The following is a 57,671-nucleotide window of genomic DNA, read 5'->3' as shown; positions in this document are numbered from 1 at the left end:
ACCGGATTCGGCGCATATTGGTAGTGGTTTATGCCGCCTACTAAGCCTATCGGGTCTTGGTTTATAAAGCGTTGTTGTTTGGGGCTGTAATAGCGGTAGCGGTTGTAGTGTAGGCCGCTTTCATCATCAAAATATTGTCCTTGAAAACGTATTGGCTGAGTGAAGCTGTTTTCTTTATTAAAGTCAGTATCGGCTTTTGGTTCTTCATAGCCGTACACATCGGCGTGGTTTTGCCATACAACTTCTGCATTGTTGTTTGTAACAAAACGTGGGGTATTTAGTTGGTCTAGGTGATAGTAGTACAGCTCACCTTGTTTAATCAGTGCGACCGGGTGAAATTGATTGGGTAAGTTGATGTACCAGGTATACTCGCCGTGCTGGTATTCACCTATTAGCTGGTCGTTATCCCAAATATAATCAATCTTGCCATGCTCAGTCTGCTTAGCAATGCGACGACCCAGTGGGTCGTAGTCGTAATGTGTTAGCGTGCCGTTGTTGTTAAAGCTGCTTAATTGGTTGAACGCATTGTATTCACGGTGCGTTTTTATACCTTTGCCCGTTTCGCGTACTTGGTTACCACAGTCATCGTATTCAAAATCGCTATCGCCAAAATGGGTTAACCTGTCAGCATCGACTTGGCTATGTGTAACAGCATCATTAGCTTCTTGTTTATTGACTGCTTCATCATGCTGCACTTGAGTTTGGCTAATCGGGTTACCAAAGCTGTCCCACTGAAATTGCTTGGCTTTTTCTGGCGCTTGTGTACCCGAATTTGCACCAGCTAGATTTTGCTGAACTAATTGGCCAAGGCTATTGTATTCAAACTGTGTATTTTGGCAGCTAATGCCTTGTTCTTCACGCGCAATGAGTTGATTAACCGCATCATATTGATAATCACAGCTATCAAATAATGTGCGCTCTGGATGTGATAGTTGCTGCTGCGTTAAACGCCCAAAAACATCAAACGCCTGATTAAGGGTAACCTGATTACCGAAACCCTGAGTTTTGATATTATTTTGGCTGTCGTAGCCAAGCTCAACGAGTTTTGCTAACTCACCATCCGCTCGCTTTACCTTTATAGCACTTAACTGGCCAAAAATATTGTAGTTATAATAAAGGGTTGTTGAGTCTGGCAAGGTAAGAGACTGTCGTCTGCCATAGTCATCGTAGCTGTATGCAAGTTTATGAGTTTGAGACTGGTTGTGGATTTGCTCAACACTGAGTAGCCGTCCGCCTTTATCAAACGACTGTTTAATCGTTGATTGCTCATTATGAGCACGCGCTATTTTACCCTCTGGCGTATAACTGTAATGGTTAGCGTTATTAACTATGTGTTTATTTGTGGCTAGACTTGCGTGCTGCGAAATAACGCGGCCTAGCTTATCACGCTTAATATTTACATGGCGTTTGTCGCTTTGCGTGACAGCCACTAAACGATTACATGCGTCGTACTTAAATTGCTGCTCAGTACCATCAAAACCCGTGATTTGTGTTGGGTTTTCATTTGCATCGTAATTGATACGATAAATATGGCCGTCACTACGCTCGATTGCGGTTAAATTTCGCTCTTTATCATACGTTAAATGCAGTGCACTGCCATCTGGCTGGATCACGCAGTGGGGCTGGCTTAGTCCCTCAAAATGCTGCTCTGTGGTATCACCATTACCGTTTTGCGAACTAACTAATCGACCAGCATCATCATAAGTAAAAAGCTGCTGTTGTTTGTTATCAGGGTTACTTTGCTCAAACGCGGTTGTTTCAACTAGTTGCCCTTGCTCATTATATTTATATTGAGTAAGCAGACCGGCTTGGTTAATGGTTGCGTTTACACGACCGAGGTTATCGTAGCTGTAACGAATGAGCTCATCATTATGCTGCTTTGCAAGTAGCTCACCTTGTTCATTCCATGTGTATTTTAATACATGACCATTTGGCGTGACATGCTGGGTCAAATTACCTTGTTTGTCGTAACTGTAAAGTGCTATTCGCCCATCTGCTTGGGTTTCACTTTGTAATAACCCTGAGGCACTGTATTGGCGTTTAATCTTCTCGCCATTTGGCAAAATAACAACGACTTGTTGACCAAGTTGGTTATAGCCAAATTGAGTGCGGTTACCATCAGCTTGGGTGACTGATTCAAGTTGGCCGTATTCAGTATAGGTATAAAGCGTTTGATAGCCTAGAGCATCAGTTTGCGCTACTTTTTGTCCAAGCGAATTGTAATCATAGCGTGTGATATTACCATTGGCATCAGTGTGCTCAATCAGCTTACCTTGCTCATTGTGAACAAAGTGCTCTTGGTTGCCGCGTGAATCTATACTGGTTGTTTTATTGCCTTGATACTCGAACTGATAGCAATAGGTATTGTCATCACCCCACTGTTTAATACATTTGGCATCATAACCATATGAGTCCCACTCAAAGTGATGACTAAAACCGCTTGCTCTAGTTCGCTTTATTAGTAAATTTGCAGCGTTATACTCATAACGCTCTTGTTCAGCAAATTGGTTTGTTGCCACCACTAAGTTTGACTGTTCATCATACTCATAACTGGCTAACGGCTGATCTAAAAGAACTAATTTTCCTTGTTCATTAGTACGATAAGCGTGCACCGTTTTGAGCAAACCGTGCTTATTATATTTCAGTACACAACCGCGAACTTTGTTTACTTCAATACGGTGTAAACGCTCCATCGAATCATAATAAAAACGGGTGCTTTGACCTTTTTCATTGATGATTTTTTCGAGCAACCATGCTGATCCACCCGGCATAAACGTCAAGTGTTTATCATCTGGTGTTACTAATACTTGCTTGCCATTTTCTTTATAATGAAGCACCAAGTTACTACTTAACTGATAACTCGATTGCCCCGGCTTCACTTTTTCAAACTTATGAGTCGCACCATGTTCGTCGTGATACTCAAGCCAGTAGGTGCCCTTTTTCTTTGGGCCCACTTTCGGCGGTGGTAGGTAATGCTCGGTTAATTGCACTAAATAATCGTGTCGCCAGCCATTTCCCAGTATTGTTTTTTGATTACAGTGAGACGAACGATACAACCGACGCCACGTTAAAGGCCTATTTGCGGCTAATGAGAAGTCAGTTAAAGGAAGAATTTCTTCGCCTGTTAGCATCGAAACCGGGTCTGAACGGCATTCTTGTTCTGTTATAGGCGATTCACTTGCGGTTGTGTTACTGGCACTGCCCTTATTGCTAGCAGGAGCTTGTGTTGCTTTTTTGGCATTACCATTACTTGGCACAGCCGAAGATGATGAGCTGCTACTCTGTGATGAGCGAGTATTATCACTGACTTGAATGGTGCTTTTTACTTGCTGCTGGAAGCAAGTAATAGCACCTGAGGTTAAGGCTTTTATCAAAGCCGATGCAGTTTCACGCGCTGTTGCTTGCCTTGGACAATTAATACCAGCAACATTTAACAATTGAATAAGATCTAATCGTTTAGCAGCATCGCCACTTAATACCGCGCCAACCTCTGCTACAAATTTGTAGGCACTATCCGGCGTATTCGTTGCGACAGCAATAAATCCACTGGGGGCTGGCTGTTTAGCTAACACGAGGCAGATGGGATAACGTGTTCCCTGTAACACAACTGCTTTACTATCCATTAGTTGCACATTTCCTTACTTATCCATAAGTATGACGCGACGGCTTGGTACTTGTTGTACTCTTGCGAAATTATTAACGCCTGCCCAAAACGCTCAGCATAAAGTGAGCTATTTGTCAGGCTTGCGAGGTTTACAACCCCTTCTATTGCTCCCATTTTGCCTAATTTATAATTAGGAAGTTGGAACATCGTTTGTTCATTAATTTTTTTACTTAAAACAGGTAAATAACTTACCCAATCATCACTTTCTAGGCCATTACCTGGGGCAAATACTAAATCTATTTTTTGTTCATTTAGCGATAAAATACGTTCAAGCTCTGCATGTATAGGCTGATGTTTTGCTATATCCACAGAAGAACACATGCTCGTAGATTGCAACGCCCAGCCTACCTGAGTAAATTCAACACATGCCTTACAAGCCGCTATACCTAAATATTCAAAGCCGTTATGCTTTGAGGCTTTAAACACACCATCAATTGCTACCACATCAAAAGCACTAAAATTTTGCTCTTTAGCTATTGCAATCGCACTGTGCATACCGTTTGCGCCTTCAAAAATCATCTGTTCGACAGCAATGCCGTAACGCTGCTGAAGGCTATTTATAAATAGTGTTTTATGATCAGTTTGAAAAGGCAGTGCCGGTAATAACCAAATTAACGGTTGCTGCACGTCTGACTCTTTCAATACTGACTTTGCTTTTACAATACAGTCATAAATAAAGGCATCAAATGAATGCCAGTTTTGCACTTGCTCATGACCTGAGCTCCCCTCTAGTACTAATACTTCTGGGGCTACTTCATAAGGTGTATCAAACTGCTGTATTGAAATTTTAAATGCACTCAATGCTAACTCGCTTGACTATTTTGACAGTCATATTTAAGCGCATTTAAAATTGTAATCACCTGCCAACTAAAAAAATCAACACCTTGCAGGCTTGCTACACTGACAGGCCTATTCATCGCAAAGCCATAAACCAGAGTTTGATCATTAAAGTTGATCTTTTGCTCTGGCCAACTCAATGCAAATTGGCGCTGAAAATCAACAGCGGCTTGCTTACAATCGCCAGCCTGAACTTGAGTATCAAATGCAACTAATTCATCGAGCTGACTACCTAAGCAGCGTTTAATACCAGCAACAAGATTCTTGGCCGACCTCACTTCGGTCAACAGTGCAACAGCCATGGGGACATATTTTGTTGCCCCAGTTTGCAATAGCACCGCAATAGCTTGCTCTCGAGTAAACTGCTGGCTCACATAGTTGCAAACAAAATTCATCCTTTGTGGGTCTAGCAATAATAGGTACACAGACATTAACGGTGAATTAATCATCGCAGCCTTTTCAAATGCGTTTACTGTTTCTTGCATTTCAGGCATATCTGGGAGTTGTTTTACAGCACGTTTTATTGCTTTATAAATAATCGCCTTTGTATCTGAATTACCGTACACATTTGCCCAATTCAAAAAGTCGCTATTGGCGGACCCACTTATTGTTAAGCTTTTCTCCAAAAGCTTATTTTTTAAAAGCGTAAACTCATGTCGGTTTAATAACCCCAATAACCTCTGCTTTTGAGAGTTCGACATTAATAGCAGCGCAACCAAGCACGCTTCAGCAATGTCATCTAATAACGTTTCTTGCTGCTTTAACGTCTCAATTTCTTCAATAATGCGTTGCACCATTTCAAACTGTACATTGCTAGCACCCTGATATGCTTGTACTTTTAAAGCTAATTGCTGACGAACTTGGTCGATAAACCCAATGCTATAAAACGCACTTTGCTGCATCACATTTAAATTTGAAAGAGCTGCTTTATGCTCATTTAAAATGAGTGATAACACCTTATCCACCAATTAAAACTGTTGGGTTACCTAAAACAATTTTACCGCCATGAGAAGTACTGTCTCCCATTCGAGCAGCGGGTTTTCCGTTTATTTTGACTGTACCCGAACCGCTATTAATACTATCTGGCGGGCCTATACAAACAAGCATGTCACCTTGTCTTGCTGCAGGCATATTGCCAATCAACACATTAGCCGAACCCACTACAATTGGCCCTCCAACATGAGGAACTGTACCTGTTACTTTTGGACAAACATGCATATGCCCTAACGTTGAAGCGGGTTTTCCCATAATGCCTTCCTTGTTTTTGGCTATTCGTTTAAAGGAATAACTTGTAACTTATTTGTGCACACGAGTTTTGCTAACTCCTGCGCTATTTCGTCGTACGAAAGATCATTTATTATTGAGCTTGTTTGTGTAGCGTATTGGTAAATATGCGACAACACATTGCTACTATTGAGTACAGGGTGAAGGTTTATAAAAAATTGCTCAGCAAAATAACCATCTAGGCCCTTAAAATAATCTATTGGCAAGTTCAAAAACGGATCATCGGGGCGGTTGACACAAAGACATACCAAATGAGGTAAGCCATAACGGCAATAAACGGTAAAGCCATTGCTTGCTGCACCATGAACGAAACCTGATTGAAACGTATTTTGTAATTCCATGCTAGTTCAACTTTATCATGCCAGCAGAAAGGGTTATTGCACTTCCATCAACCTTCACGTTACTGCCTTTAATATTGATATTTGTGCCTTCTATAGAAATATTACCGCTACTACTCATAGTAATTTTTGCCGAACCGGTCTTAATAACAATTTCTTTTCCAGCTTCAATATTAAGTGATTTACCCACTTTCAGCGTGTCATTTTCACCAATATCAACGGTGCGATTCACTTTTACTTTTGCATCATCGTTGTTGCCAACTTCGAGGAAACGATCATTATCAATTTTTTCTTTTTGATCATTTTTTACATACAGCTGCTTATCTTTTTCAGCTTGCATGTAAACAAGTTCACTGCCTTTTTTATCTTCAAAACGAAGTTCATTAAAATTATCTGCTCCACCCTCTTTTGTTGAGCGTGTTTTGATACCGCTTTGTGTTTTATCTGCAGGCAATGCATAAGGAGGCATTAAATCAGCGTTGTATACTGCACCGCTAATGATTGGCTGATCAGGATCGCCATTAATAAAGTCGACTAACACCTCTTGCCCTACACGAGGAAAGAAAAATGCGCCCCATTTTTTACCTGCCCAATTTTGCGCAACCCTGATCCAGCATGAACTTTGCGAGTCTTTTTTACCTTCTCGGTCCCAATCAAACTGCACTTTCACACGCCCGTATTGGTCAACCATAATTTCATCTGCGCTGTCGCCCGTCACTATGGCTGTTTGCACACCATGAATAACAGGCTTTCGCATGCTGTGCGCTGCACGATATGGCACATCTTTTGGCACACATTCAAAGTGGTTGGTAAATACTTCTTGTGCACCAGATTGCTGAGATCCTGACTGATTTGGCACCGTAATAGAGGTTAATAACGAGGTGATAGCAAACGTTTTACCTTCTAGGCGCGGGTCTTCATGCTTTTTAAAGCTAAATAATTTACCCACCGAGAATGAACGGCAATCACTTCTACCGCTACTTAACTTCATATTACGCTGTAATGATTCTAGCTGTACGGCTGCTAAACCTGCAGCTCTTGGATGGGTTTCGGCTTCGGCTGTGTATTCAAAAATTTCAGCGACTGACTGAGTCGGTAAATCTGCTTTTTTGTGATCGCCATCAGGGTATCTTGGTGGTTGTTTAAAATCATAGCCAATACGCTTGTAACTGCCAGGCGCAATACTTAAACCACCTTGCCATTTATTAATGTGTGACTCACTGAGGTGACCAGAGGTAAACTCAACTTTTGCTTCTGCGCACTCTTCGTAAGCCGTTATATCATCTGCGAGCACTAGGGTATGTGCACTGTTACTATGCTCGAAAAAATAAAAAATACCTTCTTGCTGAAATAAGCGTTGAATAAAGTCAAAATCTGACTCTTGGTACTGAACACAGTACTCGTACTTTGGATACGTTTTAGTTGTATTATCCTTAAAAGCGACACTATGTTGACCAAACAAATCGGCAAAAATATCTTTTATTGTTTTCTTTTGAAAGATCCGACTGTTTTTTCGGTTTCGCATTGATGCTGCGAAAGGCACAATAGTGGCGTGGTAATCTATATAATTTTTTTGTTCATCAATATCAGCAGTGCGACTACCATTAGATACTAATTGACTAACTATACCATGAAAATAACGCTCACCTGCGCTATCGGCATTTTTTACTTTAATAGAAACAGGTTTTCCCACCAGATCTTCATGCGCTATTTGTGCGCCTATAGTGAACATATTCACTGACATCACAAACAAATCAGACATAGACTCTTGCACCACCAGCCGAGTTAAGTAAAGCGTATCTTTACCTGCTGGGGTGTTAATCTGAATTACATTGTTATCTTGTGTTGCTTTTTGCATTCCATGCTTCCTATTCCTAAAGATCAAAAAAGCTCTGAGCAAAACTCAGAGCTATTAGGTACTGCAAAAAATTACATTTGCTGACCTTTAACACCGCTGTAACCATAAACAAGTGGTGCAGTGATGTTATTTTTGTCGTCAGTAGGAGTAACAGTCATCATCATTTCTGTGTAGCTGATAGTGATTGTTTCAACTGGACGGTCATTTTGAACAGATACAGAGTAGCTAGAAATCATTGCATCTGTAAGTTCGATTTTCATGATTTCTTCAACTTTATCACCTTGCTTAGTGATGTGGAAAACAGCCGGTAGGCCTTTACCAATTGTCGCTTCTTTGAAAAGGTCTGGAGACGCTTTATCTTGAAGTTTAGTGATAGTTACATCACCTAAGCGAGTTGAGCTAGATTCACGGTCCATTGCTGTACCAGTGTGTGCTGAAATTTCACGGCTAACGTTCCAATCTAATGATAAAACTGTGATTAAATCTTTAAAAGACTCAGCAGTAGTTTCGCCTTTAATTGAACCGTATTTTAAATATGTATTTGATTGCATTTGATAATGCTCCTTTTAATTTATAAATAATATCCATTACATTGGATCATTTACTTTTGGTTTCCCAAAATTCCTTTGAAATCATTATCTCTAACTGCGCAACGAAAAGGTCTTCAATATCCTTTCCCTAGACGAAGACAATGTCTCAATGTTCCATCAACTAATGAAGACGGACAAATTATAATCCGACTCCAAAAAAGAAACAAGAAACTAATTTAAATATATTAATTTATATTAACAAAAAATGAATCATCATTTAAATCTAATAATATACTATTGATTTTACTACCAGTAACAAGGCTTTCAAGTAAAGATTCAGATAATAACGGCAGGACATTATTTTGCAATAATGCATGAATATTCCTTGCACCCGAACCAGAGTCATTACAATTGTTAACTATATAATCTACAACAAAATCTGAATATAAAAAATCAGATTTGTAATTTTTGTTAACTCTATCTTTTATTTTACTTAATTGAAGTTTTGCAATTTCCGCAAGAGTTTCTTTATTAAGTGGCAAATAAGGAATCACATTAATGCGACCAAGGAATGCAGCTTTAAATACTTCCAGTAAATCACTTTGAATAGCCTTTTGCAGACCCTGAACGCTTGGCGCTGTTTCTTCGTCTTCAAATAAGCTCATTGTTGTATCAGTACCCACATTCGAGGTCATGATGATAATCGTGTTTTTGAAGTCGATATCTCTACCTTCTCCATCTTTAATTGTGCCTTTGTCAAACACTTGGTAAAAGATGTCATGTACGCCTGGGTGCGCTTTTTCAATTTCATCTAGCAAAATAACACTGTATGGCTTACGTCTGATCGCCTCTGTTAATACGCCACCCTCGCCATAGCCTACATAACCAGGAGGTGATCCAAGTAGTAACGATACTTTATGCTCTTCTTTGTATTCTGACATGTTGATGATTGTGATGTTTTCTTCACTGCCATACACTTCATTCGCTAATGCAAGTGCCGTCTCCGTTTTACCAACACCACTAGGACCCGCTAGCATAAAAATTCCATTCGGACGGCTTTCGTCAGCTAATTGCGCTTTAGATGTCTGTACAACTTTTGCAATTAACTCCAACGCATGATCTTGGCCAACAACACGCTCTTTCATTGTGCTTGCTAAATTAAGAACACTCTTCACATCATCTTCATGCATCTTGCCAACAGGGATACCAGTCCAGTCAGAAATAACTTGCGCAATTAACTCATCATCAACCTGCCAATGCACCATGTTAGAATCATATTTGGCCAAGCTTTCTTTGCATTGTTGAAGCTTTTCAATTTCTGCACTTGGCTGTTCTGTTTCATCATTCAGGCCTGTGATGACTTCTTTTACATCTTTAATAAGTGACATTTCATTTTCGAATTGCGACTTCAATGGTGAAAGCTGCTCTGTAATTTGCTGGCACTTATTTGTTAAACTCTCAAGCACCTCACTGTGATTTAACCCTGTGCGTTGCTCACGAGTTAACATATTGATTTGCGACTCTATTTCTGAGCGTTCATTTTCAAGAGTTTCGATAGAATTAGGAGTTGATGCTTGGCTCATTGCAACGCGAGCGCAGGCTGTATCAAGTAAACCCACCGCTTTATCAGGAAGTTGTCTGCCGGTGATGTAGCGGTGTGATAAATGTACTGCGCTTTCTAGTGCTTGCTCGGAAATGAACACATTATGATGTTTTTCCATAACAGGCACTAAACCACGTAACATCGCAATTGCTTTTTCTGGTGTAGGCTCTTCCACTTTAACGACTTGGAATCGACGAGCGAGTGCAGCGTCTTTTTCAAAGAACTTCTTATATTCAGCCCATGTAGTGGCTGCAATTGTTCTGAGTTCGCCGCGCGCTAGCGCCGGTTTTAATAGGTTTGCAGCATCATTTTGACCGGCTTGACCACCACTACCGATCATTGTGTGTGCTTCATCGATAAATAAAATAACCGGAGTTGGGGTGTTTTTAATTTCCGATATTAAAGACTTTAGCCTATTTTCGAATTCACCTTTCATACCGGCGCCGGCCTGTAATAAAGCGAGATCTAGGGTGTGAATTTTTACATTTTTTAAAACATCTGGAACACTGCCTTGAGCAATTCTTAGCGCTAATCCTTCAACAACAGCGGTTTTACCAACTCCTGCCTCACCAGTTAGAATTGGGTTGTTTTGTCTACGTCGAGTAAGAATATCGACCATTTGTCTAATTTCAAAATCACGCCCCAAAATTGGATCTATTTTTCCTGCTTTTGCCTGGGCTGTTAAATCAACTGTAAATTGATCTAAACTAGGCGTTTTAGAACTTTTAGATACCGATTTTTCAGCTTGGCTCTTTGCCACAGAGCTTTGCTCCTGTGACTTAGCGACCATTTCAGGCCAAGCATGCAATAATTGCCCTGCTTCTATCTTATTAAACTCTTTACTACAACGACTCACTAAACTTGCTAAGGTGTCATCTTTTACCAGCGTGTAAATTAAGTAAGCACTACGAATTTGTGTATCTGTAAAATCAATGCTCGTACTAAGCCACGTTTGCTTGAGCAAACTGGTAACATGCATCGATAAGCTCGGTGATGAATTACAACCCGTTTTGTGCATTTCTAAAGACTTATTTAAATCATTTTTTAACGAGTCTCTATCAATATCGTAAGCGCTCAAAATAACTCTAAAGTCATCAAGTTGTTGCTCAAGCATCGCTAGTAACCAATGCTCTAATTCAACAGTAAAGTGGCTTCGGCTATTACAAATTGCAACAGCCTGTTCAAGACTCTTTTTGCACTCTGGGCTTAGTTTTTCTACGAGTGTATTTAGCGTCATTGTAGACATAATATTTCCTTGTATTTATTTATCCTTTGAACGAAAGTTCAGAGACTTTGCCATTTTGAGCTGCGTTTTCAGATAGCAGAAAACTATTACAGCCTAATTGACATCGTTCTTTTAATAATTGCTTTGCACCAAGCTTATAAAAGTTTGCTTTTACTATCAGTGAATGCTGGATTTGATTACCAACAAAATCACCCACAATTTGATGGGCTAAATTCCAAAGATCTTGCTTTGGTAGAAGACGGGCTGTTTGGTGCTCATTTTTGGGCTCGATAATAACTTCGATCTTTGTCGAGATATCCCAGATTTGCTTACCTGCTATTGCATCAATACCAAGCCTTGCATGTTGGCCTGCAAACCCTCCACTATTTATGCGTGTTTGCTCAGATTGTTTTAGCGGCTGCCACTGGCCTACAAATTGGTTTATGTTGACATCACAGTCTAAATAGAAAGTTAAAATATTGCGCAAATCTGCCATATTTCGCGTCTTTCGACTGAAAAGACCACTGAAATAAAGCTGATGAGGGGCATTCCCCCCACTCAGAAGTGCCAAAATTTTTGTGTGGTTATCTTGATTACTATTAGCAAAGTTAAGCGCGGGTTTATACTTTTTCCAAGCTCGGTAGTACAACGAAATCAAACGATGATTAAACATATCGTAGAAATCTCTCATTGTACTGTCTTTATAGCGCAATCGTTGCATCACCAGTTCACTATAAAAATGTGGCAATGCTCCTGAACAGCCAGTCATTCCCATAAATGATACTTTCATATCAAATTGGGTAATTCCTTCAACGTTTTTAGCGGGCTTTAAATTAGTAATTGCATTACCCGCAAAGCCAAACTTTTGTGTTGAACTAAACTTAATCAGCTCTAGTTTTGGCTGACAATCATAGCCAACTTTACGATATTGCTGGGCCGCACTCGACAACTGAGACTCGATCACAAACACGGCTTTGTAAAAATCTATTTCTGTCGCGTTCTCGAGCAATTGTGCAATCATAGTAGCACTCCGGAACCTACTCTAGCTGGCCACTGATGATAAACTCGATCTTGTTCTTTTAACTTTAGACTTAAGCGTGTAAAGCTATTAATTGATGCAAATTGCGAGAAGAAACAATCAAGAACTGAAGCAAAAAAGAACACCCCACTACCAGCGTAATCATCATTTGCAAATGTAATTTCAATGTCAGTTCCTGCTGCAAAAGCGACTCGACCGTTTTGCACGACACGCGCAGTTGCAGGTTCAATTTTGACGCTATAGATGTTATCTATCATCCCTTTTGATTGGGGTGTTGCTTTAAAATCATATAGCCTCAATGTTTCTTTTAATTTCTCTGCACTTTGCTCACCACTAAATGAATCAAGAGTCAGATGATTGATCAATTGCCAGCGAGTATTACTGCCAAGCACAGGTCTTACCGCATGAGTTGGTGCAACTAAACACCTGATTTTTTTTATTACATCGCCACGCTTTGGCAATGTAAAACCAAGTTCATCATCACCAAAAGGTAAACTAGCTGGTAGATTACGATTACTGCATTGAGCGCGCGCTGTTACCACCGTATTTCCCTCACTGAGAGCTTGTGCACTATTTTCGAAGCCACCATTTACTAATGATAAATAGGTTTCGGTTCCCGCCTCAGCATAGCCACCAGCCCAAAGTGCTGTTTCTCGTCGAGTATGCCAATAGAGATCTTTATACTCTTGATATTTAGGGTGTGTTTGCGCATAAAAAGGCGTCACTATCTGTTTATTCCCCTTGTGGTCAAATGCAACCACCTCTTCAAGGCTAATAACTTCAGATATTTCAGAGTCGATATAGCGTGGTGCGAGCTTATACTCATATTCGCTTAGCTCTGGGCGGATCGGTTCAAGTTCTTGTTCATATAAATTTATGATTGGCGTGCAGCCCATCAAGAACATGTCTTTATCTACTTGCTTCTCCAACTCGCTAGACTCAACATCTAAATAAAAATAAAGTGTTGTTGTACTGGCATTGCGAGGGAGTACCGAGCGAATATTTTGTAACTCAAAGAACTTAAACTTTTCAGGGAAAATAAAGTTTTCGACTAATAGCCTATATGCTGATGAAGAACGCATTGAGTAAGGAACAACAGCTTCATGCTCCTCAAATCCAACTGATTTTAAATGAGTTTTCGAGAGGTAATGCACTCCCTCATCGCCATTATCTACTGCTATTCCGATGCAATGTTTAAACAATAGTTCGTATACTTTGAGCGCATAATGCCATTGTCCATGAATATAAATTTTTAGATCATTTAGCTCTGTTTCATGTAATGAAACGCCATCATACTCACCTGTCAGTTGTAACTTAAATATCGCTTTAGCAGGTTCATTAAACTTTGGTTTAGGCGCAATAAAAGGACTGTTATCAAACTGAGCAGCTGTTATCTCTACGGGCCACAAATTGGTATCAAAACAGCTTTGAAATTTACACTGTTTCATTCCTTCTACATTGGTTTCAAGCTCACTCCCGCGAGGAATAATGACTCCTGTCGTTGATAGGTTTTCTGACTCTAACTTTACAATTGATAATGAAGGGATAGGCGCTTGGTAGTCTGGATAGAGCTGGCCTAAAAGCGCATCCGTTAACTCAGGAAAGCTATCATCAAGTTTTTGCCTAATGTTGGCAGTTAAAAATGCAAATGATTCGACTAACCTTGAAACATGAGGATCTTCTATCACTTCGTCTGTAAGTTTTAACCTGCCTGCCACTTTTGGGTATTTTTCTGCAAAGTCTTTCCCAAGGTGGCGCACATACGCTAATTCACGATTGTAATATTTTAATAATTCATCATTCATAGTGAAGACTCATAGATTTTCATACCTAAACTAACTGGCTCAACTTCAGAGTTAAAACTGATATATTCAGGCTCTGGATCGGCATATAACAAGGCATTAATTCTTAGGTTTAATACTCGGTTAAGGGGGAGTTCTTCATCAACTAACACTTCAACTTCAATAAACCTAGGCTCAAATCGTAAAATCGCATCTCGAACTTTTTCACATAACGCTGCTCGCCCCTCATGCGAACTTACAACCATGCTCGAAAAATCAGGCAATCCGTATGATAAACACGATGTTGCAAGCTCACTGTATTGACTTGGCCATGTATGCCACGGGATCCGAGCATTTAGTAACGCCTCGATATCTCGTCTTACGTAACTTTTTAAAAGTGATAAGCTGATACCATCCGTTCGCTGTGGCGAGTCCTGTACATCTGGCTCGTCATCAATCAAACGATCTAAAATTGATGCTTTGAGCGGCTGTTTGCTTGCAATCATGAAAATTTCACTCTCAATTGATGAAAGAACCAAGTTCAGACAATAAGACTGCTTCATCATTTATAAACAGCATTTTCATTCCGCGTCCTAAGTACATTTCTTCACTTAATTCTTGCCATTCAGTCACTTGGCCTAGTTTTTCTATTTCACTCTTTGAGTGTGGGTAAACAACTGGGATGTGAGCTGTACCTACAGGCCCATCTTTGATAGTAACCTCAACACGTAGCCAAATTTGCTCAACGATTGACTCTATTGGTTGAACTTCAAATTTTTCGATTTCATCAAAGCGAGCTAAATAAAACTCACCGTTGGTCCCCAAAATTTCCAGAAATGGGTTTAATGAATCATCAATATCTCTGATTGCAGTAAGTTGCTCATTTGCTGAATTAGTTCTGAAAGACTCAACTTTGGCTGCTTTTTCTGTCGCTTCTTTTAAATCTTCTTCACGTAAAGCAATATGCATCTGTAGAAATATCTCATCGAGTTCATCTGCTTCATGAAATAGCTTTGGAGCCGCTTTACCTTCATAAAAATCTTGTCGTGCTTGCTCGGCCCTGATTAAGTGTCTTAAATTAACAGCACCAACTGCTAACTCAGGTGATTTAGTCACCATAAAATCTAATTGTTTATCCGCTTTTTCAAGTTCACCATTAACACACAACAATTCCGTATAAGCGCTGCGGATATCAAAATTCAGTGGATCATCTTTTAGTTTTTGTGCGCAGTACTCTAATGCATCTGCTAATTTTCCATTGCGGATACACTCATGGATCTTTTTCATTTTTATTCCTTTATTTGATGATGAGGACTTAGTTCAGTCACTAATTTGATACTTGATACCATTTGATCAAGCTGAAAATGAGGTTGTAGTTGTAAGACAGAAAAGTAGTGGCCTGGCTTCGATTTATTTTCGGTCACTTTCACTTTCGCATTTGCCAAAGGATACTTACTTCTTATTTGCTCTGAAGCAGAATCCGATGCTGTCGTGTAGTTATTAACCCATGCTTGCAAGCCTTGTTCACAAGCTTGAGCTGTACTATAAGAACCAACCCGATCACGCGCTAGCAGCTTTAAATAGTGAGCAAAACGTGACACACATAAAATATATTGCAGCATAGACGATAAGCGGGCATTTACTGTCGATGCTTCACTATCGTAGTGCTTGGCTTGCTGAGCCGAAGCGTTACTATAAAAAACCAGATGCTCAGTATTAGTCACGGATGAGGCAGGTATAAACCCAAGTTCAGAAAATTGCTTTTCTAATTTACTGGTCACAATCAAATCTATTGGTGGCTTAGCTTCTTTTCTGTATACATCGGTTGAAAAGTAATTTTTCGTCAACCCGGTAACGATACCTTTAGATATTTTACCTGGCTCAATCCCTCTGATTTGACCAAACCAACCACTTTCAGCATAAGCACGCACTAAAGTCGACACAAATTGGTACGCGGCGTTTCCCCATAACATATCTGTTTCTGGTGCTGTTATTTTTTCTGTATATAAAAAGTCTAAGTGACGGGTACCGTCGTTTTTATAGGGTGCTCTGACTAAAACATGCGGCAATACAAGACCAACAAAACGCGCATCTTCCATGCCTCTAAAGCTACGCCACTTGGTATATTCGACCTGTTCAAATTGATTATATAAATCGAATTGGTAGCCAAGATCAGTAAAACTGTTTGTACCAAATAAGCTTGCTGACACAGCAGTAATAAATGGCGAAAAGGAGGCTGCGGCTACTTTCGAAATTTCTTTTAAAGTGTCTATATCGTTGTAAATTGTACCCGGTGCATTCCCGTTGGTAATTTCGTAATCACCAATCAATACACCAAAAGGCTCTCCACCTGGACGGTCGAACTCATTTTGATAAATTAATTGAAAGAGGCTACTTTGATCGAAATCGATAGCCTTATTAACATCTCTCGATAATGTATTCCAATCACAATCTAACAGGCGTAACTTTACTTTTTTTTCTTTATCACTGAGTTCTGTTTGTAAAGTTAACCACCACAAATTGCGCCAGCTAGCTTCTAATTGTTGTAACTTTGGGTGGTGTAAAATCTGATCTAATTGCTTTGAAATAAGCGAGTCTATTTTAACAATGGTCAGTTGCAAATATGAACTGATTGACTCTTTATCCCACTGCAGTGGCGAATCAGAAGAGCCTTCAAGCCATAATAACAGTGCTTTAAATGTCTCTTTCTCATTTAGAAAGCGTTCCAATAAAGCACTATTTTCGAAGATATCAGACGCTGTATTATGAGAAAATACAGCGTCAGCTCCTATGAATGAAAACTCTTCACAATTCATTTTGCATCATCCTTAATGCAGGAAGGGTTAACCAATCTCAGGGATTTTGGCAACCAATCTAAGTGATGACGTTAACTCTTCCATTTGTAACCATGGTCTTAACCACGCGACAGCATTATAAGCACCAGGCTGACCAGGAATTTCTTTAACTGAAACTTTTGCATCTGCTAAAGGATAACGTGCTCTGATATCTTGACCACCACCCTCTGTCGCATTTACGTAAGATAAGATCCAACGATTTAACCAAGATTCAACGTCTTCTGCTTCCATAAAGCTACCAATTTTATCACGTGCCATTACTTTTAAATAATGAGCAAAGCGAGAAGTAGCCATAAGGTAAGGCAAGCGTGCTGAAATAGCGGCATTGGCAGTTGCATCAGGCGTTGAGTAAACTTGCGGCTTTTGGCACGATTGTCCACCAAAGAACACAGCGTAATCTGTATTTTTATAATGACACAGTGGTAAGAAACCAAGCTTACTTAACTCAGCTTCACGTCGATCAGTAATACCAATCTCTGTTGGGCATTTAAGATCAGGATCACCATCATCACTCGTGAATATATGGGTAGGTAAACCTTCTACTTTACCGCCGCCTTCAGCACCACGAATAGCAGTACAAAAACCATATTGAGAGAATGCTTTTGTCATGTTCGTCGCCATCGCATAGGCAGCATTACTCCAACAATAATCACCGTTATCAGTACTTACAGAGCGACCGGCAAGCTCATCAACTTCAAACTCTTCATAGTTGAATTCTTCAACAGGTTTAGATGCTGCACCGTAAGGTAAACGAGATAAAAATCTTGGCATCGTGAGTGAAACAAAGCGTGAATCATCGCTGTCTCTAAATGAGCGCCACTTAGTATATTCAAGTGATTCAAATACTTTTTCAAGATCTCTTGGTTTAGTGAGCTCTTCCCAACTATCAAAACCAAAGAGTGAAGGTGATGATGCCGAAATGAACGGACAGAAACCAGCAGCAGCAACATTTGACATTAAGCTGAGTGTTTCAACATCTTCTGGGTGATTAGTAAACTCAAAATCACCAACAATAGTGCCGTAAGGTTCACCGCCTGGTGTACCAAACTCTGACTCATAGATTTTTTTGAATGTTTGGCTTTGATCAAACTCAACCGCTTTACTTAAATCTTTATGAAGCTCTTTCTTCTTCATATTTAGTACACGGATTTTTAATGTTGAGCCTGTATCTGAATTCATCACCAAATGATTAAGACCACGCCAAGAACCTTCTAATTTTTGAAAGTCTTCATGGTGCATAATCACACTGAGTTGTTTCGATATTTTTTGGTCGATCAATTGAATAGCTTCATTGAAAGTCACTGTCATGTTTTTATTCCATTGAACAGTGCCCTTTAAAGCTTCTTCAGTTAAAGTGCGTAATAGCTCTTCCGCTCGACTTGCGTCTGTTTGTTTAGTTGCGCCAATCGCTTGGGTTAATAACGACGCCGATTCTGTCGTTGCTGCTGTGTCTAATTCTTGTGCTAGTGTTTCGGTGCTCATTTTTCAGACTCCTCTAACTTTAGCTCTTTGGCAATTGAATCAAGACTCGCCGTGTTGCTTAACACTTCCTCTAAGACATTTTCTAACTCTTCCGAGCGGTCAATCTTAGTCATGAGGTCACGAAGTTTATTACGAGTCTCCATTAGGTTGCGTAATGGTTCAACTTGATTTACGACAGCAGCAGGCTCAAAGTCATCGATACTTTTAAAGTTGAGATCAACACTAAATTTGGTGCCGTCATCAGTTAAAGTATTATCAACATCTAACTTAAGAGACGGGCTCATTTTTTTTAAAACATCATTAAAGTTTTCTCTATCGATTTGAATAAAACGACGGTCTTTTAAAGGTTTTAATACTTCTTTATTATGACCTGAAAAATCACCCATTACCCCAACTACAAAAGGAAGCTCTTTTTTTACAATTGCACCTTCAGTTTCAACATCATAGGTAATGTGTACTCTAGGTTTACGTACACGTTTTAATTTGTCATGGATACTCATTCAAAACTCCTTTTACTCGGTTTCTGTTTCGCTAACTTTGATGCCAGACAGCTTAAAGTATCCGGTCCTAGCATCACTATCGGTTATTAATTCATTTAATAATTCTGGTAGCGATAATTCGCTCCATCGAATAACTTGTTCAATGGTGTAAGACATAGGTGAATGCGGTTCTGTCTTTCTGAAAAACTGTGCTATTTCTTGCAACTTATTTATCGCACTTTCTCGGCTGTTGATTACTGCATCATTGCGATTAGTATTCTCAGCTATAGATGCATCATCATCCACTCGCTCATTGTCTTGTGGTTCTTGTATTGATTTGACTTCAAGAGATTTGAGCTTATCTTTGCCTAAATGCAAAACTGCATTTAAGCATTCCTCGAGTGCTTGCTTAATATTAGAAGTGGGTTGTGACTGTTCAGTAGCAGCATCAAGTGCAATGCTTAATGCACTAAATTCTGTGAGAGCCTCTTCAATGCCGTTTTTTAATTCGAGGAAAAACTCAGCAGGAGTTTCTTGGGCACTTTTTTCTATTAACTCAAAATCAATAGCGCCTTGCGCTATTTTCTTTTCTCTTTTCTCATCATTGAGCCTAGATATGTCGTAAGCTTGCTGATATTCCCAGTAAGTAAATGGTTCATAATTTTGGCTATCTGTTAGAGCGATACTTTTAATAGGGATGATAAGCGCGCCATCACCCGCTACGCCATTTAAACCAACAAGAGCAGAAACTTTATCAGATATTTCATCGCCTTCATCAAGTGATGGATAGAGTAACTCAAAATGATTACTTATAAGCTCATGTGCAACTCGAAAGCCAAATGCCAAACCTTTAAAACCATATACACGACATAGTGCTTCAATAAACCAGGCTAAATATTCAATATCTTTACTTTCTGATTTTAATGCAGCGCTACATTGTTCTAACAATGGCTGCCAATCACGAGCAAGAGAAGCTATGCCCTCATCATCAACGAGTGCAAGGCGCTCGGCAGCACGTAGCTGATTACGCATATCTTTTAAGGAATAATACGTTGAGGTAGGAGATACATCTGATCTAGGCTCAATGCCCGCGAATGCATCTTCGCTAATTGGAGCTATATATTCATCAAATACAAACATTCCATTGCCTTACAAATTCCTTTTACACCCAAAATAGAGACGACGTAAAATAATACATCTCTTATTTTTAATTTCAAGCCACAAAATCATTAATTAAAATGAAATTACAAAAAATAAAATAATAAAACAAAGCATCATCCATATTATTTTAATAATAGGCTATTTACTCAATAATAAGGGCACAGTCAAATCATCATTAACTAGTTTTTTATTATTAGATTTATCCGATTCTTCATTTTTCACTAAAATAAAAGTAACATTATCTCTTGCACCACGCACAAGAGTGGAGTGAATTAAAGCCATACCAGAATCAATTATATTTTTAGGACCTAAAGCAATACTAATTTCTGAGTCACTTAACTCACCAGTTAATCCATCAGAACAAAGTAGGAAAATATCATCAGTTAATAAATCACCTTCAACACAATCGACTGATAATTCATTTTGTACCCCTACTGCGCGTGTAATTACATTCGCTAATGGGTGATTTATTGCCTCTTGCTCTGTGAGTAAGCCCTCGTCAATTAAATCATTAATTTGGCTATGATCTCGAGATAACTGTAGCAAAGCATTCGATCTGTAAAGGTATATCCTGCTATCACCTACCCATATTGCTGAATATTTATTATCTTTAAAAAACAAAACAGTAACTGTTGTACCAGCCGTTTTGTTCCCCAAAAAATCACTGCTATACTCAAGTAGTTTTGTATTGGCGCTTTTTATTGCCTTAATCAACATCTCAGTCGAAATTAATGAAGCAGGTAACTCTTCGACTTCAGCCTTAATGACATCTACCACTAGCTGGCTTGCAAAATCGCCCGCTTCATGCCCCCCCATACCGTCCGCAACAACCCAAATGTTATACTTATTAAGTTCGATATAAGCATCTTCATTTAATTCACGAACGACTCCGCGATGAGACACGGCATAACTAATAAAATTTTTATTCACACTCACTTACCTGGGTATAATTCCATTCCCAATGCTGCCAACGTCCATCTAGCATTGCAGCCACCTGATTTACTGGCGGTAAACCTGCCGTCACAAAAACGACAGGTTTAATATTTATAGAGCCGTGGGTCCACCACACGCTGTAATCTCCATACTTATTGAGTAATAGCGAATGCAAGACATCGTTTAATGTCCCGGCACCCAATTCATCTCCTTGAAACTCAAATACTGCAGCTGATTTATTTTCATCTGGAGAAAGGCTTTTACTGAATTTTTTAGTTGGTGAATGATTACTTTTAAGCGTACTGAGTACCTTTTTCTGCCAAACACTTAAGTCTACACTGTCATCTAGAACAGTTAACACTGCGTCTTCATAATCAAGCGATAGCTGGTTTGAGTTTAATGTCGCAATCGGTGTGCTATCGCTATCAACAAGAACAGTAAAGGGATAATGACGGCCTACAGCATCAACACTTGGCAAAAGCGTCCCCATTTTTGCATTCTCTGTAATTAAGTTTTCGCATAGTGCAAAGTGCCAAACAGGACTTGTTAAATAACGCTCTTGCCACTGGGCACCTAGTTGTTCTTTGCTTACTGCTATCGCAGCCTGAAGCCAATGCTCCCAATGCTCTGAAAACTGTTGACAAATACCTTCTTGCACAAAGTCACCCAAAAATGGAACTTTACCCAAATAGCCAATACCTATAACCTTGTCGGACATGAGAAGCTCTCTATACTTGCGTTCCAAAATGGGTGTCGAATCGAATTAGGTAATAATTCAACCGTTGCATTATTTCCTTGCAGCGAAAAGTGCAGCTCTAAGTCACTCTGGGTTTCTGCTCGCTGAGCTTTAAGATCATCCAGCATTCGATAGAGAGACCATTCACCACTGTAGCTGGTATTGATGGTTCTCCCCCCATAAGGTGGTGTAAACACAATTCTAGTTTTACTTTGAGCAACGTCTCCTGGCCAAACAATACTTTTTACTTTCGGTGGGCCATGTCGATAAATCATTGACTGACCATCAATTTCGATCATGAAGCTGGAAATTGTTTGGTCCAGTTTAATCGGTTTTAAACCAAACTCTATTCGTGGCGTATTACTGTTGCCATCAAAAAACACCTCTCGAATTCTGGCAGCTTGTTCAAACATTCTGAGTGCTGACTCACTAACACCTATGTTCTTTTCAAATCGCCAAGGGCTCTTACTGGTATCAACACTAGGCGCAATATACGTAGTGAAAAAGTTATCTATCGTGCCCTTAGGACCAAAAAAGTCTGAAAAATCTTTAAGATTGATCTCCTTATCTGAATTAGGAACCAACGGGTAACGCCCAACGATTGCAGCATTATACTCACGTAAAACACTGCTTCTCCAAATTTCGTTTAAGTGCTGATTGGCACTTTTTCGAGTAATATTCGACGTATCTTGGCTAATGTCTAATAGCCACTTATTGGCTGGGTAAGGTAGTCCTTTACTTTGAAACTCAAGCTGACTGAGGAATTCCGGTTTATTCTTGCCACTTAACTGATTCTTTACTGATGACTTAAGTAACCCACCTCGATCAAGTTGGTTTAAGTAAATATTTAGCTCTCTTAAACTTGCTTGAATTGTCTCAAGTTGCTGTGGTTCAATTTCTAAAATATCACTAAATGCTTCCTCTACTTGGTAGCCTGGAAGTTTAACTTCAAATTTCGGTGTTTCATTAGGCAAGTAACGTTTAAGTCTATTAGCTTTAGTATGCATAGCGACTTCAGCAGCGTTTGCAGCCACTTTACCGGCTGCCTTTTGATTTTCCGAAATAGGCAACTTAGTCAACTGAACATTTTTTTGAACAGTTGTAATAATATTTTTTATTGGCGCTTCTGGTCCCGCTAAAACATTAGTAACGCGAACACCTTCTGTTGGTGAATTGAACTCATTTAAAGTCAGCTCATCAACAAACGAACGCCAGTAATAGATATAATCTTGAAAATACTTTTGCTCTAATTTCTTTTCGATGTCAGCTTTTGAGATATCGTATGTGTTTGCAGCTTCTTCACCGTAAACCCAACTACTTGCCATCAAGTTACCCAACATCTTGCTTTTCTCGACATTAAAAATGCCATGATAACCATTGTAGGTATAAAGACCTGGGATACCTTTCATCGCGACTTCAGGGTTTTGAAAACTAAATTCTCGTGCGCTTTCGTAACTTATAATGTCTGTTAATTTTATTGGAGGAATGCTGCTTTCCATAAAGTCAGCTTGCAGTCTTTGATAAGCTCTTTCTGCAATTGGCAGTTTTGTTAATTCAGCTCGCGCAAGACGAACAGCTTGATGATCAATTTCCTGCCCAGAAAAACCATGGTCCAGTAATGCTCGTGTATGAGCCATAAGATCACTGCGATTAGTTACGTTCACGTCCCCAGGAAGAGCCCTTTCGTAATAGGCACTAAACCAGGCAAGTAAATCATCTTGATTATAATGCTCAGGCTCAAATAACATCAGATAGCTGCGTAATGTCTCGTATAAATAACTCAAATAATCAGCTTGTTGCTCCATCTCAGATGTTAGCGCATTGAGTAAATATGGTTCTAGGTACGTTTTTAGTGAACGCAAGTAGGCACTTTTTGAAGCCTCTGTTAGCTCTTCTACCTTACTAAAACCATAAGCCTCAAAATCTTCAGCATTAATTTCATTAACAGGGAAATTCTTTAACTTATTAAAGCGCTGATTCAAAACAAGCAGATTACTTTTATCTACTGTATTTTGATCTAGCACTTGATATTCAGCTAATGCTTGATTTGTTTCATCTATCAAATCACTATTCCATGAAAAGCTCACGTACCAAGAAATACTTAATGCTATTAAAGTGATACATGTCACAGCTAAGCATGACACGCGTAACCACTTACTTTGCTTTTCATGATGTTTGTTGGTACTTGCTAGGTTTTGCTCAGGAAAAATAACGCTCTCTAACAAACGCTTTATAAAGAAGCTTCTAGTTTGGTTTATATAATCTTTTTTCGTTGAATTTTGTTCAGTCAACAAATTAGAAGGAGTCCCTTCTTGCGTTGCACTAGTAAGGTATACACCACGAAATATTGGCAGACTTTCATACGCATTTGGTGTAAATATTTCTTTTAAAAAAGAATAACCTACACTTTGAAGTGCACGAAGTTGCTTTGGAAACTCAAATACCTTAGAGCGGTTTGCTAAATCATGCTCATTAATTAAACGTCGATTTAATAACGAGGTTAAATTTGAAATTAGCCCATGAAATTCCCTGTTAAACACTTCAATTTGATTGTCAGATTCAGCATCAAGCTCAAAAGTAACCCCCCAAACTTGTTCGGTTTCTTCATCACTCAGCTCACTAAAAAACTCTCTAAACCCTTCAATTAAGTCAACTTTTGAAAAAATAACATAAACAGGAAAGGTCATGCCCAGCTGCCCTTGAAGCTCCTGTAGTCGTTGTTTAATCGCGCGAGCATGCAAATTACGCTCAGTTTTAGTTTGATTCATCAGTTCAGAGATACCCATACTGATGATCACCCCATTTACAGGTCGTTTTGGCCTGTATTTTCTAAGTAGTCCTAAAAAACCTTGCCATGCTTTTGAGTCGTGTAAAGCATGACTGTTTTGCGTGGTGTAACGTCCTGCGGTATCAATAATCACTGCTTTGTTGGTAAACCACCAATCACAATTCCGCGTACCACCAACACCGTGAATTAAGTCTGTGCCTAGCTTCTCCTTTAAAGGAAAATCAAGGCCTGAGTTATTGATAAAGTTTGTCTTACCTGAACCAGGAGGGCCAATCATGATATACCAAGGAAGCTGATAGATATTACGGCCGTTAAAGAGCTTGGCATCCTTCAATAACTCGATCGCCTCAACCATTCGAGTCTTTAAGGTTTTAATTTCTTCTTGGACTTCATCTGCAGAATTAGCATCAACCTCTATCAGCTCTTCTGTCATGCTAGTATTTCGCTTGCTTTGATTTCTAAATTCAATCAGTTTAATAACGGTATATACCAGTAAAATTGCTAAAATAGTGATTGCACGAGCAGCGACACTTTCAAACGGTTTATAATCAGCGATCGCTATCAAAGGACCACCAAACCAAATAAGAAGGAAGAGAGCTAAAAAGCCAACTACGATCATCACCTTACGAGAAGTAGCAGCGTACATAGCGCGCTTGCACTTTTGAATAAAACTCATCACAACTCCATTAAAAAAGTAAGTCGATTTCAATTCGGCGGTTTAATGCCTTATCTGAATTCGTATTGCTCACTAAAGGCTCTGCAGAGCCTTTTCCTTCTGGCCATAACCTTCCCATTAAGCCAGTATTCTTAGCCATTGAATTTGCTACTTGTGTAGCTCTAGCTAATGATAAATGCCAATTAGAAGGAAACTGACTGGTACTTATTGGGCTATCGTCGGTGTGACCTGTGATTAAGATTTTGCCTTTTGTTCCTTCAAGGCTTAGTGCTAACTTCTCTAAAATGGGTTGGAAAGAGGGCAATAGTGTTGCTTCACCAGAGTTAAACAAACTCTCATTATTTATTGTTATTCTGATCCTGTCTGTTTGTTGTTCAACGCTAACTATACCGCGTTGTATCTCTGTGTGTAATAACTGAGTTAACAATTCAAGTTGCTTGCTTCTATTACCTTCAACTTGTGAAGATGACAAAGGATGAACTAATTTCAAGTTTTCAGCAGTAGCGTCAACTTGCTCATTGAGACGCATATTGAAAAATAAATAAACCACTAGCGCAATTAAAGCAAGAACCGAAATTACAACCCAAAGAGGAATTTGGTTTCTTAACTCTACCCCTGCTGCAACACGGCTTTTCCAGCTAGGTGTTAAAAATTGACTATGAGGCCCATCAAGCTGATTGAGGATGTGGTAAATTCTATTACGGTAATCTTCTAACTTACTTTCACCGCTTGCAGCAACTCGAAACTTACCTTTAAAGCCTAAATTTAAACAATGGTATTGTAGCTCTAAAAAGTTTCGATTCATTTCTGGATGCGCTAGCGCTTCATCCAGCAAAGTAAAAAAGTACTCACCACCAAATGTTTCTTTATGAAAAGTGGATAATAAGCTTTCTTCTGCCCATTCTAACGAACTCCACTTTGCATTTAATACGGCTTCATCAATTGCAGCACATAAGCAATAACGCGCATTATTAATGACCGTGAGCTCAATTGATTTCGCGCGCAGATTCGTCTCAAAGCGCTTGATTGATTCAATTGCACGATGCTTTAAAGCCGCTAAACTGTCTATTTGCGATGACTGATTAATAAAAATGATCAATGAAAAGCTATCATTAGCCGCATCGAGTAATTCATTTTTAAAAATTGATACAGAACTGACACTCGCCTTTTCAGGTGAAGAGTGACTAAACGAGACCACGGTTTTGTCACTCGAGCCTTGCGATGCTTCTGAATTTGACTTGTTACGGCCCAAACGTCCTGGACGTGGTTTAATTATTGTTTCATCCATTGAAACGCTTCCTTTATTAGCTTCTAATTGCCCAAAGAATTAAGTTTAAATCAGGGTAGTTACCTGATAAATGAAGAGCGATACCCCCACTGGATTTTAGTTTGCTCCAGTGTTCACTGTTTTTATTAAGCTCAAAATAATGATATCCAGCATGGTAAGGTACTTGACGTGGCGCTGTAGGTAAGCCATTGATTGAGATCCCTGGTAGCTGGTTATTTACTAAATCTCGAATCGACTCTACGCTACCAATTTTAATTTGCGAAGGTAGCAACTTTCTTAATTCTTCATGGGGAATACTCGCTTTGACAGCCAGTACGAATTGAGCAGAGTCGAGAATCGACTTATCTCTTAATGCACCGAATGAGATACCAAACTTACTTTGTTCTAACTTAATTTCAGTGGCTGTTTGTTCAATCACTTGGCTGAGAGATTGGTATAGGAAGTTCACAACCTCTGCAAAAACAAACTGTAAATTTGCATGGTCATATTTTGGAAGTTGCGGCACCCGTTTATTTACAGCACTAAATGTTGCAAGTTCGCCAGCAAGCTCAATTAACCTTGCATAAAGTTCTCGAGGATGAACACGAGAGTGCGTTAATAAGCTTTGAAAAATAGCATCATATTTATTTAATGTTTGTAGCATCAAAAAATCAGCCACTGATGTGCTACCTGCATACCCTTGACATAGCCTGACTGCAATACTTTCTGCACGTTGCTTTATTAAACCTGAGACCTCTCTGACAAGCGCTGTTAAAGGCTTATTACTGGTGACAAACAAACTAGGAGGAATATACTTAGAATCAAGTTTAATTGCTCCCTCATTCGTGACTTCTGTAATTCTTGCAAGCGGCAGCAAGACATAACCCGATGTATCATCAGACATTAACATCAATCGGCTATGAAGCTTTGCTACTTGGATTACTTCTTGAGCTTGAGAGCCTAAACTGTCATCACTAACTGATAAGTCTGCAATCCTGTAACGTGTCACTAATTCGTCTTCACTAGAAGAGATGTTGATCCCACTTCCCTTCAAGGCTGGAATTGCAAGGCATATAATTTCATCATAGGCACTTTTAGCTACCACTAAGGGATCAGGAAGAAACTCATCACTTGGCATCTGAATTGGGCATAAATCTGGCGAAATAGCCGACAATTTATCAATAGCAAATTGACCGGTTACAAGTAGTTCACTATCAATTTCGAGTTCAATGACTCCCCATGAATCAGCAACAGTGCCCTCTATAACTCTTCTAATTACACTAGAAACATGCTTATCTGCTTGTTGAAAATGCTGAGGCCTTAAGAACATTCCTTCTGTCCATGCGACCCGCGTGTAATCACTCATGTTTATTCCTTTAATCTTTCATATATACAGCTAACGACTCAACATTTACGTCAATGTCATCGTAGCCTGTCGGATCAACCTCTATAACAGCTCGCCAACGGGCCTTTTCAATATCTCTATAAGCGACTACCACACCAACAAAGCGAGTATTTCTGTTTAAATTCATTTTGTATTCAATGCTTGACGAAGGTTGTAATTCAAGTTCATCTTTTTTAAGAAGATCAGGCCCAAGTACCGCTTCTGGATTTTCATATAAACTAAAAAAATCTTGCGTATCGAAAATAGTTCGGGAGCTTAGTTCAAACACTTTATAAACGACAGGTGAAGGACGGCCAGAGATATCTGGATTCACATCTGAGGCCACTGAAATGTTTAAATCAGTAGATGGGGGCACAAACTTGTTTACCGTTGTACAGGCTGTTAAAAATACCCACATAACACCTACAAAAGTAAGCTTGAACTTCAACATTGCATTATTCCTTTATTGTAATACAACTAATTACCACTATTGTATGCCTTCAGAAAATCATCAGAAAATGCTAAAACCCCTTTAGCTTTAACATCATCTGCAATGTCAGCATACAATTCGTTATATATACGCCAGCTAGAAGCACCGCCATATGCAGGCAAAGAGCTAAGTAGACCACCTTTATTACTTTGCGCTTTTATATCACGCGGTGATAATTGCTCTAAAAGGCCATTAAGCGCCCCTGTTGCTCCTGCTAGTAACCCTTGTTCATGAAGTTTTATATCAACAAAACTTTCTTTTACAGCTTCATTCGCTTGCAAAAAACTTGCGCTATTACGAACAAAAAGATTCTGCATAACATCATCAATGGTTGCTGAAAACTTAAGAGGGTTATTTTGCTCAACTTTAAAAGTTGTGTGATTCAATTTAAGTTGATTCTTAATATTTGTTCGCTGACGAATCAAATCCATCGAGCCTTCAAGAAAAAGCTTAAAGCACTCGCCCATATGCTGCCATGTGTCTTCATTTTGCAGCTCTGCAGCTAATTTTTCATTAACACTTAAACCATTCAAAAAAGAAATAACTAATTTCGAAGAGTTTGAAATTTGATTATCTTTTATAGGTGCACTAACTGGGGCGTTATTTGCAGCTATTGCACTATTGCCATTATTGAACGGCTTACTATCATTAACAGCTGGAGTGCTAATTACAGGCTCTTCTACCGGTAATACAGGCACGCTATTTTCTTTTTCTTTAACTGTAGCTGATAGTTGTGCGAGTTCATCCCAGTCCTCTGGAATGGGTTGACTGAGGTTTTGTTGTGAAAATATGTCAATGTTTTCACTCGGTGCTTTCTGAAAAGTAGGCGCAAGCATTGCCTCTTCAAGTTCACTAGAACTGTCGTAAGCCAATTGCTGCTCAGAAGAAGCATTAAAATTACCGCTTAAATTTGTTGGTAGTTCTGTAGGCGGGGTATTGAAAGAGTTGACATGTGGCTCAAAATTTTGAGCTTGTTCATCTTGCTGTAAAGTTGATTCAATTTGAAAATCACCAATAGTGAGAATGTCACCATCATTTAGTCGGTGTTTATTTTCTTTACCAAGCGGTGAAACTGAAAAGTTTATAAACAATCCATTTGTCGAGTAGTCATAAACATAGAAGCCATCTGTTTCTTTTACAATTTTACCATGGCGACCTGATATTACTTTTTCCGGATCAGGTAAATACCAATCACAATCTTCTGACCGACCAAAAGTTAACTCATTTTTTACTACTTTTTTCGCATCTATCTCAGGAGAAAGCCTGTGATAACTGGTAACATTTAGAATCACTTCCATTTGATTGTTAGTCCCATAAATACAAACATTCTAATAGGATAAAATACTTCGCAGAATAAAGTCAACGCGGAAAAATACCCAAAAACAGAATTTAAATAATTTTAAAAAACAAAATAAAATACAAAAACAAATAACCAATCTAAGAACTAAACCTTAAGTACCAGTTCATTAATATAAACTGAATGATTGCTTATTGTTGTATTTTTTGTAAAATATGTCCCCAGTCAAAAGGATATTGATTTTTATAAAAGGAATTATAATGACTGCTGAGAATGATAAAACACGTATTGCCTCAATAAAAAATAAAAATGCGGTATCTAAAGGAAGCAAGCTTCATTTAATTGGTAAAACACTCTCAAACCGCTACTTAATTGAAGAATTAATTGGTGAAGGTGGCATGGGTTATATTTATCGAGCACGAGACACCTACCTAAATACTCAATTAAATCAAGATAATATAGTTGCAATTAAAGTATTACACCCTGAGTTAGCTGACTCAGAGGATGCTTTATTATTGTTAAAAGATGAAACAATAAAAACTCGCACTCTTTCTCACCCCAACATTGTCAAAGTATTTTCAGCGTCTTCAAGTGACACCTATCATTTCGTCGTAATGGAATGGATTGAAGGTGAAACTCTTGAGCAATTAATCAAAAGAAGTAAACCAAATGGTTTGTCTCAAAAACGAGCTAAACCTATTTTAAATCAGCTTATTGACGCCCTAACTTACGCTCACTCTAAGGGAATTGTACACAGCGACCTAAAGCCTTCAAACATAATTCTTGATTCGCAAGGAAACTTAAAGATTTTAGATTTTGGTATTGCAAAAACAAACCTTCAAGAAGATAAATATGCAGCCCCTGCTAACAATGAGCAACCAAACAGCAATGGTTATACCCCCACATATGCTAGTCCTGAGCAACTAAATGGAGACAAATCTTCAGCTAAAGACGATATATTTGCATTTGGTTGTATTGCATTTGAGCTATTAACGAGCAAGCATCCATACAATAGAGTCGCTGCAAATCAAGTAGCAAAAGATACAAGTGTAAAAAAACCCAGCAACAGTTCATTAAGTGTTTGGCTTAAAATCAAAAAGTGTATTTCACTTGATGCTGCTCATCGCCCTAAATCATTGTCTGAAGTTAAATATGAACTAAACAATAATAGAACTTCATTATTAATCCATGCAGCTTGCTACGCATTACTTATTGGTGGTGCTGGGTATCAGTTTTTATCCCAAAGCGATAAACAGCAATTGATTGAAGCAAACTATCAAAACTCGCTCGCAAAAGTTGAACAGCTTGAAACATGGATGAATTGGCCTAGTGATGGTTTACCGCAACGATTAAATGAAATTCCACCACAATACAAAGTATTAAAAGAAGGGCTTTTAGCTGTTCATCAAAATAAAGTCGTAGAAAAATTTACTAAACAAGTCGATGATTTACCAAGAACCGCCATAAATACAAGAGCCTACGATGAAGCTATTGCTATTTATGACGAAGCAAAAAATTTCTATCCTGATTCAGAGACATTAAATAATAAACTCGAAAGCTTGCTTACTGAAAGACAGTCAATCCTATCTGATCTAAGTTACCGTTTAGATGTACTGTTATCGCAATCTAGATATGATGAAAGTGGTGACAACAACATTCACGGTCTTGTATCTCAAATAAAAATTATCGACTCTAGTTATACCTATGTACCCAACCAAGAGCATATAAATAATTTCAAACTGGCAGTTTTAGCGTCTATTGAAAATGAAGATTTCGTTACACAAAAAACATTACTTGATGTAGGTGAATTAGTTTTTTCCAATACTTCAGAACTTGAGCCACTCGTTACTGCATTGCGAAAAAAAGAGTCAGCCATGATCGCATTAGCTGAATATAAGAGAAAAACGAGTGAAGGGATGACTGTGAGTTACCCTGACGACGATGCCAAAATATTTTATCAAGAAAAATTAGAAAGATTTAACACTCAACTTGCAAATGTTTCGGACTATAAACAGCTTATCGAGTTTGATGAGTCATTTAGTAAAGAAGCTGAAATCTTCCCTGAATCATTTGAGCCCATTTTATTAATCAAAGATCAAATAGCAACGACTTATATTTCTATGGCCAGTAGTTTAATGAAACAAAAAATGTATAGAACAGCCGAAAGACTTGTAGAACGGAGCGAAGAAATTAGAAAGAGTCTAGAAAATACAATCTAGATCAGAAGATTAAATAATCAAACGTCAGGGAAGAGCGAATTTGCACAAATAAATTTTTGAACGCCATTCTTTTTCTTTAACGTCTAATAAATAGTGTAATTTAATGGAGTAATTATGAAAAAATTAAGTCTTGCCTGTGCACTGATGATACTAGCAGGCTGTTCATCAACCACAGAAGTTTCGCCAGAACCAGAGACTATTGTAGAACCTGTAGCTGAAGTGATAGAGGAAGTGCCTGTAACTTCATTAACGGTCGTTACTACACCTAACGATGCGCGTGTTCGTATCATGAATATTAAACCTGTCTACGAAGATGGTATTGAACTTAATGATGGTAAATACGATATTGAAGTAACCAAGCCTGGTTATTTAACCTATCGCAAGTGGATTGTTGTAGATAAAAAAACAATATTGACTGTAGATCTTAAAAGCATAGAGTCTAATCAAGCTACTCAATAATATGAAATTACTTCCCACCAAAGGAAAGCAACGGCTTTCCTTTTTTGATCTACTTTTAAATTAACTGCAAATAGTACAGTGACGACAGTGCACTGCCATTAACAATAATTGTTAACCAAAGCACGGCAATAAAACTGCGTTTTTTGGATTTGTGTCTTAACCATTGCTGTGCAATTAATGAACCTGGCCAACCACCGATTAACCCTAAAATATGCAGTGTACGCTCAGGTACTCTTATTGTATGCTCGCCATGTTGCATCGCTAAACGTTTATCCCAGCCATATACCAAAAAGCTTATTATGCTCGCTACGCTGTAAGTGCCTGCAATAAAGTAGGTAATATTAAGTTGCCACGATACCAGCCATAGCAGCGCTAGAAACAACAATGAAAATGTAATTAATGTTTTCTTAATCAATAAATTATCACCTATACTTTGCAAAACAAATTAATTTTATCGGGACGCTATTATGGCATACCTAAAATCACTTTTACTATCAATCTGCCTGTGTTCACTTTCTGTTTTGGCGGCGGAGCAACAACTTGATGACAAGCTAAAAGTGTTTGAGCCTTACTTAGGCACATGGCAGTCTGACTTTAATGTCGCAGCAGGTAAACCTGCGGTGCAAGATGTGAGTACCTGGCAACGCGCGCTCAATGGCACGGCTATTAAAACCATTCATTCTATCAATGAAGGTGAATATGGTGGTGAATCGATGATTTTTTGGGATAATAAAAAGCAATCTTTAGTGTTTTATTACTTCACTACGGCAGGTTTTTATACCCAAGGCACAATGAATGTACTTAGCCCTACTCAGTTTGTTGCTTATGAGAATGTGACAGGCAGCAAAGAGGGGATCACTAAGGTAAAATCGACAAGCGAGTTTAAAAACAACAGCTTTGTGGTGTCGACCTCTTACCTTAAAAAAGGTCAATGGACAAAACCAGATACCCGAACTTACATCCGCAGCGAAAAAACAGTTAAGTTTAAATAACAGCTTTGAAAAAGGGTAAGGCGTTTATCACCTTACCCTTTTTTATCAATGCCTAAAGTCAGCCATTAATGCTGGGATCCCTGGCAGCATACCCACCAGCGCCATCACGCTTGTTAAAATTACAAACATTATTAATGGAATGATCCAACGGCTCATTGGTGATAGTTCAGAGCTTCGCTCTTTACAACCAATTAAGCCCAGGTTGTCGAGCAACATAGTTAACGACCAACCAAATGCAGGATTCACCAAAGTCGATGAAAACACCACAATAGCAGCCGATTGGGTGGTTTTACCTTCGCGGGTCATTTCCATGCCAGCTTCAAGAAGTGGGATAAACACACCTACAATCAAGGCGACACATAACACGGGTTGCCAAATAGCTAAATCCATTGGGTAGCCCCAAATACTGGCAATGATACAAAATAATGCTGTTAACACCGCACCTGCAGGAATGGGTCGCTTAGCGATGGCTGCTGGCACAATGTAAGTTCCCCATGATGAGGTAAAGTTAGAGCCGCCTAATAAGGAACCAAATGTCTGGCGGATTGAAGCACTAAACATGGTATCGTCAATGTTCATTTGCACTTTTTCTGTGCGTTCTGGGTAACTGATTTTTTGGAATACTTGGTGTCCTAAAAAGTCAGGTGACCACATAGCAACCGCAAGCACTGCAAACGGCAATACCACTACAAAGCTCTCTAGGGTTGGTAAGCCCAGCATCCAACCGGTGTTTTCACCCCACCAATACATTGGGTTCATATTTGGTAAGTCCGGTGCTGTTTTAAACTCAAACGGCGCACCCAGTAAAAATGCGATTAAACCACCAAGTAAGCAACTTAATGGCACAGCTAACCAACGTTTTTTGTAGTGCTCAAGTAAGGCATACAACACGATAGTCGATAAAATCACAATAAAAGCGATATGGGTCATATCAATGCCTTCAGCCCATGCAAACAGCTTTTTAACCTGCGAAATCGTGCCAATAAAACCAAGGTAGAGCAGTAAACCGCCACACACTCCTCGGCTGGTTAAGCCCGCCAGTAAACTCCCCCCTTTACTAAGCGCGAGTAACAGACCAAACGCCCCTATCAGTAAACCAAAGGCCATTGGGTGACCACCCGCTGCAACCACAATCGGGATTAAAGGAATAAGCGGCCCATGCGTACCCGCCAGATTTGCCGTTGGTAAAAAGAAGCCCGAAAATAATAAAATGAAGATCGATACAATTAATAGCTCATAGCGCACGTTTTCTAGAATAAAACCTTCACCTAGGCCCAGTGGCGCTGCAAACGTTGCAGCAATTGCACCGACCATGACCACCTTGCCTATGGTTCCTGCCATTGCAGGGATAGAGTCTTCTAATTCAAACCGGTAATCACGAAATGGTAAATTAGGACGCCAGCGCTTAGGCTGCATAATTTGTAATTCGTGTTCAAGGTATTCGTCGCGACTCGAAAATTCACTGCTGGGTTTATGAAGAGCTTGATAGCTTTGCTGATCGGCATGAGTATCCGACCCTTGCTCAGCAGGCGCTGTTGACGCTGATTGCTGCCTCGTATTCATGAGTTCTCCTACTGCCTATCTTGAAAAATTATGTGAGTTTTTATTATGCAGTTAGGGTAAAGCAGTCGGGCCAAAAACACGATTAGGCAAAAGGTAGGGTATGAATTTGTAAAAAAGCCGTTCTTATAGTATTAAAAACACAGAAAATTCTCTTAACCCATTGAAATATAACAACTTAAATTAATTGATAATTTAGACAACATACAGCAATTGTTAATAAATGCCTATTAATCAAGCACATTAACTATTAGTCTAATAAATCGTATGAATAGCAAACAGGCAAACTATGAGGTACGGGAATGCAGGCATCACACTTGCTTGGCGCGCGAAACAAGGTCTAGAGATGCGAGGTGCGAGTAGGTAACAGCGATTTCACATCGCGTTTTATCTCGCACCTAGCACCTCGTAACTAGCCCCTTTACCCTTGCAACTAGCAACTTAAAGCTATTTCGTCTTTAATTTATTCAGCTCATCATCTTGCTGTGCAACAAGGGCATTAAGCGTTTGACTGCCGTCTCCAGCCTGCGTTGATAACTCTGCTAATTGCGATGCAGCATCTGAGATTAAAGTAAGATTCCTATTAATCTCCTCGGTTACAGAGCTTTGCTCTTCAGCGGCTGTTGCAATATGGGTAATTTGTTGCGTAATTTCGTCCACCTTAACAACCACCTCATGCAGCGCATCAAAGGCAACGGAGGTTTCATCTACCGCGGTTTGTGCACGCACAACACCTTGTTCAATCACTTTAGAAGCGTTGCCTACTTCAAGCTGTAAGCTGTCGATTAGACCGCTGATGTCATCTGTTGATGAACGTGTTTTTGAAGCAAGCGCACGAACTTCGTCGGCGACCACGGCAAATCCACGTCCTTGCTCACCAGCTCTTGCAGCTTCTATAGCAGCATTGAGGGCAAGCAAATTGGTTTGCTCTGCTATCGTTCTGATCACATCTAATATCTGAGTTATGTCATTACTGCGCGCTGCAACCTTTTCGACCGCTTTGTTTGCTTCTTTTATTTCATCCGACATAGTCTTAACTTGTGTTACAGCTGAAGACAAACTTTTTTCACTACTAACTACTAAACTATTTATTTCGTCAGCTTGTTGCGCCGATTGTTCAGAAGCCCTTGCAACCTCAAGTGCTGTTGCACTCATTTCGTTCATTGCGGTCACCACGCTTTCAATTTCTTGAAATTGCGCTTGTACATTATGTTTAGTATCAACAGCAACACTGGTTGCCATGTGGGCTTGCTCCTTGGTTTGCGTCGATACATTTTTAAGCTCACCAATTAAGTCACGCAATTTAGCAAGAAACGCATTAAAACCTGTTGCTAGTGCTATTAATTCAGCATGGGTATCAACATGCAGGGTTTGGGTTAGGTCGCCTTCAGCACTAGCAAGGTTATCAACACGCTGTTGAATTTGTTGTAATGGTGCCACAATGGTGCGGATCACTAAGGTCATGATAACAAAGGCTGCACCAGCAATAATAATACCCGTCACCAAGATTAAGCCGCCTAACGTATTGGCGTTTTCACTCATGCTATTTGCCAGCGCATGAGGGCCCTCAAGTGCAAGCTCAGCTGGTACTTGAATCAATAAGTTCCACTGGGTTTTAGCAAGCTTAATGGTGATTGGGTAATTAACTAAATACTCATCACCGACTTTAAATACACCACTTTGATTTTTCGCTTTAACGTAATTGTCTAAAGTGCTTTTAGCCACAGCCTCTTTTAGCGGTCTGCCTAGCTTATCTTTGTAATGGCTGCTACCAACCACTAAATCGAGTGAGCTTAATAAGGTAACTCGGGCTTTACCGTTATATAGCTCTTTTGACAATTTTTCGGTCATGCTTTGAAATACAGGCAAAGTTAAATCAACACCAGCAACACCAATAAATTCATTATCACGAAGAATTGGCACAGTTAAAGAGGTCATCATTTCTGAATACCCTGGGGTGATTTCGTATAGGTAAGGTTCCATTATGCAGGGTACTTTGGTGTCTTTTACACACAGGTACCACTCAGCTTCTCGCTGACCAAATTCATTAAGTGTATCGACATATTTTTCAGCCGCATCATCTACGACTTGTTGCTCAATGGCGCCATCTCGATTGCGTGTGAAATAGATTTCTAAAGTACCAACACCCGCCACAGAATGATCATAACCACTAATAAAATTAGCATCACGGCCATCAAACGCATTTGCTTCAAACTGCGAATAAATAGATGAAAGAATGGTATTTTTTTTGAGTAGTGAGCGATTCAACTCAACCACCGCATCGCGAGTTAAAGTACTTGCTGCATCATGATCACCTAAGATTGCGGCAAATGAATAAGGAACTCGATATGCTTCGTTAATAAATCCAGCGACTTGCTCACCATATGCGGCAGCATTGGAGGCTAGTTTGTCTTCAACTTCAGCAACAATCAGCTTTTCTGATTGTGCAGCTAACTGCTGGTTGCTGTTTGACAACTGCCACCATAAAACACTCGATAAAACAAACACAGTAATAAAAATACTGCCTACTGTGAGCCATAATAACTTTTTCGCTAATGCTAACTGCCGCATCGAAATGTCCTGTTTTTATTGTAGGTTTGCTAATAGTTTAGACTATTTAACTAATTTTACAGCCCAAAAAAGGAGTAAAGCATTATTTTTAAGTAATTTATTGAAAATGCTCTGTTCGACAACAGAATTTTGCTAGCATGCAATTGAAATTTATAGCTTTGTTATGATTCGGTTTATTTAGATTAACGGCGTACAAAGCATGACAAACTATTTAATTAAATGGCTTAACATATAGCGAGTAAGCGCTGCTGAGCACTAAAAAGTTGATAAATTGCGTTTCTTTATTACTTGTTCTAAGACAAACAACCGACAAGCTTCTATATTACTAATATGTACATCCCAAACCACAACAGATAAGCAGCTAATTTACAGCGTATTTTGTAACGAGTTAATTATAATAATAAATATCAACAAGCGATGACCATGCAGCAAGACACATTTGATTTTGACCAAATAATTATAGGCTCTGGGTTTGGTGGCTCAGTGAGTGCGCTACGCCTAAGCGAAAAAGGTAACCGGGTTTTAGTACTTGAAAAAGGCCTTCGCCGCGACGATAAAGAATTTCCAAAGACCAACCTAGATATCAAAAATTATATGTGGCAACCAGAAATTGGCTTAAAAGGCTGCATTCAATTTTCGTTTACCAGCAAAGTCACTGTGCTGCATGGTGTGGGTGTTGGCGGTGGCTCACAAATTTATGCCAATGTGCACCTTATTCCTGATGATGAGGTGTTTCAATCTCCAGCTTGGACACGCATAAAATCAGACTGGAAAGAAAGCCTAATGCCCTACTATGGCCTTGCACAACGCATGTTAGGCAGTGCCAAAAATACCTATACCAATGTTGCCGATCACACCCTTAAAGAGATTGCAGAGCAGATGGGGCAAGGTGACTCGTTCAAAACCGTGAATACCGGGGTGCTTTTTGCAAAACCCGGCGAAGCCTATAACAAAGAGCTACCCGACCCATACTTTAATGGCGATGGTCCAAGGCGAAATACCTGCCATTACTGTGGTAGCTGCATGATTGGTTGTCGCCATAATGCCAAAAACACCTTAATGAAAAACTATCTGTACTTTGCCGAGCGCAATGGCGTAGAGATAAGACCCAGCTCTGAAGTAATTAAAATCACCCCACTCAATGCAGATGGCAGCGCCGGATACAAAATTAAGATTAAAGATACCAGTCATCGCAACAACCATATTTATACGCTAACAACACGTGGCGTTGTGCTAAGCGCAGGGGTCATGGGCACCGTGCCTTTGCTTTTAAAAATGCGCGATAAAGACAAAACACTACCTAATATTTCAGCTTGGCTTGGTCAGCAAATTCGTACAAATTCAGAAACCCTCACCACCGCGAACAATACCACTAAAAAAGTTGATGATGGCGTTGCGATCAGCTCATTTATTTCGGTCGACAAAGACACCAACATTGAAATTTGCCGGTTTAAGGAAGGCGCCGATGGCACATGGCTTTATTTACCTTACGTTCCTATGGTGACTGGAAAAGGCCTCAAGCGTATCGCTAAGTTTTTAGTGAATACACTGCGCCATCCAATAAAAACAGCCAAAGTATTGCGACCAAAAGGCAAAGCCCGCAGCTCAATTCTCTTTTTGGTGATGCAAAAATCCGAGGCGTTTATTCACCTTGAATGGCGACGCAAATGGTATCGGTTATTTAAAAGCGGCATTACTGCAGTGCAAAAAGAGAATGATGCACCGCTTAGCGTTAGTTTTCCAAAAGCAGAAGAAGCAACCAAACTCTACGCCGAAAAACTCGGTGGTGTGCCAGGCTCTGCTTTAACTGAAGTGCTCTTTGGTGCCCCGATGACGGCGCATATAATGAGTGGAGTCGCCATGGGGACTGATGCCTCTAACGGCGTAGTTGATAGCTCAGGAGAAGTGTTCGGCTATCAAAACCTGCGTGTTATTGACGGCTCAATCATACCGGGTAATTTAGGGGTAAACCCATCATTAACCATTACCGCATTGTCTGAATACGCAATGAGCCAAATACCGGTATTCGATGCAGCCCGAGCCAGTAAGATAAAACCAATAGAATTTAGTGAACCACGCGAAGGCCTAGTATCTGCGCTTACGGGTTCAGGTGATTTAGCAAAATCGATTGCTGAAAAACAAAAAAGCCGTGCATAAAGCACGGCCTATTTTGATAAATAGCGATTAGATCACTGATAACTCTACAGCAATGTTACCGCGTGTAGCGTTTGAGTATGGGCATACTTCGTGCGCTTTATTAACAAGTGCAAGAGCGGTGTCTTTATCAAGATCACCTACCGATACAGCAAGCTTAACAGCAATACCAAAACCACCTTCGATAGGACCAATTGATACTTCAGAGTTAATGTGAGTATCTGCCGGTAATTTAATTTTTGCTTGGCCAGCCACTAACTTTAATGCGCCGATAAAACAAGCCGCGTAACCTGCTGCAAATAATTGCTCAGGGTTTGTACCTTGACCATCATCACCACCTAACCCCTTAGGAGTTGATAGTGCCACATCTAAGCGGCCATCATCTGATTTTGCTGTGCCTTCACGGCCACCTGTTGCTGTTGCTTTTGCTGTGTATGCGACGCTTTGTAGTTCTTTCATGATTACTCTCCTAATTGAGTGAAAATATACTTTGCATGCAAAATATATTAGGTCAGCTTTTTCGGGATTGCAAATACTTTGTATGCAAATTAAAATGCTCGTATTGAATTTTGAGGATCGAGTATGAAATACCCACAGCTAAAATTAGATAACCAGCTATGCCATCGCTTATATATGGCATCGAATGGGATTGCCCGTGCGTATCGAGACTCTCTTAATCAATTAGATTTAACCTACCCGCAATACGTAGTGATGATGGCGCTGTGGGAAAAAGATCAGATCAGCATTGCTGAATTACTTGAAAAAACTGCCATTGATGGCGGTGCGATGACGCAAATTTTGAAAAAAATGAGCGATAAAGCATTGTTGTCGATCACCAAAGATAGCCAAGATAAACGCAAACGACTCGTGCAGCTCGAAGCCAAAGGCAAGGCGATGCAAGATCAAGCCGCTGAGATACCGTCGCAAATTCGTTGTCGCTTCCCAAGCATTAACGAACAACAAGCACTGCAACTGATCAAATTACTCGATTTAGTAAATAGTGACCTCAATTAACAAAAATTATTTGAAAGTGAATTTGGATAATACCAGCTTGCTTAATAAAGTGGGCTTTTTGAGGCAAGAAAACCTCGTTGATAACAAGGCAAAAATTTCGTTATTTAGTTGTTCTAAATGAGAAATTTTTAACGCTGGTAGCGACAGGTTTGCTCCCTCAAAATGATTACGTATTATTGCGAGCTGGTATCTAAACCCTTTTTAATAAAACTAGATGCGCTATAGTGTTCAAAACTCATCAATACGGACACCATCATGAAAGCATTTGGATACACCACAGCAACTCCAGCGTTATCAGACTCATCACTACAAGCGATTGAATTACCAGATCCCGTTGCCACAGGTCACGACATTCTTGTAGCCGTACAAGCAATTTCAGTAAACCCTGTTGATACTAAAATTCGCGCTAATGTATCACCAGACAATGGCTATAAGGTTATTGGTTGGGACGCTGTGGGAACCGTTAAAGCTGTTGGCGACAAAGTGTCGTTATTTAATGTCGGTGACCGTGTGTTTTATGCTGGCGACTTAACGCGCCAAGGTAGTAATGCTGAGCTGCAACTTGTTGATGAACGCATTGTTGGTCTTGCACCAACAAGCCTTAGTAATAGTGAAGCAGCCGCCCTGCCCTTAACCAGTATTACTGCGTGGGAGTTATTGTTTGACCGTTTACAAATTGAAAAATCTAAAAACAATAAGCCAGCCTCTGTATTAGTGATAGGTGCCGCAGGTGGTGTAGGCTCAATTTTAGTGCAGCTTGCCAAACAGCTTACCAATTTAACCGTAGTTGGTACCGCCGCACGAGAAGAAAGCGCCAACTGGCTTAAAGACTTAGGTGTTGATCATGTGCTTGATCATAGCAAAAACCTTAACGAGCAGCGTCTTGCGGCCGACTTGAATGAATTTGATTACGTAGTGAGCTTAACGCACACCGACCAACATCTAGATAGCATTATGGAAGTGATCAAGCCACAAGGTAAATTGGCACTGATCGACGACCCTGCAAGCTTTGATATTTTAAAGTTAAAGCGTAAAAGTATTTCGTTGCATTGGGAATTTATGTATACCCGCTCAATGTTCCAAACCGATGATATGATTGCCCAGCATCAGCTTCTTTCTGAGCTCTCAACCTTAGTTGATAACGGCACAATCAAAACAACATTGGGTGAGCATTTAGGTAAGATAAACGTAGCAAACCTTATTAAAGCCCATGGGATTTTAGAATCTCACAAAGCTCGCGGAAAACTTGTGTTGGAAGGGTTTGAGTAACGAGGAATAAGTTGCGAGGTGCGAGATACGAGAGTAAAGAAGCGAGGTGCGAGGCACGCGCATGTAGCAGCGATTTTACATCGCGTTTTATTCTCGAATCGCTCCTACCTCACCAATAACGCGGCATAAAGCCGCTGCTACCCGTAGGCGTCACGCTTGCTTGGCGCGCGAAACAAAAAATTAAGATTCAAGTTACGAGATACGAGGTGCGAGATACGAGAAGCGAAGTGCCAGCTTGTAGCAGCGATTTTACATCGCGTTTTATTCTCGTATCCTCCTACCTCAACCATGTCGCGGCATAAAGCCGCTGCTCCCCGTAGGCGTCACGCTAGCTTGGCGCGCGAAACAAAAAGTTAAGATTCAAGTTACGAGATACGGAGGTGCGAGCATGTAGCAGCGATTTCACATCGCGTTTTTCCTCACTCAACAATAATAACACGCATCATTAAAGTGCATTACAGTACTTACCTTTCACTATTTTAGTGCCTAATATCAGGAGCGCCCTTACCGCCGAATATTAACCAATTGATTTTTAATACATTTAAATTTAATGACGGTTTGGCACAGATCTTCCAATAGCTAAAATGAACTGGCACTAACAAGGAGACTAACGTGACTAACTTCTTTCACACTCTTTATCTACTTTGGCGATTAGACATCAGCACATGGCAAATGCATGAAGCAAACGATCCGCATAATACTGCAGATTTGGAGCGTCGCTATGTTAAATAATGATCCCGCATTTATTGAAGCACTTAAAAAAATTTCGGTTCATCAACTAACAATTACCGAAGCGTCGGCGCAGTACGACATTCCTAAGCGTGTGTTATACAAAGCTGCACGACAGCAACAAGTTAAACAGAACAAGCAAAAGGCGTATTTAATTGCTACCCAGAAGCGTTTGCAGCAAAGCTTACGCAATGTAGAAATGGAGTTAGCTAGCTTCAGCTAAATAATTTCTGTATGGTTAAAATTTACGCACAACAATGATGGAATAAGTATGCACGCAGTAGAAGTAAACTTTGATGGCTTAGTGGGGCCTACTCACAATTACGCGGGATTATCGTATGGCAATGTCGCTTCACTAAGTCACGCCTCTTCGCATTCAAACCCCAAAGAGGCCGTGCTACAAGGCCTTGAAAAAATGAAGGCGATGCACGAATTAGGTCTAGAGCAAGGTATTTTTGCTCCTCATGCTCGCCCCGACATTAATGTGCTAAAACGCCTAGGCTTTAAAGGCAGCGATAAGCAAATAATCGAAAAAGCATTTAAGGCAGATCCGATACTATTAAGAGCATGTTACAGTGCATCAGCAATGTGGACAGCCAATGCAGGAACAATTTCACCTTCTGCCGATACTCTTGATGGCAAAGTGCACTTTACGGCTGCTAACTTAAATAACAAATTTCATCGCTCACTAGAGCCGGTTACAACTACGGCATTGTTAAAAGCCATGTTTAACGACGAGCGTTATTTTAGCCATCATACTCACTTACCAGATCAAGGCTTTTTTGGTGATGAAGGCGCAGCAAACCATAATCGCCTATGCGACACTCATGCAGATACAGGGCTTGAGCTTTTTATATATGGTGCAAGTAGTTTTAATAGTACCTTACCAAAGCCTGTTAAATTTCCTGCAAGACAAACACTTGAAGCTTCGCAAGCAATTGCCCGTCTACATCAGCTTAAGCCAGAAAATCAGTTATTTATTCAACAAAACCCTGATGTAATAGACCAAGGTGTATTCCATAACGATGTAATTGCGGTGGCTAATGGCAATGTACTTTTGTGTCATGAACAAGCATTTTTGAACCAGCCCAGTGCGCTTAAGCAAATTAAACAAGCTTACCTTGGCAATAAACCACTGCATATTATCGAGGTGCCAACCAATAAAGTGAGCATTACAGATGCCGTGAGCAGCTATTTGTTTAATAGTCAGTTGATCACTTTGGCTGATGGCAATATGTTACTTGTTGCACCAAAAGAATGTCAGCGTAATCAAGCTGTTCACGATTACATTCAAGAAATGATATTGGCAGATAACCCTGTTCAGCAAGTGCGCTTTTTTGACTTGCGCCAAAGCATGCAAAATGGCGGTGGCCCTGCTTGTTTACGCTTGCGTGTTGCACTCAATACTGACGAACTAGCCGCGGTCAATCCGGGTGTACGATTCAGCGAAGAAAAATATACCCAATTAGTAAGTTGGGCGAATAAGCATTACCGCGACTCTTTAAGTAGTGATGACTTTGCTGATCCACTGCTTTTAACCGAAAGCTATCAGGCACTTGATGAGTTAACCAGCTTACTTAACTTAGGCTCTGTGTATCCATTCCAACAAGAATAATTAATGAAAATTAAAGCAGTTCATTCTATTAAAGGAGTGTCTAAATCACTCAATAGTTTACTGATTGATAGCGTTGCCAGTGGCGCATCAATTGGCTTTCTTGCCCCTTTATCATTAAAGTCAGCCCAAGACTATTGGCAAGGGGTCGATGCCGATTTAACGACCCCTTACCGTCGGCTTTACCTTGCCCTTGATGGTGATACGGTGATTGGTTCAGTGCAGCTTTCTTTGTGCGCCAAAGCCAATGGTGCTCATCGTGGCGAAGTAGAAAAGCTGATGGTACATAGCGAACATCAAGGTAAAGGCATCGCAAAGCAGCTAATGTCCAATCTAGAAAACGATGCCCATACTTTAGGCATTAAGTTACTGGTACTTGATACTCGCCAGGGTGATACCGCCTCTTATCTCTATCGTAAACTTAATTATTTAGAGGCAGGCACAATCCCAGACTTTGCGAAAAGCTCAACAGGCGAGCTTGATGCTACCGTGTACTTTTATAAGCAGCTTACGTAAATCGCTTAATAGGCCTTTCCATATAACCATAAAGTCGACTAATAAAATTTTTTAATACCACTAAAATAGTATTGCGAATTTCTATTAGGAGCGATAAATGGCGCTATCAATAAAGGAACGGGTACTTTTTTTAGCCTTACTTCCCCCTTTGCTCATTGCGATTATGCTGACACTCTACAACTATGTGCAATCAAAACAAAGTGGCGCACAAACAGTAGAAAGTTTTGCTACACAAATGGAAAGCGATCGTAAATCTGAAGTCAGCAATTACCAAAAAATTGCCATGAGTTCAATTGCTCATCTAATAGCTCAAGATAATGGCTCTAATACTGAGGAGCTACAAGATAAGGCAAAAAGCATTTTACGTAACTTACGCTTTGATGATGCTGGTGATACAGGTTATGTATTTGTCTATGACGTTGAAGGCGTCAACGTTGCTCATGGCGTTAACGCCTCACTTGAGGGCAAAAACCTTTATGATTTTAAAGATCCTAATGGGGTTTATTTGATACGAGAGCTCATTAATGCCGCAAAAAGAGGCGGTGGCTATGTACAGTATTCTTGGAAAAATACCAATGGTAGTGTGAACCCTAAACTCGGTTATGCCGCTTTAGTACCTAAATGGAATTGGGTGCTCGGAACGGGTTTTTGGATCAGTGGCCTTGAACAACAAGTTGCAATGACAGAACAACGAGTTAATGAAGGTATCGATAATGCCTTTATAAACACAGTTATCGCTTCAGTATTCGCAGTAGCAATTACCGCAGCTATTGCAATGGTGGTATCGCGCAGTATTACCAACCCTCTTCACACAACCGTGCTAGCAATGAACGATATATCACAAGGTGATGGTGATTTAACCCAACGATTAATGGTTAAACGAGACGATGAGCTCGGCAAACTTGGCAGTTCATTTAACCGCTTTGCTGATGACGTGGGTAAAATGGTTATTGATATTCGCCAATCATCGCAATCGATGAATCAAGCGTCACATAAACTCAACGAGCTTCTTGCCAATATGCATGCTGGTATTAATCGTCAACATGAAGAAAGTGAGCAAGTTGCAACGGCAATAAACGAAATGTCGGCGGCGTCAATGGAAGTCGCACGAAGCGCTCAAGAAGCATCAACTGCAGCAGAACATGCCGATCACCTAGTAAAACAGGCTAATAACCAGTTACTTATCGCTATCAAAGTAATTAACGGCCTTGCTAAGCAAGTTGATGAAGGTGCCAATGCCGTTGATCAGCTAAATCAGCAATCTAGCCAAATTGGCAGTGTACTCGATGTGATCCGAAACATTGCAGAGCAAACTAATTTACTGGCACTTAATGCAGCAATTGAATCGGCACGTGCTGGCGAAGCTGGCCGAGGCTTTGCGGTGGTCGCTGATGAAGTGCGTACCCTTGCCAAACGAACTCAAGATAGTACTCACGAAATAGAGGCAATGATTGAGCAGGTTCAACAAGGAACAACAACTGTAAACAGCATTATGCAATCAATAAAATCAGGAAGTGCAACCAGTGTGAACGAAGCAAGCGAAGTCGAAAAAGCGCTCAATGAAGTACTGCTTTCGGTTAATACCATCACCTCGCAGAATGCACAAATTGCCACTGCCGCTGAAGAGCAAACTTCAGTTTCAGAAGCGATTAATCAAAACATGACCACTATTGTTGATATTGCCAACAAGACTGCTAATGATACCGATGTTGCGACCTCATATATGGATGAATTAAATAACACCGCAACGCAGTTAGAACAGAATGTAAGTCGATATAAAACTTAAATATTTAACGATTGTTAAGCAGGTCAAAATAACCTGCTTAACAAAAATCATTGGTTTTTTGTAGCGTTTTTAGCCAGTCAAATAAGTCGTTGTCATAGCGTTTTAGTCGCTGTTGGTGCTTATCATTTAGACTATAAAAATGTGCTATACATATACGCTTCTCAGCCATAACTATCACAGTACGAATGCCTAACACTGAATAGTGATGAATCGACTGTACTTTTTTTGCATCCATTTGACGGCATTGTCCTAGTAAATTACGGTAATGCACACCATGGCGGCACACAGTAAAATTACGTTTAGAATTAACAACTAACAAACCTAATAACAGCGAAATGCCGCAAACTAAAAAACTAAAAATAAAACTACTCACTTCTGCTTTGCTATTAATAAAACCCACCAATAAAAGCATGTTAAGTGCACTTAACAGTGCAAAGCTCCTAGATTCATAGCGTTTCTCTAAATCGATGACTGTCATTCTTGTTCCTAAGATTTTATTTTTTGCCATGTTGACAACAAAATGTGGAAGAAAAATGGATTTGTTCATTATTGAGATTTTATTTGGCAGTTTTTATTAAACCGCCTTTCACTAGCTTTTAAAAAGGTACAAACGCGCGGATCTTAACTCAGTTAAAGCAATTCAACTTACATTAAGTTTTGGTGACTAAACTATTAATAAATTTTTAGAACACAAGGGAAGAAACAATGAACTTCAAAACTACATTACTTAGCAGCGCCGTTTTATTTGCACTTGTTGGTTGTGGCTCAGACAACGACAAAAAAGAAACTGTAGATCCGCAGCCACAAACTGCGCAATTCACGCTTGGAGTTTCTGACGCACCAGTAACAGGTTTAAAAGCTGTGAATGTTGTGTTCGATTCAATCACGCTTAAAAGCCAAGGTGGTGAAGAGTTCACTTTCGAAACTCGTGAGCAAGATGATGAAACCATGCCTGAAATGGTTAACTTACTAGATTACACAGGTGATGACATTTTCTCATTATTAGAAGATGAAGAAGTGCCAGCAGGTGATTATCAATGGATCCGTGCCGATGTTATTAATGGCGACACAAACGATTTAACTATGACATCGCATGTTGTGTATGAGGATGACAGCATTGCACCACTTGTTGTTAAACGTAAAGGCAACGATGGTATTGGTGAAATCCAACTTGATGGCTTCACACTTAACCAAGCTGGTAATGATTTTGTTCTTGAGTTTGACCTTAAAAAGTCATTAGTTGACCCACAAAATAGCGACGAGATCTTCTTAAAACCTCGCGGTGTGAGATTAGAAAACTTAGCTGAATCGCAAGACATTGAAGGCACGGTAAGCGAAGAGCTAATCGCTTTTTGTGAAACAGATAACATAGACATTGCAATGACTGATGGCTCGTTTGGTCACGCTGTTTATCTATACAACAGCGATATAGAAATGCCAATGGACAACTACGAAGTAAGCGAAGACGACACGCCCGCTGATGCACCACTTGCAACCGCTAACGTTGTTTTCGATAACGAAGATAACCAATACGAATTTGAACTTGCGTTTGTAAAACCAGGTGACTACCAACTAGCTTACACCTGTGCAGCACACATTGATGATGCCGAAACTCAAGACGAAGCATTTACGCTTTATCAAGTAAAACCAATTACAGTCACAGCAGGTGAAGATTTAGACGTATCTTTCACTGTTTCTGAATAAAGTTATTATAACTTTCTTACCAGCATAGTTACTTGAAGCTATGCTGGTTTTCTCGTTGTTACTATATGAATATGTTAATATTATAAGCCATACCTAAACAGCCTAGGCTTTGTTATGACATCGCGTATTCTAAAATCGATTTTTTACTCATCTTTTCTATTAGGTTCTGCCGTATTTTTGCAAGGCTGCCAAGAACAACCTCAATCTGATCATATCGCCGTCACTGGTGGGCTTATTCAAGGGCAGCAGCAAGGGCGATTTATTGCGTATAAAGGCATTCCCTATGCAGCAGCTCCAGTGGGAGAGTTACGCTGGCGAGCACCGCAACCTGTGCCAAAGTGGCAAGATGTAAAAGTACTGAGCGATTACGCCCCTGACTGCATGCAAAAGCCGTTTGCAGCAGATGCTGCACCGCTTACAACAACTCCTTCGGAAGACTGCCTTTATCTAAATGTATTTAAACCGACTAAACACAGCGATACACCTTATCCTGTAGTCGTCTGGATACACGGCGGTGGCTTTGTAAATGGCGGCGCATCACCCGCTGTTTACTCAGGTGAAAGCTTTGCTAAACAAGGGATTATTTTTGTTAGCTTTAATTATCGATTAGGCCGATTTGGCTTTTTTGCTCACCCTGCACTTGCTCGTTTTGAAAACGATGCATTGGGTAACTACGCATTAATGGATCAAATTGCGGCTCTTGAGTGGGTGAAACAGAATATTGCTCAATTTGGTGGTGATGCTTCAAAAGTGACACTGATGGGAGAATCTGCTGGCGGTGCATCGGTACACGCGATGATGCAAACTCCTGCAGCAAATAACTTATTTCAACAAGCGATTATTATGTCTGCTGGCGGGCGAGAGTTATTTAACGAGTTGCCACTTTATAGCAATGACGACTCAGTATTAAGCGCCGAAAAAATTGGTGAAAACTTTGCCAAGCAACACACTATCTTAGGTAGTGATAAGAATGCGCTGGCGGCATTACGTGAATTATCTGCTGAAGAAGTCGTTGGAAACCTCAACCTAAGTACATTAAACAAACAAAGTACTAATGAGTCTACTTACGTAGGTGGGCCAATCATTGATGGCATCATCATAAATGCTTCAACTGAAGCACGTTTGAGTAAAGGCACATTTAGCCATGTTGCTACCATGGTCGGCACAACTGATATGGATTTAGGCTTTGCAAACTTTTCTTCAAAAGAGGCGCTATTTGAAAGCTTTGCTCCTCACTCGATACAAGCCAAAATGGCTTACGATGCACAAGGCGACACCCCACTGCCAATAATTAATTACCAAGTTGGACAGGATGCTTTAATGCAAGAGCCAGCAAGGTTCGTTGCAAAGCGTGTGACAGATATGGGTAATGATGCCTTCTTGTATCGTTTTGGTTATGTAGCGCAAACCTTAGATAAACTCGGTGCTGAACACGCCAGCGAGATTCCGTATTTTTTTAATACTGTGGCAGCGAAATATGGCCATGTCACCACTGAGCAAGATAAGCAAGCTGCTAAAATAATGCACCGTTATGTGACTAATTTTATTAAATTAGGCACCCCAAATGGCCCCGGCCTACCAACATGGCAAGCTTATAAAAATGATGAGTCTTTTATTCTGCAAATGAGTAAATCAGGGACTGCAGAATTTTTACCAGACCCCTTACAAGCGCGGTTAAACATCACAGCAATAAAAGCTGAACAGCAATAATGAAATAAGGCGCTAAATTAAGCGCCTTATTTTTATCCCTGCTGCTGGATATATTCAAGCGCAGTCATTTTTTGGTATGTCACATTAGGATGAAATACATGGGTAGGTTCGGGGTCAACTACTTCAATGGGTATGCCCTGGCTGCGTGCTATATCGAGTGCCATTTGCGTAATATTGACGCTAAAAGAGGTGCCTATAAACACAATTTTATCGGCATCGAGCATGCGCTGTTGCGCCTCAGAAATTCGATAAAGTTCAGTGTAATACTCATCAAATAACAACACGTAAGGCTTAAACGATTCGTTTAGCTTGGGGCTTTCATTATTGATATTGAACACCTCAAGCAATGAGTTGTGTAGGTTGTCTTCGTTAACTTTATCCCACGGCGCATTGAAGGCCATCACATCAGCACCTTGATGGTGAAACAGTGTCATTTGATCCAAACGACCATGAATAGCAATATAATCCGTGTTACCGGCTTTGCCATCGAGGCCATCAATATTTTGTGTAATAAGGTTTTTATCGCTCAACCAATGATGCACCTCATTGGGCCCATGGTGTCGATACGTTGCAAAACGATGATAATACCAAGCTAAAAATTCTCGCGGATTGTTTTCGTACATGGCGCGGGTTGCCATTTCCATCGGCGTATAATTTTTACTGCCTATGGTCCAAAATCCATCTTCGCCACGAAAGGTCGGTATACCGCTTGCGGCACTGACTCCGGCACCTGTGATATAAAGTGTATTCATAGTGATAATTCAACCTTATAGCCAAGTGCATCGGCAGTCACTTGTTGATTATTGTCCATACCACCAATACGGTACAAACTACCTTGATGCTCTAATAAACCACGATGATCCATACTTGCAGTTTTAGCTTTTGGCATCATTTGCCAATTGTTTTTATCAACATCAAAACGCCAAACATGATTACTCGCCGGTGCTGGCTTCCCGTTGTATCCGATGCCATTGTAATTATATGGGTTTGCAGAACCGCCCAACATATAGATATCACCATTAAAACTAGTTGCAGCCATACGATAGTGGGCAACACCTGTTGGATGTGGCACGGTACGCCAATCTATTTTTAATGGATTATTAGCATCAATAGTGCCTTTTAAACACTGTGCAACCGCAGCAAAAGAACGACGTTTATCTGCATTGGCCTGCGTTTTTACACCATCACACACTAAAATTGTGTTGCCACTAATTGCCGCTGCTTGGCCAAATACTGGCTGGCCTAAAAATGGCGAAGCCTGTTGCCAAGTATCTGTTTTGGTGTCATAAACTTGTACTAAGTTAACATTACCATCGTTATGCCAACCACTGACTAAATAGATGTAACGTTGTTGGTACGAAAGCGCCACACTGTCATCAACAGGCACGGGCATATTGGCGAGTTGCGTGTAAGAATTCGTAAGTACATCGTAGCGATATACATCAGGGGTAGAAATTTCTTGATGATCCGCACTTACAGTATAGCCACCAAATACATAGGCATGTTTACCAACACCCACTGCGGTGCTCGCTAAACGTCCAACTAGAGGCTGGCTACTCGGTACCGCTTTTGCTGTTCGCCATGCCGACTCACCAACTTTGAGTACCCATACTTTATTATGAATATCATGGTGTGCTTTCCCTTTTCCTATTCCCATAAAACTTAGGAAATAAGCTTGTTCATTTACAACAACTTTTGCGACAGCATTATTTGCAACTGCTTCGGGTAAGGCAGGAATTGTTGCAAGCGCAACAGAAAATAATAGGCTCATATCATGATAAAATCAGCTAAAAAACATCGCATAAGAATACCATTTTATGAGCCTGAGAAAAGTATCAATAAGCGATACTAATACGTTGATTTAAATGCGCTGCAGACTGCGCTTCATCAAGCATCGCTTTCGCATAATCGGTTACTGATATTTTGCTTTCGCCGTTGGCATCAGTAAAGAAGCTATCACCACCAACACGGTATGGGCGCTCTGACTCACCGGGATAAATAACCGCAGCTGGTGATACAAACGTCCATGGCGTATCTGTTGTTGACGCTTTAAATACTTCAAGCGCTTCGCCTTGAGCGATTGCTTCTGCTTTGTATTCAGCAGGAAAATCAGGGTTTGATACAAGCGTTACACCCGGTGCAACTTCTAAGCTACCTGCGCCACCCACCCATAAAATGCGCGTGCCAGTACCGGCAAGTGCATTCAGCAATTGCTGTGCTGTGTTTGCAACAATTTCATGGTTACCTAAAGCACGCCCACCAATTGCCGCAATAACAACATCACTACCTGCAGCAGCACTTGCAATATCGTCTTTTGTTAAATCAAATTCAGTCACAGTAACATTATCTTGCGTTACTTTACTTACGTCTCTTACTAGCGCATTAACTTGATGACCACGTGCTAATGCTTCTGATGTAATGTGGCTGCCAATCCAACCTGTTGCGCCAATAACTGCTAATTTCATGAGGAATTCTCCATTGTTTGTTTCAATGATGGCAGTTTACTTGTTCACTATTTACTGATAAATACACTATATAGATACACATTGTTTCACTTTAAGATACCAAATGGATAAACTCAACTCAATTACTAGCTTTGTCGAAGTTGCCCGCACAGGCAGCTTTACTCAGGCCGCTGAGCACTTAGGTTTAAGCAGATTACAAGTTTCTAGGCATATTCAAGATATTGAAAAGTGGCTAAATTTAAGGTTGTTTCATCGCACAACACGAAAAGTCAGTTTAACTCTTCAAGGTGAAGAGGCCCTTAGCTATTGCCAGCAAATACTCAATCAAGTGTCTGACTTACAAAGCCGAGCACACAGCCACAACAACGAATTGGTGGGTACCATTCGAGTTGCCTCTCCGATTGGGCTTGGCCAACATAAACTATTTGATGCCATTGAAGAGTTCACCAAACGCCATCCACAGACGCGATTTGAACTGTTACTCTCAGATAGTTTATCGCAGCTGGTTGATGACCGCGTTGATATCGCTTTGCGTTATATCCACCAGCCCGATGAAGGACTCATTGCCCGTAAGCTAATGTATATCGCAACCGCAGTGTGTGCATCAAACGACTATTTAGCTGCGAGCCTACCGATTAATGAGCCAAATGACTTAACTGCACATAATTGCCTTATTCATAACAAACACAATATTTGGCAATTTCAACGCGACGACAACACTCAAAAAGTGACTGTTAAGGGCAACATTGTTGCCAATGATATGGGTGTGCTTTTAAAAGCAGTAAAACAAGGAATGGGGGTGGCTCATTTACCCTGCGATCTCGCCAATGACTATTTAGCATCAGGTGACCTTATTAAAGTGCTACCAGAGCATACAACTATAGGCTCTCATTTATGGGCGGTGTACTTATCGCGTAACTTCCAACAAAATGTGGTCAGAGCGTTCATCGACTTTTTAGCTGAGCACTGGCAACACGATATCTTATAATCCAAATCTGCTGCATGTACGTATAAGCAAACAAAAAGGAGTCGTAATGCAGCACTTAGATCATGAAATATCACGCATCATAGAGATGGCGTGGGAAGACAGAACCCCGTTTGAGGCAATAAACCAGCAATTTGGTTTAAATGAAAAAAGCGTTATCGCGTTAATGCGTGAACAATTAACAAGCTCGAGCTTTAAACTTTGGCGAAAACGCGCAGCAGGTAGGCAAACTAAACACTTAAAACTACGAAACCCTGATATCACTCGCGGCTACTGTAAAACCCAGTACAAACATCGATAACGCTACTTGAGTTGTTCAGCAAACTGCCCAACAGCATCAACAACTTTTTGAGCGCCATTTTGTATATCGGCCATCACTTTTCCTGACTCAGTAGCAAGGCTGAAACTTTGTTCTGCCTTGCTTTTACCTAATTGAATGACTCCAACTGTATTTTGTGTAAGCACACGGTTTTGTTGCACCACATCAACAATCTCAATGGTTGCGTTTGAAGTTCTGCGGGCAAGTTGCCTTACTTCATCAGCAACCACAGCAAACCCTCTTCCTTGTTCGCCAGCACGAGCAGCCTCAATTGCAGCATTTAATGCTAATAGATTGGTTTGGTCGGCTATACTTCCTATGCTTTGCACAAGTGAAGCTATTTGTTGCGATTGCTTATCAAGGGCAGCCATTTCTTGCGCTGCTTGTTCCATTTGTTTTGCTAGCGCATCCATAACTTGCACCATGTTATGCAATACTTCAGCACCTTGCTGAGCAATCTTGTCGGTTTCTGTGGAAGTGCTATAGGCTATATCTGCGGCCTGAGAAATAGCCATTTCAAGCTTAACTTGTTCTGTAATGACAGTGGCAAACTTTACAACCTTATAAAGTTCACCTTGCTCATTAAAGATCGGATTATAAGTTGCCTCAAGCCACACAGGATCACCTTGCTTATCGACACGTTTAAAGCGTGAAGCAATAAATTCACCTTGTTGTAGCTTTTGCCAAAAGTCGGCATATTGATCAGAGCCAACTTCATCAGATTCACAAAACATACTATGATGCTTACCAATAATTTCTTGTGCTGTGTAACCAACCCCCGCTAAAAATTGCTCATTTGCTTTAAGCACATAACCATTTAAATCAAATTCAATCACAGCCATTGAGCGATGGATTGCCTTCACTAAATCCTGATTTTCACGGGAGGTTTCAATGGTCCGCGTCAATACGCTTGCATGCAGAGTAATTTTTTGAAATTGCTTATCTTTGTTAACAACACGGTGTAAAAAAACACGCAACCATACTGGGCTATTTTTTGCGTTTATAAGCTGTACAGCTCCCACCCAAACGGTTTGTTCATATAGCGCTTGCTTAAAAAGCTCATAATGGGGTGTTTTTCGGGCAGTATCAGGGACAAAATCAAGTAAAGATTTGCCAAGCAATTGTTTTTCAGAATACCCAAGCTCAGTTAATACGTGCTCATTAACCGAGAGGATATAGCCATCTTCATCAAGCTCTAAAGTAAACATACTCTGGTCTAAAGTATCTTTTACTTGCATAACACTAAATAATTCATTCTCTAAATCGGCAATTCTATTCTTCAATGGCTGAGTAAAAAACATGGCTCTTCTCACCTTAAAATCATATGAAAACAACACAGAGCAGTACTCTAAGAACTACATGAGCTGTAACTTTTAATGATTTTAGCCGAATTGAATGAATAAAAACTCAGCTTTTACGACAATAAGAAGTTTCTCGGGTGAAAATAAGAAATAATTTAATTTTTTGAAATAATAAAAAGCCTAGTAAAACTAGGCTAAGCATATAAGACTATTTAAGTTTGTTTACAAACTGACCAATTGTATCAACCACCTGTTGAGCGCCATGCTGAATATCTTCCATCACTTTACCCGAGTCATTTGACAACGAGAGCCCTTGCTCAGCTTGTATCTTACCTTCTTCTATCACTTTTACGGTGTTTTTGGTTAGTGACTGGTTGTGTTGTACTACATCAACAATTTCTTCAGTTGCTTTTGAGGTTCTTGAAGCTAACTGCCTTACTTCATCAGCAACCACAGCAAACCCTCGCCCTTGGTCACCTGCTCTAGCTGCTTCAATTGCAGCATTAAGCGCTAGTAAATTGGTTTGTTCAGCAATACTACTAATACTTTCTACGATATTTGAAATTTGCTGTGACTGCTTATCGAGCGCCGTTATTTCCTCTGCAGCTTGCTCCATTTGCTGAGCAAGATCTGCCATCACCTTCATCGTGTTACGCAAAACATCAGCTCCTTGCTGAGCCAGTTTGTCCGTCTCAACCGATGTGCTGTAAGCTATTTCTGCAGCTTGCGTGGTTGCCAGTTCACGGTTTACTTGTTCAGTAATAACCGTTGCAAACTTCATAACTTTATATTGCTCACCAAAATCATTAAAAATAGGATTGTATGACGCTTCAAGCCACACGGTGTTACCGTATCGGTCAACACGCTTGAAACGATCAGCAATAAATTCTCCTCGCCTTAATTGCTGCCAAAACTGCGCATATTCAGATGACTCCACAACCTCTGATTCACAAAAAATACGGTGATGCTTGCCAACAATCTCTTCTTTCTTATAACCCATAGAATCTAAGAACAGCTGGTTTGCATTAATGACTTTTCCTTCAAGATCAAATTCAATAACAGCCATTGAGCGGTTTATCGCATTAATAACATCACTATTTTCACGAGATGTGGCAATTACATCCGTACATACAGAACCATAAATAGCATAATAATTAAATTCACCATGCTCATTTAAAACTGGTTGAACAATAATACACAGCCACTCAACCTGCCCATCATAACGAGCAACCTGCATTTGCCCTACCCAGTGTAGTTGATTTGCAAGTGCATTATTTAAGTCTGAAAACTGATAAGTATTGCGTGATTGAGGGGTTATAATCGTTTGAAAAGGAGCATCAATTAACTTTTCATGTGGATAACCAAACTCATTTAAAAAGTTTTGATTCATGTAAGAAATCGTACGATCTTTACGAAGTTTCAATACCAGCATTTCTTCATCAATGCCTGAAATAAGGCCCTTGAGTGGATGGAGCTCAGCATTTAATGCTGCTATTTCATTTTGTAATGCTTTATTGAACCACATATAACGCCCTAGATTAAATCACTAACATATTGTTGTTAATGTGATTGTAGAACATTCAGTATGAGATGCTAGTTTTGGGCACTTATATCGATAAGGATTAGCAAGCCTGTGAGGTTAATTTGACATACTTGTCGGCTAATTCATCTAGTGACTCTCGGTGATTTGGGTCTGGCTTAATGCAGTCAATTGGACACACACTCACACAGGTAGGATTATCATAATGCCCAACACATTCAGTGCATTTGTTAGGGTCAATTTGATATATCTTCGCCCCCATATAAATAGCCTCATTCGGGCACTCAGGATCACACATGTCGCAGTTAATACATTTGTTATTGATGAGTAATGCCATGACACACCTTTAAGCACGATGATGGAGTATTGCCTTTAAAAGCTAATCTAGAATTCAAAAAGCAGCGAAAATTGCAGCCGCGTAATATAGATGGCTGCGAATGAAGTTTCTTTGATCTAGATCAAACGACAAGCCACTCTGGAAAAGTAATTACTTTGGCCGACAATTCACTTAACCATAAACAATTGCAAACTCCTTAAGTACACTTTAACAGAAGCAAGTTTGCTTATTTAAAACCCTAAAAAGAGCCAACTCATTTTTACTATCCGTTATTTAAAAACACTGTATTTCATATAGTTACCATCTTGACTTTACTTTTTAAGCTCCTGAAATAAAAACAGTTTTTAAATATTTCGTTGCGATAGAAGCTGTCAAAACCGACCCATTCCTCGTTTAATTTTCACACAACTTTTTTAACAATTTATTGATATAGCTGTTGACGTAAACTGCAAATCACACTACCCTTTTCTGGAAGCGCTTTCATAAGGGCGATTTTCAACCTCTTTATGGTAGCGCTTCCAGATGCATTTAATAATCTATTTTCGACAACAATATCATGCCCTAATTGCATGAATAACAATGATAAAAATGAGGGAAACCTGATGCCAAGCCATAACTTCAAAAGAACAAAGTTAGCTTCTAGCTTATCTTTGCTTTTAGGTGCTAGCACCTGCTTTTCTGCCTATGCAGAGCAGTCTGAACACAACGATGACATTGAAGTC

General features: G+C 40.0%; 49 protein-coding genes (2 of these 49 cut by a window edge). 15 read left to right on the top strand and 34 right to left on the bottom strand.

Translation table 11 applies throughout. From position 1 onward, the window contains the following. The 23 genes from ACSFVZ_RS07235 to tagH form a co-directional block, all read right to left on the bottom strand. A protein-coding gene (locus tag ACSFVZ_RS07235) for an RHS repeat-associated core domain-containing protein (RefSeq protein WP_235382701.1) crosses the window boundary here: on the bottom strand, window positions 1–3,623 show its 5' portion. 1,000 nt of this gene lie to the left of the window's left edge; the window shows 3,623 of its 4,623 coding nt (coding positions 1–3,623); its start codon is at window positions 3,621–3,623; the stop codon falls past the left edge of the window. Next, on the bottom strand, window positions 3,623–4,465 hold the full coding sequence (locus tag ACSFVZ_RS07230; protein WP_138557108.1) for a hypothetical protein: 843 nt from the start codon (window positions 4,463–4,465) through the stop codon (window positions 3,623–3,625). The genes ACSFVZ_RS07235 and ACSFVZ_RS07230 overlap by 1 nt, the downstream gene beginning before the upstream one ends. A 2-nt stretch (window positions 4,466–4,467) precedes the next feature. Next, complete coding sequence (locus ACSFVZ_RS07225) at window positions 4,468–5,457, bottom strand: hypothetical protein (protein WP_138557107.1); 990 nt, start codon at window positions 5,455–5,457, stop codon at window positions 4,468–4,470. Window position 5,458: 1 nt separating this feature from the next. Beyond that, on the bottom strand, window positions 5,459–5,749 hold the full coding sequence (locus ACSFVZ_RS07220) for a PAAR domain-containing protein (RefSeq protein ID WP_138557106.1): 291 nt from the start codon (window positions 5,747–5,749) through the stop codon (window positions 5,459–5,461). Between the two features lie 20 nt (window positions 5,750–5,769). After that, window positions 5,770–6,126: a hypothetical protein gene (locus ACSFVZ_RS07215; protein WP_235382702.1), complete on the bottom strand. Its 357-nt coding sequence runs from the start codon at window positions 6,124–6,126 to the stop codon at window positions 5,770–5,772. 1 nt (window position 6,127) lies between these two features. Then, on the bottom strand, window positions 6,128–7,981 hold the full coding sequence (locus tag ACSFVZ_RS07210) for a type VI secretion system Vgr family protein (protein ID WP_435558487.1): 1,854 nt from the start codon (window positions 7,979–7,981) through the stop codon (window positions 6,128–6,130). 71 nt (window positions 7,982–8,052) lie between these two features. Then, the gene (locus ACSFVZ_RS07205) at window positions 8,053–8,532 is read right to left on the bottom strand and encodes an Hcp family type VI secretion system effector (protein WP_105181734.1); all 480 of its coding nucleotides are present in this window, start codon (window positions 8,530–8,532) and stop codon (window positions 8,053–8,055) included. Between the two features lie 224 nt (window positions 8,533–8,756). Beyond that, entirely contained in the window at window positions 8,757–11,360 is a 2,604-nt protein-coding gene (gene tssH / locus ACSFVZ_RS07200; RefSeq protein WP_435558486.1) for a type VI secretion system ATPase TssH, read from the bottom strand. 19 nt (window positions 11,361–11,379) lie between these two features. Then, window positions 11,380–12,360, bottom strand: coding sequence for a type VI secretion system baseplate subunit TssG (gene tssG, locus ACSFVZ_RS07195; protein ID WP_435558485.1), 981 nt, complete (start codon window positions 12,358–12,360; stop codon window positions 11,380–11,382). Further along, window positions 12,357–14,183: a type VI secretion system baseplate subunit TssF gene (gene tssF / locus ACSFVZ_RS07190; RefSeq protein ID WP_235382706.1), complete on the bottom strand. Its 1,827-nt coding sequence runs from the start codon at window positions 14,181–14,183 to the stop codon at window positions 12,357–12,359. The genes tssG and tssF overlap by 4 nt, the downstream gene beginning before the upstream one ends. After that, window positions 14,180–14,665 carry a type VI secretion system baseplate subunit TssE gene (gene tssE, locus ACSFVZ_RS07185; RefSeq protein ID WP_435558484.1) on the bottom strand — a complete coding sequence of 162 codons (486 nt, stop codon included), beginning with the start codon at window positions 14,663–14,665 and terminating at the stop codon, window positions 14,180–14,182. Before tssE ends, tssF begins: the two co-directional genes overlap by 4 nt. 13 nt (window positions 14,666–14,678) lie before the next feature. After that, complete coding sequence (locus tag ACSFVZ_RS07180; RefSeq protein WP_138557100.1) at window positions 14,679–15,446, bottom strand: type VI secretion system accessory protein TagJ; 768 nt, start codon at window positions 15,444–15,446, stop codon at window positions 14,679–14,681. 2 nt (window positions 15,447–15,448) lie between these two features. Further along, entirely contained in the window at window positions 15,449–16,975 is a 1,527-nt protein-coding gene (gene tssC, locus ACSFVZ_RS07175; RefSeq protein ID WP_235382707.1) for a type VI secretion system contractile sheath large subunit, read from the bottom strand. Between the two features lie 27 nt (window positions 16,976–17,002). Then, window positions 17,003–18,496 carry a type VI secretion system contractile sheath large subunit gene (tssC, locus tag ACSFVZ_RS07170; protein ID WP_235382708.1) on the bottom strand — a complete coding sequence of 498 codons (1,494 nt, stop codon included), beginning with the start codon at window positions 18,494–18,496 and terminating at the stop codon, window positions 17,003–17,005. Beyond that, the gene (gene tssB / locus ACSFVZ_RS07165; protein WP_235382709.1) at window positions 18,493–18,996 is read right to left on the bottom strand and encodes a type VI secretion system contractile sheath small subunit; all 504 of its coding nucleotides are present in this window, start codon (window positions 18,994–18,996) and stop codon (window positions 18,493–18,495) included. Before tssB ends, tssC (ACSFVZ_RS07170) begins: the two co-directional genes overlap by 4 nt. A gap of 12 nt (window positions 18,997–19,008) precedes the next feature. After that, window positions 19,009–20,115 carry a type VI secretion system protein TssA gene (gene tssA, locus ACSFVZ_RS07160; RefSeq protein WP_235382710.1) on the bottom strand — a complete coding sequence of 369 codons (1,107 nt, stop codon included), beginning with the start codon at window positions 20,113–20,115 and terminating at the stop codon, window positions 19,009–19,011. 159 nt (window positions 20,116–20,274) lie between these two features. Further along, complete coding sequence (locus ACSFVZ_RS07155; RefSeq protein WP_235382711.1) at window positions 20,275–21,066, bottom strand: PP2C family protein-serine/threonine phosphatase; 792 nt, start codon at window positions 21,064–21,066, stop codon at window positions 20,275–20,277. Next, entirely contained in the window at window positions 21,059–21,787 is a 729-nt protein-coding gene (gene tagF, locus ACSFVZ_RS07150; RefSeq protein WP_235382712.1) for a type VI secretion system-associated protein TagF, read from the bottom strand. Before tagF ends, ACSFVZ_RS07155 begins: the two co-directional genes overlap by 8 nt. Beyond that, the gene (gene tssM / locus ACSFVZ_RS07145; RefSeq protein WP_235382713.1) at window positions 21,769–25,269 is read right to left on the bottom strand and encodes a type VI secretion system membrane subunit TssM; all 3,501 of its coding nucleotides are present in this window, start codon (window positions 25,267–25,269) and stop codon (window positions 21,769–21,771) included. Before tssM ends, tagF begins: the two co-directional genes overlap by 19 nt. 10 nt (window positions 25,270–25,279) lie before the next feature. Beyond that, window positions 25,280–26,557 (bottom strand): type VI secretion system protein TssL, long form, encoded by a 1,278-nt coding sequence (gene tssL / locus ACSFVZ_RS07140; protein WP_235382714.1) that lies wholly within the window; start codon window positions 26,555–26,557, stop codon window positions 25,280–25,282. A gap of 16 nt (window positions 26,558–26,573) precedes the next feature. Next, window positions 26,574–27,902: a type VI secretion system baseplate subunit TssK gene (gene tssK / locus ACSFVZ_RS07135; RefSeq protein ID WP_105181721.1), complete on the bottom strand. Its 1,329-nt coding sequence runs from the start codon at window positions 27,900–27,902 to the stop codon at window positions 26,574–26,576. Window positions 27,903–27,912: 10 nt separating this feature from the next. Beyond that, window positions 27,913–28,371 (bottom strand): type VI secretion system lipoprotein TssJ, encoded by a 459-nt coding sequence (tssJ, locus tag ACSFVZ_RS07130; RefSeq protein ID WP_138557092.1) that lies wholly within the window; start codon window positions 28,369–28,371, stop codon window positions 27,913–27,915. Window positions 28,372–28,397: 26 nt separating this feature from the next. Next, window positions 28,398–29,708 carry a type VI secretion system-associated FHA domain protein TagH gene (tagH, locus tag ACSFVZ_RS07125; RefSeq protein WP_435558482.1) on the bottom strand — a complete coding sequence of 437 codons (1,311 nt, stop codon included), beginning with the start codon at window positions 29,706–29,708 and terminating at the stop codon, window positions 28,398–28,400. 259 nt (window positions 29,709–29,967) lie between these two features. Between tagH and ACSFVZ_RS07120 the strand changes: the two genes are divergently transcribed. Both ACSFVZ_RS07120 and ACSFVZ_RS07115 read left to right on the top strand, forming a co-directional pair. Beyond that, window positions 29,968–31,926: a serine/threonine-protein kinase gene (locus tag ACSFVZ_RS07120; protein ID WP_435558481.1), complete on the top strand. Its 1,959-nt coding sequence runs from the start codon at window positions 29,968–29,970 to the stop codon at window positions 31,924–31,926. Between the two features lie 114 nt (window positions 31,927–32,040). Continuing rightward, entirely contained in the window at window positions 32,041–32,385 is a 345-nt protein-coding gene (locus ACSFVZ_RS07115; protein WP_135926838.1) for a PEGA domain-containing protein, read from the top strand. 55 nt (window positions 32,386–32,440) lie between these two features. Here ACSFVZ_RS07115 and ACSFVZ_RS07110 read toward each other — a convergent pair whose 3' ends face one another. Beyond that, window positions 32,441–32,800: a DUF1294 domain-containing protein gene (locus tag ACSFVZ_RS07110; protein WP_235382717.1), complete on the bottom strand. Its 360-nt coding sequence runs from the start codon at window positions 32,798–32,800 to the stop codon at window positions 32,441–32,443. Window positions 32,801–32,852: 52 nt separating this feature from the next. Between ACSFVZ_RS07110 and ACSFVZ_RS07105 the strand changes: the two genes are divergently transcribed. Then, window positions 32,853–33,377: a hypothetical protein gene (locus tag ACSFVZ_RS07105; RefSeq protein ID WP_235382718.1), complete on the top strand. Its 525-nt coding sequence runs from the start codon at window positions 32,853–32,855 to the stop codon at window positions 33,375–33,377. Between the two features lie 45 nt (window positions 33,378–33,422). Here the strand turns inward: ACSFVZ_RS07105 and ACSFVZ_RS07100 are convergent, their stop codons facing one another. Together ACSFVZ_RS07100 and ACSFVZ_RS07095 are read right to left on the bottom strand one after the other, a co-directional pair. Beyond that, a complete protein-coding gene (locus ACSFVZ_RS07100; RefSeq protein WP_435558480.1) occupies window positions 33,423–34,940 on the bottom strand; it encodes a DUF3360 family protein in 1,518 nt (505 codons plus the stop codon). Between the two features lie 444 nt (window positions 34,941–35,384). Then, a complete protein-coding gene (locus ACSFVZ_RS07095; protein WP_135926834.1) occupies window positions 35,385–37,508 on the bottom strand; it encodes a methyl-accepting chemotaxis protein in 2,124 nt (707 codons plus the stop codon). Between the two features lie 423 nt (window positions 37,509–37,931). Between ACSFVZ_RS07095 and ACSFVZ_RS07090 the strand changes: the two genes are divergently transcribed. Further along, complete coding sequence (locus ACSFVZ_RS07090; RefSeq protein WP_235382720.1) at window positions 37,932–39,665, top strand: GMC family oxidoreductase; 1,734 nt, start codon at window positions 37,932–37,934, stop codon at window positions 39,663–39,665. A gap of 27 nt (window positions 39,666–39,692) precedes the next feature. On the opposite strand, the gene ACSFVZ_RS07085 is transcribed toward ACSFVZ_RS07090, so the two are convergent. Then, window positions 39,693–40,121: an organic hydroperoxide resistance protein gene (locus ACSFVZ_RS07085; protein ID WP_054553604.1), complete on the bottom strand. Its 429-nt coding sequence runs from the start codon at window positions 40,119–40,121 to the stop codon at window positions 39,693–39,695. 123 nt (window positions 40,122–40,244) lie between these two features. Between ACSFVZ_RS07085 and ACSFVZ_RS07080 the strand changes: the two genes are divergently transcribed. From ACSFVZ_RS07080 to ACSFVZ_RS07055, 6 genes are all read left to right on the top strand, one after another. Next, entirely contained in the window at window positions 40,245–40,676 is a 432-nt protein-coding gene (locus ACSFVZ_RS07080) for a MarR family winged helix-turn-helix transcriptional regulator (protein WP_435558478.1), read from the top strand. Window positions 40,677–40,931: 255 nt separating this feature from the next. Continuing rightward, window positions 40,932–41,945, top strand: a complete 1,014-nt coding sequence (locus ACSFVZ_RS07075) for a zinc-binding alcohol dehydrogenase family protein (protein WP_235382721.1) — start codon at window positions 40,932–40,934, stop codon at window positions 41,943–41,945. Window positions 41,946–42,666: 721 nt separating this feature from the next. Beyond that, window positions 42,667–42,897, top strand: a complete 231-nt coding sequence (locus tag ACSFVZ_RS07070) for a helix-turn-helix domain-containing protein (protein WP_168246765.1) — start codon at window positions 42,667–42,669, stop codon at window positions 42,895–42,897. Window positions 42,898–42,945: 48 nt separating this feature from the next. Beyond that, window positions 42,946–44,289 (top strand): N-succinylarginine dihydrolase, encoded by a 1,344-nt coding sequence (astB, locus tag ACSFVZ_RS07065; protein WP_435558476.1) that lies wholly within the window; start codon window positions 42,946–42,948, stop codon window positions 44,287–44,289. Between the two features lie 3 nt (window positions 44,290–44,292). Beyond that, the gene (locus ACSFVZ_RS07060) at window positions 44,293–44,802 is read left to right on the top strand and encodes a GNAT family N-acetyltransferase (protein WP_435558474.1); all 510 of its coding nucleotides are present in this window, start codon (window positions 44,293–44,295) and stop codon (window positions 44,800–44,802) included. Between the two features lie 97 nt (window positions 44,803–44,899). Continuing rightward, window positions 44,900–46,588, top strand: a complete 1,689-nt coding sequence (locus ACSFVZ_RS07055) for a methyl-accepting chemotaxis protein (protein WP_235383439.1) — start codon at window positions 44,900–44,902, stop codon at window positions 46,586–46,588. A gap of 37 nt (window positions 46,589–46,625) precedes the next feature. Here ACSFVZ_RS07055 and ACSFVZ_RS07050 read toward each other — a convergent pair whose 3' ends face one another. Further along, window positions 46,626–47,066 (bottom strand): hypothetical protein, encoded by a 441-nt coding sequence (locus tag ACSFVZ_RS07050; protein ID WP_435558473.1) that lies wholly within the window; start codon window positions 47,064–47,066, stop codon window positions 46,626–46,628. Between the two features lie 227 nt (window positions 47,067–47,293). Here ACSFVZ_RS07050 and ACSFVZ_RS07045 point away from each other — a divergent pair, with 227 nt between their 5' ends. Then, a complete protein-coding gene (locus ACSFVZ_RS07045) occupies window positions 47,294–48,292 on the top strand; it encodes a DUF4382 domain-containing protein (RefSeq protein ID WP_235383440.1) in 999 nt (332 codons plus the stop codon). 114 nt (window positions 48,293–48,406) lie between these two features. Further along, the gene (locus ACSFVZ_RS07040) at window positions 48,407–50,002 is read left to right on the top strand and encodes a carboxylesterase/lipase family protein (RefSeq protein ID WP_235383441.1); all 1,596 of its coding nucleotides are present in this window, start codon (window positions 48,407–48,409) and stop codon (window positions 50,000–50,002) included. 32 nt (window positions 50,003–50,034) lie between these two features. Here ACSFVZ_RS07040 and ACSFVZ_RS07035 read toward each other — a convergent pair whose 3' ends face one another. From ACSFVZ_RS07035 to ACSFVZ_RS07025, 3 genes are all read right to left on the bottom strand, one after another. Next, a complete protein-coding gene (locus ACSFVZ_RS07035) occupies window positions 50,035–50,754 on the bottom strand; it encodes an SIR2 family NAD-dependent protein deacylase (RefSeq protein WP_435558471.1) in 720 nt (239 codons plus the stop codon). After that, the gene (locus ACSFVZ_RS07030; RefSeq protein WP_235383443.1) at window positions 50,751–51,773 is read right to left on the bottom strand and encodes a Kelch repeat-containing protein; all 1,023 of its coding nucleotides are present in this window, start codon (window positions 51,771–51,773) and stop codon (window positions 50,751–50,753) included. The genes ACSFVZ_RS07035 and ACSFVZ_RS07030 overlap by 4 nt, the downstream gene beginning before the upstream one ends. Before the next feature lie 64 nt (window positions 51,774–51,837). Beyond that, window positions 51,838–52,467, bottom strand: a complete 630-nt coding sequence (locus ACSFVZ_RS07025) for an NAD(P)-dependent oxidoreductase (protein ID WP_235383444.1) — start codon at window positions 52,465–52,467, stop codon at window positions 51,838–51,840. 103 nt (window positions 52,468–52,570) lie between these two features. Here ACSFVZ_RS07025 and ACSFVZ_RS07020 point away from each other — a divergent pair, with 103 nt between their 5' ends. Both ACSFVZ_RS07020 and ACSFVZ_RS07015 read left to right on the top strand, forming a co-directional pair. After that, complete coding sequence (locus tag ACSFVZ_RS07020) at window positions 52,571–53,455, top strand: LysR family transcriptional regulator (RefSeq protein ID WP_435558470.1); 885 nt, start codon at window positions 52,571–52,573, stop codon at window positions 53,453–53,455. A 46-nt stretch (window positions 53,456–53,501) separates the two neighbouring features. Beyond that, entirely contained in the window at window positions 53,502–53,753 is a 252-nt protein-coding gene (locus tag ACSFVZ_RS07015) for a TIGR03643 family protein (RefSeq protein WP_135926818.1), read from the top strand. Between the two features lie 2 nt (window positions 53,754–53,755). On the opposite strand, the gene ACSFVZ_RS07010 is transcribed toward ACSFVZ_RS07015, so the two are convergent. The 3 genes from ACSFVZ_RS07010 to ACSFVZ_RS07000 all read right to left on the bottom strand — a co-directional run bounded on the left by ACSFVZ_RS07010 (window position 53,756) and on the right by ACSFVZ_RS07000 (window position 56,949). Further along, complete coding sequence (locus tag ACSFVZ_RS07010; protein WP_435558469.1) at window positions 53,756–55,072, bottom strand: methyl-accepting chemotaxis protein; 1,317 nt, start codon at window positions 55,070–55,072, stop codon at window positions 53,756–53,758. A gap of 208 nt (window positions 55,073–55,280) precedes the next feature. Continuing rightward, window positions 55,281–56,597 (bottom strand): methyl-accepting chemotaxis protein, encoded by a 1,317-nt coding sequence (locus ACSFVZ_RS07005; RefSeq protein ID WP_435558468.1) that lies wholly within the window; start codon window positions 56,595–56,597, stop codon window positions 55,281–55,283. A gap of 97 nt (window positions 56,598–56,694) precedes the next feature. Next, complete coding sequence (locus ACSFVZ_RS07000) at window positions 56,695–56,949, bottom strand: YfhL family 4Fe-4S dicluster ferredoxin (protein WP_135926816.1); 255 nt, start codon at window positions 56,947–56,949, stop codon at window positions 56,695–56,697. Window positions 56,950–57,551: 602 nt separating this feature from the next. Here ACSFVZ_RS07000 and ACSFVZ_RS06995 point away from each other — a divergent pair. Beyond that, a protein-coding gene (locus tag ACSFVZ_RS06995; RefSeq protein ID WP_063529643.1) for a TonB-dependent receptor crosses the window boundary here: on the top strand, window positions 57,552–57,671 show its 5' portion. The gene runs 2,853 nt beyond the window's last position; 120 of the gene's 2,973 nt are visible here — the first part of the coding sequence; the start codon lies at window positions 57,552–57,554; its stop codon lies beyond the right edge, outside the window.

The organism is Pseudoalteromonas nanhaiensis, from assembly GCF_051235485.1.
GTDB classification, from domain to species: domain Bacteria; phylum Pseudomonadota; class Gammaproteobacteria; order Enterobacterales; family Alteromonadaceae; genus Pseudoalteromonas; species Pseudoalteromonas lipolytica_C.
This window is presented reverse-complemented; position numbering and strand designations above follow the sequence as displayed.

Bases quoted from the DNA above. Each gene is read 5' to 3' on its own strand.
- ACSFVZ_RS07100 (WP_435558480.1), bottom strand. From the start codon at position 34,940: ATGAATACGAGGCAGCAATCAGCGTCAACAGCGCCTGCTGAGCAAGGG.
- tssH (WP_435558486.1), bottom strand. From the start codon at position 11,360: ATGTCTACAATGACGCTAAATACACTCGTAGAAAAACTAAGCCCAGAG.
- ACSFVZ_RS07220 (WP_138557106.1), bottom strand. From the start codon at position 5,749: ATGGGAAAACCCGCTTCAACGTTAGGGCATATGCATGTTTGTCCAAAA.
- tssC (WP_235382708.1), bottom strand. From the start codon at position 18,496: ATGAGCACCGAAACACTAGCACAAGAATTAGACACAGCAGCAACGACA.
- ACSFVZ_RS07055 (WP_235383439.1), top strand. From the start codon at position 44,900: ATGGCGCTATCAATAAAGGAACGGGTACTTTTTTTAGCCTTACTTCCC.
- ACSFVZ_RS07075 (WP_235382721.1), top strand. From the start codon at position 40,932: ATGAAAGCATTTGGATACACCACAGCAACTCCAGCGTTATCAGACTCA.
- ACSFVZ_RS07105 (WP_235382718.1), top strand. From the start codon at position 32,853: ATGGCATACCTAAAATCACTTTTACTATCAATCTGCCTGTGTTCACTT.
- tssK (WP_105181721.1), bottom strand. From the start codon at position 27,902: ATGAGTGATTACACGCGGGTCGCATGGACAGAAGGAATGTTCTTAAGG.
- ACSFVZ_RS07090 (WP_235382720.1), top strand. From the start codon at position 37,932: ATGCAGCAAGACACATTTGATTTTGACCAAATAATTATAGGCTCTGGG.
- ACSFVZ_RS07205 (WP_105181734.1), bottom strand. From the start codon at position 8,532: ATGCAATCAAATACATATTTAAAATACGGTTCAATTAAAGGCGAAACT.
- ACSFVZ_RS07115 (WP_135926838.1), top strand. From the start codon at position 32,041: ATGAAAAAATTAAGTCTTGCCTGTGCACTGATGATACTAGCAGGCTGT.
- tssB (WP_235382709.1), bottom strand. From the start codon at position 18,996: ATGAGTATCCATGACAAATTAAAACGTGTACGTAAACCTAGAGTACAC.
- ACSFVZ_RS07040 (WP_235383441.1), top strand. From the start codon at position 48,407: ATGACATCGCGTATTCTAAAATCGATTTTTTACTCATCTTTTCTATTA.
- ACSFVZ_RS07005 (WP_435558468.1), bottom strand. From the start codon at position 56,597: ATGTGGTTCAATAAAGCATTACAAAATGAAATAGCAGCATTAAATGCT.
- ACSFVZ_RS07210 (WP_435558487.1), bottom strand. From the start codon at position 7,981: ATGCAAAAAGCAACACAAGATAACAATGTAATTCAGATTAACACCCCA.
- tssL (WP_235382714.1), bottom strand. From the start codon at position 26,557: ATGGATGAAACAATAATTAAACCACGTCCAGGACGTTTGGGCCGTAAC.
- tagF (WP_235382712.1), bottom strand. From the start codon at position 21,787: ATGTCCGACAAGGTTATAGGTATTGGCTATTTGGGTAAAGTTCCATTT.
- ACSFVZ_RS07030 (WP_235383443.1), bottom strand. From the start codon at position 51,773: ATGAGCCTATTATTTTCTGTTGCGCTTGCAACAATTCCTGCCTTACCC.
- tssE (WP_435558484.1), bottom strand. From the start codon at position 14,665: ATGATTGCAAGCAAACAGCCGCTCAAAGCATCAATTTTAGATCGTTTG.
- tssA (WP_235382710.1), bottom strand. From the start codon at position 20,115: ATGTTTGTATTTGATGAATATATAGCTCCAATTAGCGAAGATGCATTC.
- ACSFVZ_RS07050 (WP_435558473.1), bottom strand. From the start codon at position 47,066: ATGACAGTCATCGATTTAGAGAAACGCTATGAATCTAGGAGCTTTGCA.
- ACSFVZ_RS07180 (WP_138557100.1), bottom strand. From the start codon at position 15,446: ATGAAAAAGATCCATGAGTGTATCCGCAATGGAAAATTAGCAGATGCA.
- ACSFVZ_RS07070 (WP_168246765.1), top strand. From the start codon at position 42,667: ATGTTAAATAATGATCCCGCATTTATTGAAGCACTTAAAAAAATTTCG.
- astB (WP_435558476.1), top strand. From the start codon at position 42,946: ATGCACGCAGTAGAAGTAAACTTTGATGGCTTAGTGGGGCCTACTCAC.
- ACSFVZ_RS07060 (WP_435558474.1), top strand. From the start codon at position 44,293: ATGAAAATTAAAGCAGTTCATTCTATTAAAGGAGTGTCTAAATCACTC.
- ACSFVZ_RS07000 (WP_135926816.1), bottom strand. From the start codon at position 56,949: ATGGCATTACTCATCAATAACAAATGTATTAACTGCGACATGTGTGAT.
- tssM (WP_235382713.1), bottom strand. From the start codon at position 25,269: ATGAGTTTTATTCAAAAGTGCAAGCGCGCTATGTACGCTGCTACTTCT.
- ACSFVZ_RS07020 (WP_435558470.1), top strand. From the start codon at position 52,571: ATGGATAAACTCAACTCAATTACTAGCTTTGTCGAAGTTGCCCGCACA.
- tssC (WP_235382707.1), bottom strand. From the start codon at position 16,975: ATGAATTGTGAAGAGTTTTCATTCATAGGAGCTGACGCTGTATTTTCT.
- ACSFVZ_RS07010 (WP_435558469.1), bottom strand. From the start codon at position 55,072: ATGTTTTTTACTCAGCCATTGAAGAATAGAATTGCCGATTTAGAGAAT.
- ACSFVZ_RS07215 (WP_235382702.1), bottom strand. From the start codon at position 6,126: ATGGAATTACAAAATACGTTTCAATCAGGTTTCGTTCATGGTGCAGCA.
- tssF (WP_235382706.1), bottom strand. From the start codon at position 14,183: ATGAATGATGAATTATTAAAATATTACAATCGTGAATTAGCGTATGTG.
- ACSFVZ_RS07025 (WP_235383444.1), bottom strand. From the start codon at position 52,467: ATGAAATTAGCAGTTATTGGCGCAACAGGTTGGATTGGCAGCCACATT.
- tagH (WP_435558482.1), bottom strand. From the start codon at position 29,708: ATGGAAGTGATTCTAAATGTTACCAGTTATCACAGGCTTTCTCCTGAG.
- ACSFVZ_RS07085 (WP_054553604.1), bottom strand. From the start codon at position 40,121: ATGAAAGAACTACAAAGCGTCGCATACACAGCAAAAGCAACAGCAACA.
- ACSFVZ_RS07080 (WP_435558478.1), top strand. From the start codon at position 40,245: ATGAAATACCCACAGCTAAAATTAGATAACCAGCTATGCCATCGCTTA.
- ACSFVZ_RS07095 (WP_135926834.1), bottom strand. From the start codon at position 37,508: ATGCGGCAGTTAGCATTAGCGAAAAAGTTATTATGGCTCACAGTAGGC.
- ACSFVZ_RS07035 (WP_435558471.1), bottom strand. From the start codon at position 50,754: ATGAATACACTTTATATCACAGGTGCCGGAGTCAGTGCCGCAAGCGGT.
- ACSFVZ_RS07045 (WP_235383440.1), top strand. From the start codon at position 47,294: ATGAACTTCAAAACTACATTACTTAGCAGCGCCGTTTTATTTGCACTT.
- ACSFVZ_RS07015 (WP_135926818.1), top strand. From the start codon at position 53,502: ATGCAGCACTTAGATCATGAAATATCACGCATCATAGAGATGGCGTGG.
- tssJ (WP_138557092.1), bottom strand. From the start codon at position 28,371: ATGTTGAAGTTCAAGCTTACTTTTGTAGGTGTTATGTGGGTATTTTTA.
- tssG (WP_435558485.1), bottom strand. From the start codon at position 12,360: ATGATTGCACAATTGCTCGAGAACGCGACAGAAATAGATTTTTACAAA.
- ACSFVZ_RS07120 (WP_435558481.1), top strand. From the start codon at position 29,968: ATGACTGCTGAGAATGATAAAACACGTATTGCCTCAATAAAAAATAAA.